This window comes from Patulibacter sp. NPDC049589 (genome assembly GCF_040675535.1).
Classification (GTDB): Bacteria; Actinomycetota; Thermoleophilia; order Solirubrobacterales; family Solirubrobacteraceae; genus Patulibacter.
Map to the genome: position 1 here is coordinate 1 of NZ_JBFAPC010000018.1, position 51,219 is coordinate 51,219.

The following is a 51,219-nucleotide window of genomic DNA, read 5'->3' on the forward strand; positions in this document are numbered from 1 at the left end:
CTCGCGCCGTCCGCCGCGTCCGCGGCCACCGCCCCGAAGACCGTCGCGAGGGCGAAGGCCCCGTCGACCACCACCCGCGCCGGCGCGGCGCCGCCGCTGCCCGACGTCGCCGCCGTCCAGGCGCTGAACAAGCCGCTCGTCGACCACGACATCTTCGAGCTCGCGGCGCTGATGCGCGGCGGCGTGACCACCTCGGTCGCCCTGACGACCGCGTACCTCGCGCGGATCGACCGGTTCAACGGGCCGTTCGAGATCTACGGCGACAACGGCGGCTACAACACGTTCATCCGGATCGCCCGCGACGAGGCGCTCGCGCAGGCCGCGGCCGCCGACGCACGGATCGCCGCGGAGGGCGCGGCGGCCCCGATCCTCTGCGGCATCCCGCTGGGGATCAAGGACTCGGTCGGCATCGCCGGCCGCCCGGCGAAGAACGGCACGCACAACTTCGACGCGAACATCGCGCTGGACGACGCGACCGCCGTCGCGCGACTGCGCGACCAGGGCGCCGTGTTCCTCGGACACTGCGTCTGCTCCGCGTACTCCGGCGTCATCGCCGGCACCTTCGCGGGCAACGCGTGGAACAAGGACTACATCCCGGGCGGCTCGAGCCAGGGCTCCGGCGGCGCGCCGATCAACCGGCTCGCGGCGGCGGCGATCGGCGAGGAGACCGGCGGCTCGATCACCTGGCCGGCCGCGATCAACGGCTCCTCGGCGATCAAGCCGTCGCTCGGTCTCGGCTCGATGGCCGGCGTGATGCCGCTGTCGGCGACCTACGACGTGCTCGGACCGCTCGCGCGCTCCGGCCGCGACGCCGCGCTGATCATGAACGCGATGATCGGGCCCGAGGGCGACGCCGACCCGCAGACGCTCGCCCAGCCGGTGCCGTTCCCGCAGCTGCCGATGACGCCGCGGGAGGGCTCCAAGCCGCTGGCGGGCCTGACGATCGGCATCCCGCAGACCGATTGGATGACCACGACCGTCGACAACCCGAACAACACGAGCACCTCGACGGTCCGGCGCGTCTCGCCGCAGTCGGTCTACGACGCCGACCACCAGGCCGCGTTCGCGCGCGTCCGCGGCGAGCTCGAGGCGATGGGCGCGACCGTCAAGGAGTTCCGCGGCTGCGACATCACCGACTACGGCACGGCGCCGGACTTCCTCGACGGAGACAACCCGTTCTACCTCAACCCCGCGGTGCTCGACACCGTCGACGGGACGCAGGTGACGCCGCGCAACGCCGTGGTCTTCGCCAACCGCTCGGAGATCCGCTACATCGAGGCGGTCTCGGACTTCGCCGACACGCAGTCCCCCGCCGTGAAGACGGCGCTGGCCGCCCAGTACGGCCGGCGCCCGGGCGGCACGACGGACACGAACGTCGCCCCGACGTTCGCGGCCTCGGCGCTGCTGAACAACGGCATCACGACGAAGACCCGCCGCGAGGGCGAGCGCCGCCGGCGCCTGCTGATCAAGAACTACCAGCAGTCCCTGGACTCCGCGGGCGTGGACATCATGCTCGTGATGTCGATCGGGGCCGAGGTCGGCAAGCGCCAGCCGCTGAACCCCAGCGCCGGCCTGCCGGTCCGCCGCTACAACCAGATCGCGAACGACCTCTCCTGGCCGCTCGTGTCGTTCCCGGTGGGCGTCACGTCCAACGCCGGGCTGCCGATCTGCGTGCAGCTGTGGGGCCCGCGCTTCAGCGAACCGAAGCTCGTGCAGGCGATGATCGACTACCAGGCCAAGCACCCCGAGCACCACACGCGGTTCCCGGCGGACCCGCAACCCGTCTCGACCAAGACCCTGCCCCCCGCGCTGGCCGCCCGGGTCGCGGAGGCGACGGCGATCGCGGAGTCCCCCGACGCCCCGATCGACCCGGCCAGCAGCAACGACCCGGTCGTGCAGGAGAACGCGGCGATCGCCGCGCGCGGCTAGCCGAGCGGGTTGGCGGCCGGCACCACGCCGGCCAGCCGCCCGAGGTCCTCGGCGTCGAGCTCCAGGTCGCCGGCCGCGAGGTTCTCCTCGAGGTGGGCGACGGAGCTCGTGCCGGCGATCAGCAGGACGTGCTCGTCGCGGGCCAGCAGCCAGGCGAGCGCGATCTGGGTCGTCGTGGCGCCGTGCTTCTCGGCGGTCGCGGCGATCGCCGGGTCCGCGGCGAGCTTCGCCGGGCCGCCCGTGAACGCCGAGCCGAGCGGGAAGTACGGCACGTAGGCCACGTCCCGCTCGATGCAGCGCTCCAGCACGTCCTCGTCGGAGCGGTCGATGATGCTGAACGGGTTCTGGACGCAGGCGACGTCGACGAGGTCGAGCGCCTGGTCCAGTTCGTCGCGGGTCACGGTCGAGACGCCGATCTGGTCGAGCTTGCCCTCGTCGCGCAGGTCCTGGAGCACGCCGAGCTGCTCGGCGATCGGGACGCCCGGACCGTCCCCGTGGCGGCGCAGGTTGACGAGGTCCATGCGCTCGACGCCGAGCGCGCGGAGGTTCGCCTCGACGTCCTCGCGCAGGTGCTGCGGGTCCTGCGCCGGCAGCCACGCGCCCTCGGCGTCGCGCCGGGCGCCGACCTTCGTCGCGATCCGCAGGCCGTCCGGGTAGGGGTGCAGCGTCTCGCGGATCAGCGCGTTGACGACGTCGGGGCCGTAGAACTGCGCCGTGTCGAGGTGGTCGACGCCGAGCTCGATCGCCCGGCGCAGCACGGCGCGCGCCGCGTCGGGGTCCTTCGGCGGTCCGAGGACACCGGGGCCCGCGAGCTGCATCGCCCCGAAGCCCATCCGGTTCACCGTGATCGTGCCGAGCCTGCCGTGGGAAGTCATGGACCGATCGTGGGGCACGGCGCGGAGTGGGACAATGACCGAGCGCAACATGGGACCCACACCACCACCCACGCCGCCCACCCGGCACGCCGAGCTGGGCGAGTTCCTCCGCCTGCACCGCGAGGGCACCACCCCCGACAGCGTCGGCCTGCAGCCCGTCGGCCGCCGCCGCACGCCCGGCCTGCGGCGCGAGGAGGTCTCGCAGCTGGCCGGGGTCGGGCTCTCCTGGTACACGTGGCTCGAGCAGGGCCGCGACGTCACGCCGTCCGCGAGCGTGCTCGACGCGCTGGCCCGCGTCCTCGACCTCGCCCCCGCCGAGCGCGCGCACCTCTTCCACCTGACCGGGGTCGCGGAGCCGACGGCGGACGGGCCGTACCCGACGACCGCCCCCGACGACCTGCGGTCGATCGTCGACGGCCTCGATCCCTACCCCGCCTACCTGCTCGGTCCGCGCCTGGACGTGCTTGGCTGGAACGCCGCCGCCACGCGGATCCTCGGCACGCCGTCGGCGGCCCCGGACGGCATCCCCAACGTCCTGTGGTGGATGTTCACGTCCGCCGACCGCGACGGCCCGGCCTGGAACGAGACGTCGCGCAACATGCTCGCGCGGTTCCGCGGCCAGCACGCCCGGCGCTACGACGACCCGGCGTTCGCCGCGCTGATCGCGGCGCTGCTGGACGCCAGCCCGCGCTTCCGCGACCTGTGGCCGCGGCACGAGGTGCTCGCAGCGCAGTCGGGCGCGAAGGTCATCGACACGCTGGACCACGGGCGCCTGCGGTTCCATCACCTGCAGTCGATCCCGACCAGCTCCCCCGAGCTGCGCATGACGCAGTTCGTCCCCGCGGACGAGCACACGCGCGAAGCGTTCCTGCGGCTGGCCGAGGGTGCGGGCTCCGTCGCGCGAGCCTGACGCGCGGTCGTCGCGGGCGTCGGACGCGGGCGCCGACGTCGGCCGCAGGCGTGTGGGACGCGCGACGTCCTGCGACGAGCCGAGCCGTACGAGCGGGCCCCGTCGCGTCGGCGCGCGGCCCGGCCACCCGCCCGCGACGCGCGACGTCCCCGGACGGCGGGGCCGCCGTCGCCACCCGTGGTGCCCGCGATCACCGGGGGCTACCGTTGGGTGATGCCCGAGTTCGCCTGGGACCGCAAGCGCGTGATCGTCGCCGACGCGCGCCGCAGCGTCAGCGTCCCGCTCGACGCCGAGGGCATCGACGACCTGACGTCGGTCCTCGAATCACGCCTGCAGCGCTTCTTCACCGACGGCCGCGTGGCCGTGGTCCTCGTCGACGGCGAGTACCAGGTGCACTTCCACGAGCTCATCCGCGAGTGGACGCTCGACCGGGTCCAGGAGTACGCCGACCGCATCCTCGCGGGCGTCGACGGCGACGCGAAGAACGGCTGGACCATCGGCGACGAGATGGAGCACGTCTTCAACCGCACGCCGCAGGAGCCGCAGGGCGGCTGAGGGTCCGTCGGAGCGCTCGTCGGTCCCGGAAACCGGTCCGCGCGAACTTCCCGGGACCCTGCGGCCATGAACCAGTAGATGCCGCCCCCAGGAGGACTCCCCCGCCGCGACCGTGACGACGATCCCGCGTTCGTCGCGCTCTTCCGCGACGCACAGGGCCCTGTCCTGCGGTTCCTCCGCCGGCGGCTCGGGGACCGGGCGGCCGAGGACGCCGCCGCCGACGTCTTCGAGCGCGCCCTGCGGCAGCACCGCGACGGGCGGCTCCCGGTCGACGCAGGCGCGGCGTGGCTGCTGGGGATCGCCACGAACGTGATCTCGGAGCGACGAAGGGCCGAACGCCGGAGGCTCCGCGCGCTCGAGCGCCTGTCCTCGCGCGCCGCCCCGGCGCCGCGGCCCGACGAGCAGCCCGGCGGCGAGCCCGCCCTGGACCCGGACCTCGTGCGCGCGCTCGCCGCGCTGACGCCGATCGACCGCGACGCGCTGCTCCTGCTCGCCTGGGGCGAGCTCTCCTACGACGAGATCGCGACCGCGCTCGCCGTCCCGATCGGCACGGTCCGCTCGCGCATCGCCCGCGCCCGCCGGCACCTCGACGCCACGCTCTCCCCGGCGGCCCCGGCCCACCGCGAGCGCCACGACCTCATCGGAGTCCCCCGTGCCTGACCGCGACCCGCAGCTCCCCCCGATCGCCGTCGACGACCTGCGCGCGCACGCCGACCTCGGCCTGTCGTCCGCCGCCGGACGGCGGCTGGAGCGCCGGATGGAGCGCCGGATGGAGCGCCGGATGCGCCGCTCCCTCGGCCGCGCTCCCGGCCCGTCGCCGCGCCCGCCGAGCCTGCGCCTCCTCTCCCGCCGGACCCGCGTCGTCGTCGTGGCGGTCGTCGCGGCGCTCGCCCTGTCCAGTGCCGCCGTCGCCGCGCTCGTCGCGACGAACGAGTCCGCGCCGCTCGACGGCCGGTTCTCGCCGGCGGGGACCAGCGTGCCCCACCCCGGAGCCACGTACCGCTTCGACGTCCGCCCGAACCTCGCGGTCGGCACGGTGGGCTGGTGCACCGTGATCACGCTCAGCGACGCCGGGAGGCCCGGCGGCGGCTCGGACTGCGGTTCGGCGCGCACGACCGCCGACCCGGTGCTCGACGGCGGCGGGCTGTCGATCTTCGACCGGCCGGGCGACCCGCGAAGCGAGCGCCAGATCGCCTACGCGATCGTCGACCATCGGATCGCCGCCGGACGCCGCGGCAGCGACGGCGTGGTCGTCACCGCCCGCAGCGACCGCCGGCTCCCGGCCGGGTGGCGCTCCATCGTCGTCGTGCAGGCCGGGGCGCACGGCATCGGCTACGTCGGCCCGGACGGCCGGCCGGTGCGCCGCCTGACCGACACCGAGCAGGGGGCCGCGCGCATCCCCGACCAGGCGCGACGGCGCGTCGGCCCGGCGGCCCTGGCCCGCCTGGCGCGTTGCGGGCTGGACGGTGCGCCCGGGAGCGCCGTCCGGGTCGACGGAGGCCGGGCGCTGAGCGCGGCCCCACAGCCGTCGGCGGACGTCAACGGCCGCGCGTTCCTCAGCTGCGCGAGCGCCCGCATCACGTACCGGGACCGCGGGTACATCGCGACCGTCCTGCTCGACGCCGCGGATCCCGGACGGGCCCGCCCCGACGAGCTGCCCGGCGCCGTCCCCCGGGGCGGCGACGTCGAGCTCGCGGCGACGGCGCAGGCACAGCCGGCCCTCGCGCGCCGCGTCGGACGGGCGTGGATCGTCGTCCAGGGACCGGACGCCACAGGGCGGGCGGCGGTGCTCCACGACCTGCGGATCCCGCACCGCTGAACGGCGGATCCGCATCGCCGAGGGAGGACCGGCACCCCGCCTCGATCAAAAGCGGACCGTGGTCCGATTCAGTGCTACGATCGGTCCATGGAACGCATCGGATTCCTCTCCTTCGGCCACTGGGGCCGCAGCCGCGGGTCGCAGACGCCGACGGCCGGCGACGCGCTCACGCAGACGATCGAGCTCGCGGTCGCCGCCGAGGAGCTCGGCATCGACGGGGCCTACGCGCGGGTGCACCACTTCGCGCGGCAGATCTCGTCGCCGTTCCCCCTGCTCGCGGCGATGGCCGCGCGGACCAGCCGCATCGAGCTGGGCACCGGCATCATCGACATGCGGTACGAGCAGCCGCGGTACATGGCGGAGGCCGCCGCGTCGGCGGACCTGATCAGCGGCGGGCGGCTGCAGCTCGGGCTGAGCCGGGGCTCACCCGAGCCCGCCGTCGACGGCGCCCGGCACTTCGGCATGACGCCCGCGGACGGGCAGACGGACGCCGACATGGCGCGCGAACACACGGCCGCGTTCCGATCGGCGATCGCCGGGGAGCGCTTCGCGGAGGCCGACCCGAAGATGGCAGGCATGGCCGGCCGGCTCCCCATCGAGCCGCAGTCGCCCGGGCTCGGTGACCGCGTCTGGTGGGGGTCCGGTTCGCGCCCGACGGCCGTCTGGGCGGCGCAGCAGGGCATGAACCTGATGAGCTCGACGCTGCTGCTCGAGGACACGGGCACGCCGTTCCACGAGCTCCAGCACCAGCAGATCCTGCTCTTCCGCGAGGCGTGGGCGGAGGCCGGCTGGGCCCGGACCCCGCGCGTGTCGGTGAGCCGCAGCGTCCTGCCGATCACCTCCGACCTGGACCGGCAGTACTTCGGTCGCGGCGGCGGCAGCGACCAGGTGGGCGTGCTCGACGGGGTCCTCTCGCGCTTCGGCAAGAGCTACGTCGGCGAGCCGGACGCGATCGTGGAAGAGCTCCGCCGCGACTCCGCGGTGCGGGCCGCCGACACCCTGCTGCTGACGGTCCCCAACCAGCTCGGTGTCGAGTACAACGCCCGCCTGCTGGAGACCGTCGCCCGCGACATCGCCCCGGCCCTGGGCTGGACGCCGGCGACCGAGCGGGACGCGGCCGCGGCGTAGGGAGCGGTCGCCCTCAGAACAGCGTCAGGGCCTCGTCCGGGATCCGGTCCCACCGGCTCCCGGGCCCGGCCTCCAGCGCGAGCAGGCGGCGCTTGCGGTCGAGGCCGCCGGCGTAGCCCGTGAGCGCGCCGTCGCCGCCGAGGACGCGGTGGCACGGGACGATCAGCGACAGCGGGTTGCGGCCGACGGCCCGCCCGACCGTCCGGGCGAGCGCCGGATCGCCGAGCTCCCGCGCGATCGTGCCGTACGTCGTCGTCGCGCCGTAGGGGATCGCGTCCAGCCGCTCCCAGACGCGCCGCTCGAAGGCGCTCCCGATCCGGACGGTCGGGAGGTCGAACGAGGTCCGCTCCCCCGCGAGGTACTCGCACAGCTGCCGCTCGGCCTCCTCGAAGCCGGTCGCGACCTCCGCCCCGAACCCGCCGCGGTCCGGCCGAGTCCAGTGCCCGGGAAAGTAGATCCCGGCCAGGACGCCGTCCTGCGCGACGAGCGTGAGCTCCCCGGTCGGGGTGTCGATGGTCTGCTGGGTCGTCGTCATCCGGGTCGCTCCGCGTCGGTGGTCGGGGGTCCTGGTGGTAGGACGGCCGAGGCGGGGAGGACGTGAGATCCGGATCGGGCCGAGACGATCCGGCGGACCGCCCCGGCCACCGGCTTCCGACCCTGTGCCGTGTGCCTGCCGGAGCGCTACGCGACGTGGAAGGCCGCGCGGGGCTGAGCGCGCCGCGGCGTCAGCGGGCGCGGCGCCACCAGCGCCGGCGTGCGGACGGCACGTGCTCGTAGTGCCCCGGGCACGACAGCCCGCCGTTCGTGACGCCGATCTTCTGCCGGCACCGGTCGCCGGGCCGGAGCCCGAAGCCGGCGGGCGCGGTCCGGTGGCGACAGAACACGTAGCTGCAGCGGAGCGCGTCACCGGGCGTCGCGGCGTCGCGGGCCGCGGCCGCACGACGCCGGTTCTCGGCCGCCACGACCTGCGACGGGGTGGCGTCGGACGGCGGGAGCTCCGGGACGCTCGTGACCAGGTCGTCCTCGAGCACGTAGAGGTCCAGGCCCGGCGGAGCGATCGCGGCGGCGGCGCTCCGGATCCGGTCGCCGTGGCCGGCGACGACCCGGAGCGTCACGCTGCCGGGCCTCGGACGGTCGTCGAGGACGGCGAGGACGCCGGCCATCCGGCGCACGTCGGTGTCGAACTGGCGGCGTCGGCGGTCCACGGGCTCCTCTCACCCGGAACGGTAGGCGACCGGCGACGCCGCCGTCCCCTCGTCGGCGCTCCACCGCTCAGACCGTTGCGGCGTGCGCGACCAGCAGCTCCTGGGCGGCGGCGAGGCTCTGGTCCTCCGCATGCCCGAGGTCGAGCGGCACCATCGCGGGGCTCTCGCGCGCGAGCGTCAGCTCGGCCGACGCGACGACGACGTCGGTCAGCCCGAGGTACTCGAAGACGTGGCGGATCCACGGCTCGCGGTGGTCCCAGCCGTGCCGCGGCGTGCCGGGCCCGTAGCCGCCGCCGGAAGCGAGCGCGAGCACCAGCGTCTTGCCACCGAGGGCACCGGTCCCGTCCGCGCCGACGGTGATCCCTCGCACCAGGATCCGGTCGATCCATGTCCGGACGGTGCTCGGCGCGGTGAAGTTGTAGAGCCCGGCGCCGAGGACGATGACGTCGGCCGCCAGGACCTCGTGGGCCAGCTCCTCGCCGAGCGCCCGCTGCTCGCGCTGCTCGTCCGTGAGGTCGCCCGGCAGCGTGACGTGGGCGACGTAGACGCCCTCGTCCATGTGCGGGACCGGGTCGGCCGCGAGGTCGCGGTAGCGCACGGTCCCGTCGGGGTTGGCGGCGCGCCAGGCGTCGACGTAGTCGGCGGACAGGCGGCGGCTCCGCGACCCGGAGGTGCGGAGCGAGGAGTCGAGATGCAGGAGGCTGGGCATACCGTAGGAATGGCACAACTATTTGTAACTACCTACGCTTTGCAGATCTCGACGGTTGCGCGGGTATGATCGAGTCGATGACCGACGCGCTGAAGCCCGACCATGCGGTGTCCTCGCTGGGGCTGCTCGCGCACATCTCCCGCGTCGCGCGCCACGAGGTCGACGCGGTCGCGTCGGTCGGCGATCTGCGGCCGGGGCACGTCGTCGTCCTGACGACGCTGCGCGAGCACGGCGCGGGAACGCAGCGTGCCCTCGCGGCCGCGCTGCGCCTGGATCCGAGCAGCCTGGTCGGCCTGCTCAACGACCTCGAGGATCGAGGCCTGGTCTCGCGCCGCCGCGACCCCGAGGATCGCCGGCGGCACATCGTCGCGCTCGAGGACGCGGGCCGCCGCTGGCTGACCTCCGCCGAGGGCGAGCTCGCGCCCGTCGAGGACCGGGTCTTCCGCGCGCTGTCCGCCGAGGAGCGCCGCACGCTCCACGCGCTGCTGACCCGCGCGGTCAGCGGCCACGCGCCCCCCGCGGGTTGGGAGCCGTCCACCGACTGCGCCCCGTCGGTCGACGATGCCCCCGCCGCGGCCGACTGCTGACGGTCCGCCACCGGGCCCGGCTACCGGAACGGCACGCGCTGCAGCGTCTGGATGTCGCAGGTCGTGCTCTGCGGCCCGCCGCCGGGGCCGTCGACCTGCAGGACGCTGTCGTTGGAGAACGACCCGGTCGACCGGGAGCCCGGCCGCCGCGACGCCCAGGTGAACGACCAGGACGCGATCCGTGGCGCCTGGTCGGACCTGACCGGCCGGCCGACCGACGAGCGCTTCCGCCTGGTGCCGCCGGTGCACAGCGACCACGGCGTCGACCTGCGGCTCGGCGCCAACGTCTTCATCAACCACGGGTGCACGCTGAACGACATCGGCGGCATCGACATCGGCGCCGACACGATGATCGGGCCGAACGTCACGCTCCTCACCTCCGGGCATCCGGTCGCGGTCGTCACCCGCGACGTCCCCCCGGCGACCCTCGTGGCCGGCAACCCGGCACGCGTGCTGCGGTCGGTGGGTTGAGAGTCGGGCGGAGCCGCCGACGTCGACGGGCTCGAGCGGCGTCCGGCGCGTCACCACGCGCCGGACGCCGTGTGCATCAGAGCGACTTCAGGAGCGCCACGATCTTCGGCAGGTCCGCGGGCGCGATGCAGCTGGGCTTCGCGTCCTGCGTCAGCGGCGTGAACTTGCCCGCCTTGATCTGCTGCGGGAACCAGCACGTCGTGAACGTCGGCTTGCCGGCGACGTAGTTCAGCGGCGGCGTCAGGCCGTCCACCGTCTCGTTCTTGAACGTGTAGAGCCCCTTCAGCACGTCCGCCGGGGTCGACGTCGGCTTCAGCTTCGCCCGCTCGGCGGCGAGCTTGAACGCCTGGCCGCCCGCCCAGACCGAGACGTCGGTCTCGTTGTACTGGTCGCCCTTGGCGACGCCGGGCTGGTACTGGTCGAGCGCCTGGTGGAACGTCCTGAGCGCCGGGATCGACGTGTCGGCGAGCACCGGGTTGGACTGCGTCGCGATCGTCCCTTCCATGCTCGCCTGGTCCTGCCACACCGTGCCGGTGGTGGCCGACACGTTCAGCTGCCTGGGCTTGTAGCCCTGCTGGGCGCACTGGTCGGCGACCCGGAGCACCGTCGTCGCGTTCTCGACGATCGACAGTCCGTCGACCCCCTTGGCCTTCGCGGCGAGGCAGGCGGCGGTGTAGCTCGGCTGCGAGACCGTGATCTTCTGGACGAACGGGACGTTGACGCCCACGATCTGGCCGAGGCCGGCCAGCAGCTTCGCGCCGAGCGAGCACGCCGCGACTTCCGCACACGGCATCAGGCCGACGTTCTTCACGCCCGCCTTCTTGGCCTCCACGAGCAGGCCGTAGTCGAACGTGACCGCCTGCGTGCCGGTCGGGAAGAACAGCGGGTTGCTCGTGTAGTCCTGCTGGAACTCGGCCGATCCGATGACCGGCACCTTCTTCGCGGTGATGTACTTCTGGAACGACTCCGTAACCGTGCTGGTCGAGCCGACGAGCGCCTGGACCTTGTCCTGCTCGACGAGCTTCTTGACGATCTGCGCAGCCTTCGTCGGATTGCCGGCGTCGTCCGCGACGATGACCTTCACCGGGTGGCCGTTGATGCCGCCATTGGCGTTCGTGTACGACTCCCACGCCTTGATGGTCTCGTCCGCGGCGCCCAACGAGGCCGCCTGCGGGCCCGAGAAGCTGCCGATGTTGCCGACGACGATCGGGGCGCCCTTCGGGGCGTCCGCCGCCGGAGTGCTCGACGTCGAGGCGCTCGAGGCCGTGCTGGCCGTTGTCGAACTGGTGCTGTCCGAACCGCTGCCACAGGCCGTCAGGCCGAGGGCCAGTGCCAATGCGGCTCCGACCGCCACAACTCTGCGTTCTCTCATCCTTGTTCTCCTTGCTCCGGGGGTCGTTTCGGCGACCGCCCGCCCGAATCGGCGGGACGAACCGATAAACGGCGCGACCAGGCGACGCAGGCGGCGACGCGCAGGCCACCGGCGGGGCAGTGGCGCCGACATGGGTCGCCGACCGACACCGCCGTCATGCCGGATGCCGCGCGCGGAGGCGGCCGGTTCGGCCGGCCCCCGCGCCGCCGGCGTGCCGGCGGCGCGGGACATCGGCCGGAGGGACCCTCGACCGTCACGTCGACGCCCCTCCCGCGATGTCCGCCCCCAGGTAGCCCGCGAGGACCGCCTCCTCATCGAGCTCCGTCGGCGGACCCGAGAACGTCACGCGGCCACGGTTGAGCAGGTGCACCGTGTCCGACATCGCCAGGGCACGGTTCACGAACTGCTCGACGATCAGCAGGGTCACGCCGGATCGCGCGAGCGCCTGCAGGCTCGCGAAGATCTCGTCGACCACGCGCGGCGCGAGCCCCATGGACACCTCGTCGAGCAGGACGACCTTCGGGCGGGCCAGGTAGCACCGGGCGAGCGCCAGCATCTGCTGCTGGCCGCCGGACATGCTGCCGGCCCGTTGCCCCAGCCGATCGCGCAGGGCCGGGAACGCCTCCAGCGCCTCGTCCACCGGGGCGTCCCTCACGCCCGGCGGGGCGAGCAGCCGCAGGTTCTCCCGGACCGAGAGCCGCGGGAAGACGCCGCGGCCCTCCGGGATCAGGCACATCCCGGCCTTCGCCCGGCGGCTCGGAGTGAGGCGCGTGACGTCCTCGCCCCCGAGCAGCACGGTCCCCTCGGTCGGCCGCATCAGCCCCGAGGCGAGGTTGAGCAGCGTGGTCTTCCCCGCGCCGTTGGGGCCGAGCAGTGCGGCGATCGTCCCGGTCCGCACGCTGAGATCGACGTCCCACAGCGCGCGCGTTCGCCCGTAGGACGCGGACACGCCGCGCAGCTCCAGGGCCGATGACGTCCCGGGCGCGGTCGTCGGACCGGGCACGCCCGACGGAGCTCCGGTGGCGTCGGGCTGCGGCGAGGTGGTCATGCGCCCGCTCCGTCCGTGGCCGCGGCGGCGAGCTCGGCGTCGTCGCCCTCCCCGAGGTACGCGGCACGCACGACGTCGGCGTCCAGCACCTCCGACGGCGGCCCCTCGAACAGCGGCTTGCCGAAGTCGAGCACGTAGATCTGCTCGCACACCTCCATCACGAGCGACATGTCGTGCTCGACGAGCAGGATGCCGACGCCGCGCTCGGCGACGACGCGCTGGAGGATGCGGCCGAAGCGCTCCGTCTCCACGTGGTCGAGGCCCGACGACGGCTCGTCCAGGAGCAGGACGCGGAACGGGCCGGCCAGGCAGCGCGCCAGCTCGACGAGCCGTCGCTGGCCGGTCGACAGCGAGCCCGCGGGACGCCCGGCCACGTCGTCGAGCTCGCAGAGCGCCAGCGCGCGGTCGGTCGCGACCCGCATCGCGCGCTTCTGCCCCGGCGTGGAGAGCAGGTGCGAGAACGGGTTCGGGCCGGCACGCGAGCCCTCCCAGCCGATCGCGACGTTCTCGCGGACGCTCAGGGAGTCGAACAGCTCCATCCGCTGGAACGTGCGGCCCAGCCCCCGACGAGCGCGGGCGGACGGCCCGCGACGTGTCACCTCGGATCCGTCGAAGACGACGTGCCCGTCCGTCGGGCGCAACAGCCCCGAGCAGGCGTTGAACGTCGTCGTCTTCCCGGCGCCGTTCGGGCCGATCAGGCCGGTGATCCGACCGGTCGGTGCCGCCATCGAGAACCCGTCGACGGCGACGTTGCCGCCGAAGGTGACCCGGAGGCCCGTGACCTCCAGCGACGCGGGCACCACCCGGTCCGCGGCCGCGCCCGCCAGGCCTGGGGTGGCCGCCTTCGCGAGCGCCTTGCCACCCGCGGCTCCAGCCGGCTTCGAGCCTCCCACGGCCTGCGCCGGCGTCCAGTCGCCCGCGGCCTCGGCCGACTTCCGGTCGCCGACCGCCGCGGCCGGCTCGCCGTCGCCGGCGGCGGGGCCGGCCGCCGTCCCGGGGACGACGACCGGGGTCCGGCGGAACAGCCGGTCGATCGCGTCCCGCACGACGGCGGGGGTCTCGAACGCCCGGCCCGGGAGGACCGCGTAGGCGACCGCCGAGACGCCGAACCCGAGCTGCAGCCAGTAGGCGGTGGCCTCGCCGTCGAGGTACGAGGGCACCACGATCAGCAGGCCGGCGGCCATCACCGCGTACCACGGCTCGCGACCGAGGCAGACAACCACGAGCACGAGGTACGTCAGGGACAACAGCGGCGGATAGGAGATGTTCGAGATCGTCTCCTGGCCCGCGCCGACCAAGGCACCGCCGATCGCCGCCATGAAGGCGGAGAGGCAGAAGACGAGCGTGCGGGTCACGTTGACCGAGGTGCCGCTCGTCGTCAGCGCCGTCGGGGAGTCGGCCATGCCTCGCAGCAGCCGGCCCAGCCGGCTGCGCCCGAGCACGACCACGAAGAGCGTCGCGACGACCGCGAAGCCGAGGACGAGGAAATAGAAGCTCTTGTCGCTCGTGAACCCGCTCGGCCGGGGCACGTCGGTGCCCAGGCCGGTCGAGCCGAACATGAAGTCCTGGGGGTAGAACATGTAGTTCAGCGCGACGCCGAAGCCGAACGTGGCCAGCGCCAGGTAGAGGCCCGTCAACCGCATCGCCGGGATCGCCAGGAGCGCGCCGATCGGCACGGCGATGAATCCGCTGCACAGGAGCGCCAGGAACCACGGGACGTGCTGCTCCGTCACGAGGTGGCCCAGGGCGCACGCCCCGATGGCGGCGAACGCGACATGGCTCAGCGAGACCTGTCCGGACAGCCGGACGAGCAGGCCGAGCGAGAGGAAGATGATCACCGTACCTACGGCGGTCGTCCAGTCCGCGAGGTGGATCCCCGCGAACGACGGCACGAGCACGAGCACGAGCAGCAGCACCACGCCGGCCCCGATCGAGAGCGGCGCGGGCGGCGTCCAGGCGCCCTTCGCCCGCGGGAGGACCCTGACGCGCTCGACGAGGTACCGCTTCGGGAAGACGAGCAGGACGACGAAGAGCACGATGAACGGCAGGGCCGGCGTGACGCTCGCGAGGAGGCCCGTCGTGAACCATTTCGTGCTGAGCGACGCGAGGACGCCGATCCCGAGGCCGCCGGCGAACGTCAGGGGCAGGCTCGTGAAGCCCCCCAGGGCGGCCGCGCCGAAGGCCTGGACCACGAGCAGCGTCAGCAGCGTCGGGTCGAGCGGCAGCAGGCTCGCGAACAGGACACCAGAGAGCGACGCGAGGGAGACCCCGATGATCCACGAGAGCCGGCGCACCCGGACCGGGTCGGTGCCGGCGAGGTCGAGCAGCGACGCGTCGTCGACGATCCCGCGCATCGCGACCCCGGACCGCGAGATCCGGAAGAAGGCGTAGAGCAGCGCCGTCACGCCCACGGCGATCGCCACCGTCACGATGTCCGCGTACTGGACGGTCGTCGAGCCGATCGTCGTCTGGCCCTTCGCGAGGAACACCGGGATCGTCCGGGTCTCCTCGACCCCGTAGATCAGGAGGACGATGGCCTGCACGATCAGGGCGATGCCGACCGTCGCAGCGACCTGGCTGGCGAGCGACGCTCTACCGATCGAGCGGCCGACGAGCTCGATCGCCAGCGCGATCGGGATCGGGGCGACGAAGACGCAGACGAAGGCGGCGACCGGCCATGGCACGTCGTGCTTGATGTGCAGCGTGTAGAAGAGGTACGCGGAGACCGTCGCGAGTGATCCGTGGGCGAAGTTGAAGACGCCCGAGGTCTTGTTGGTCAACACGAGGCCGACGGCGGCCAGCCCGTAGACCGCTCCCGTGACGAGCCCGGAGATGATGTAGGGAAGCAGCATCGTTCAGCGCCTGTGGGACGGGAGGGGATGGGCTACGGGGGAAGGTGTTCTCATCGGCGGCGTTGTGTGCTCCGCTCGAGAGGACGGCCCCGAGATCGGCGGGCGCGCCCAGACGTGTACGGCGTGTGCTGCAATCATCTCGGCGACACCCTAGGCGTCACGCGTTCTCCCAGTACGGGATGCCGACCATTCGTTGAGACGCTCACGGACCGCCCGTTCGAAACGCGGCGTGCGCGGCCGTTCTTCGAGGTACGGACGCTCGATGTCGCACCGCCTGCGCAGCGCGCAGGGCTGTTCCCGAAGCGGGCCATGCCCAGCGCCAGTCGACCGTTCCACCCCGTGGTCGCCAACGGTCGCTCTCGGCCCGATCGGGGGGCGGCAGCCCGAGGGCTCACCGGTTGCGACGTCGTCCGTTGGATCACGCCACGACCCTAGGCACGGATTCGCCGCGTATCGGGCTGCTCTCCCCAACGGTGTACGACGCTCTCCCCAAAGAGGTAGCCGGTTGTACTGTTCCGAAGGCCTGAAGGCCACCGGGCCATTCGCGACCCACGGCGACCGGCGCGAATCGGCGGGAGCTGGTCGAGCACGACCAGCACCGACAGCAGGCAGCGGGGCGCCGGCATCGGCCTGGAGCCTCACGTGTGGGGTTCCGTTCCGGTCCTTCCCGCCTCCGGGAGGCCACCCCGACCCAGCCCCGCCGCGTGCTCACACCTCAGGTGCGCGACGTCGAGGCACGACCCCACGCCGTAGAATCCCGGTCCCATCCCCGCGGGCGCCTCGGCGGTCGCAGGGCCCGCACGGCTGAAGCGAGCACCATGTACCGGACGCAGCGATGAACGTCGGAGTCTTGCTCCTCGGGATCGTCTGGATCGCCGTCGGGGTCACCGCCTCCCTGACCGCGACCGGCAGGATCGACCTCGCGAAGTCCGGCGAGCTGACGCCGATCACCCGGCGCAACTGGCAGCGCGCCAGCCTGCTCGCCCTGAGCCTCGGCGTCGTCTCCGTCGTCACGAGCTTCCTCTGACTCCGGGGCTGCGACGGACGGGGCCACGCGCACGACCGGCGCGTCCCGCCCGGGGCCCGGGCGCCGGAGGGTCCGTCCGACGTCACCACCTCCGCGCACCAGGATGTGTCCGTGCGAGGATCGAGACGCGCGAGGAGCACGCGGCCATGGAGCGGGCCGGCGCGGCCTCTCCCCGGGCGGCCCCGGAACCGCCCACCACTACGATCCGTCCATGAACGTCGCCGACATCGCCGGTCGCCTCCCGCTCCCGGAGGCCGCCCGCCGGCGGTTGCCGGTGCCGACGGAGCAGATCGCCGTCGTCCGCTTGGAGGGGGTCATCACCCCGGCCGGGTCGGGCGGCGGACCGATGCGCCGGGGCGGGATCACCCTCGAGGGCCTCGAGTCGACGCTGACCAAGGCGTTCGAGCTGTCCGGCCTCAAGGCCGTGGCGCTGGCGATCAGCTCGCCCGGCGGCGCGCCCACGCAGTCCGCGCTGGTCGCCGACCGGATCCGCGGGCTGGCGGCCGAGCACGAGGTCCCGGTCATCGCGTTCTGCGAGGACGTCGCCGCGTCGGGCGGCTACTGGCTGGCGTGCGCGGCGGACGAGATCGTCGCGCACCCGACGTCGCTGGTCGGGTCGATCGGCGTCGTCTCCGGCGGGTTCGGGCTGCACGAGGCGATCGGCAAGTACGGCATCGAGCGCCGCCTGCACACCGCCGGCGAGAACAAGGCCCGGCTCGACCCCTTCCAGCCGGAGCGCGCGGAGGACGTCGCCTGGCTGCGCGGCGAGCTCGACGAGCTGCACAAGCTCTTCACCGGCTGGGTCCGCGAGCGCCGCGGCGACCGACTGACGGGCGACGAGCAGACGGTCTTCAGCGGCGAGGTCTGGACCGGCGCGCGGGCGAAGGAGCTCGGCCTGATCGACGGGCTCGGCACCCTGCGCGGCGTGCTCGGCGCGCGCTACCCCGACGCGAAGATCACGCCCATCGGGTCGAAGGGCTCGTTCGTTCGCGCCGCCCTCGGCCTCGGCGCGGCGGCCACGGGTCGCGACCAGACGGTCCCCGCGATGCTGGGCGCGCTCGAGGACCGGGCGGCCTGGGCGCGGTTCGGGCTCTGAGGCACAGCCGCCGGCGGGTCGATCCGACGTCGGCCCCGCCCGGCGGTTGCGGCCCGCGCGCGCTCGATCCGTCCTCGGTCGGGTCGTCGACCGAGCCGCCGAGGTGCAGCTTGCGGGTCGTGAGCTCGTCGACGATGTCGCGCGCGTCGGGGAGCGAGCGGGTGAGACGGTCGACCGTGGTGCCCACGAGCAGGTCGCCGGACCGGCAGGCCGCGAGCACTTCACGAAGACCGGGCCGCGCACGGTTGGTGCCGTTGAGGCCGTGGTCGACCCGGATCCGTTCGGCCTCGCCCCCGAGCGCCTGCAGCGTGGTGCGTCGCGCGGTCGGCTCCTGCGCTGCGGTCGAGACGCGGGCGTCGCCGATCGTCCGCTCGCTCACCCGCGGAAGTGCCGTATGACGCCCCCTTCCCGGGAAGCAATTCGGACGGGTCTATCGGGACACCGAGCACGTGCTCATACCAAAGAGTTGCATGGGCGCCGCGGATCCAGGCTGTCGTTCCCTTCTGGGACGCCCCCTCCCCCGGTCCAGGCGGTCGGCTATCGGCGGACTGCGATCGCCTAGCTTGAGCGCCGTTTGTGCGTCCCGCGCGCGATATCGCGCAACCCGTCGACCTCGACGGGCGGGCCGGTCCTGGTCAGCCCCAGAAGATGCAGGTCGGGTCGCGCTCGACCTCCTCCAGGAGCGGCGCCACGGTCCGGCCGGCGTGACGGGCGCCTGACGGCTTCGCCGGGCTGGTTAGTGCGTGCTGGTATGCATATACTGGCCGTACCGGAGAGCGTCGTATCCAACCGGGCCTCCACCAGCCAGAGAGCCGCTTTCGAGCGGCTCTTTGTGCGTCACGACCCAGCTGTCGGGGGTGCCGGGTGCAGGTGCACCGTCGTATTCTCTGCGATCGAGGCCCAGATCTCCTCGAGTGCGGCCTGGCTGCGCGGGTCGTTTCCTGCCCGCGACCTGCGGCGGTGCAGGAACGTGATCAGGTCGGTGCCCTGCACGCCGGGTGAGAAGCGGCTGTTGACGAAGACGACGTCGTGCACACGCGACCCTCCTGACGACCGCATCGTCTCTTGGTGGGCCTGGAGCTCGCGGAAGACGTCGCGTGTGGTGCCTTCTTCTTCGTCGGCGATGATCAACGCGTCCTCGCCCGTGTGAGCGAGGTGGCCCTCCAGGAGCGGAAAGAGGCGTCGGACGGCCTCCATCCGGTGAAATCGCACGGGCGAGCGCGGCGGTCGGTCAGCCCATCTCACGCCGACGAGAATGGTCTGCGTTCCCGCGTCCTGCATCGCTCGGACGCCGGCGCGGAACCCGGCGATTCTGAGCGGCGGCGCGTTCTTGATCGGCGCGAACGCTCCGGCTCCGCCGAAGAGCTGCGAGGCGTGAAGCTCGACGTCCTGCGGGATGAGGGACGGGGCGCCGTTGGCGACCAACGCTGCGGCTGCTGCGATCGCGGCTCGAAGCGCAGAGGCTTCGACGGCAGGGACGAGGCAGATGCCCAACCAGTAGGCATCCCCGCGCTCATAGGACTCATCGAGGTACGCGAACCTCATGCGTCTGGCACCCGGGCGCCTGGCTGTCGGGCGGGCCGGATGGACGTCGGTGCGAGATGGGCCACCCCGGGCGTGACGTCGGTGGTCATTCGACCACGAGCGACCGGCGCGCTCGAAGGTCGAGGAGTTCTCGCAGCGTCGCTGCGTCGGGAAGGCGGGCGCTCTGCACGAGATCGTCGAGGGTGATGCCCGCGTCTTCGAGGACACCGAGTGCTTTGTTGAGCAGTGCGGGTTGCTCGAGGGGATGGTCGGGTCCGGGCTCGCGCTGGCGGCCCCATTTGCGCGAGAGGTACTTCATGGCGTTCTGGTGCGCCTGCGGGGTCAGGACCCCGACGTCTTTGCCGCGGTAGAGCAGCGCGGCCACCGACATGCCCCATCGCTCTTTCAGCTGCAGCAGTCGCGCCCAGTCGACGCGTCCTTCGGGCCACTCGTCGCGTAGCGCCTCGGCCGGCACCAAAAACGCGGACGCGAAACGGTGCGCCTGGCGCTCCATGCCCGCGTCTGCCGGTGTGGGGTCTGCGGTGTGCAGCACCGTGTGAGCGAGCTCGTGGGCGGCATCAAAGCGCGAGCGTTCGTAGACCCCTTTGTCGCGGCCCAGGACTACGAGCGGACGGGGCCCGCCCGTCCACGAGAAGGCGTCCACACGAGCCCCCTCGAAGAGCAACCGGACGACAACGAGCCCGCGGCGCTCGAGCTGCCGCACGACGTCAGGGATCGGGTCGTGTCCGAGACCCCACGCGTCTCGGACCGCTCGCGCAGCATGCTCCGCCTGTTCCACCGGATCGCTGGGCGTCAGCTCGAGCCCTGTGGTCGGACGGTACTCGGGGAGCTCGACGTGCCGTTCGATCTCCGCGACCAGCTGCGTCACGAGGCCAGCATGGGCCGCTGCGCGCTCTCGTTCGCGTTGGGTGGTGCTGCGGAGGCTGCGGAAGAACGACTCGGTGACCGACGGCAGCTCAGGCTCGGTGCGAGGTTCGGTGAAGAACGCCACCGGCACCTGAAGGACCCAGGCAAGCTGCTGCAACGTCGACGCTTTCGGTCGCGTTGCGCCGCTCTCGTACTGACTGATCGCCGCCGCGCTGACGTTGGCCTGGCGAGCGAGCTCTGCCCTGGTGATCGCTTTGAGCTGTCGGGCCTGCCGCAGACGTCCGGGCGAGAAAAGAGCGGCGGCGGCGCGGGTGTCGCCGCTCACCCCGTCTCCTCGGCCGGAGCGACCGGCCGCAGCCGAACCGGGAGGTCATCGTCGGACGTCGTCGGCGCCGGACCGGTCGGCGTGCGAGGCAGGCGGCCCCCATGGTCGGCGTCCCCGAACGGCTCGCTCCACGACCACTTGATGTGCTTGCGGACGCCGCCGGCCACGCGCTCCAGATGGAGGTACGGCGCGCCGACGACGGCGCGCTCAAAGCCCGTGACGGAGTCGCCGAACATCACGATCACGATGTTTGCAGCGCCCGTGATCGTCCCTGCGGACCCGTCGAGGCCGAGCGCCATCTGCACGGTGTTGGCAGACGTCAGCTGCTCCTTGATCTTCGAGTCGCTGAACGAGACGTCCTCGACGCTCGCCGCCGCGGGCGGCGCCTTATAGACGTAAACCCGATGCACGACACCATCGCGCTCGACCTCCAGCCACCGGAGGTTGCCGTGCTCACGGTCCTCCACGCCGGCGATCGCTCGAACCTCGACAGCCGCCAGATGCCGCGCGTTGATCGTGACCGCGAGCCCGAAGGTCATCGACGTGTCGCCCAGCTCCTCGGGACGAAAGCGCTCGACGTTCGCCGACCATGCGTCCGTGAACGCCCACAGCAACCGGCGGCGCATCTCCTCGGCTTGCCCATCCGGCGCGATCTCGATCCAACTCACACGCACAGCATGACAGGAGCACCGGCGTATCGAAAGTCAAAACACGACATCTCGACCTCGATCGTAAGTCTACGGCCGCCACCTGAGTCCGGGTAGCCGATCCTCAGCGGGACGCCGGCCCGCGCCGGTTAGCCCTGCGAAAAGACCGCCTGATGGCGATCGACTTCACACCCGGTCCGACGTTGGCCCTGTCGTGCGGTGGGAACGTCAGGCGGGCCTCAGAAGGTCCAGGGCAGCGCCGCGACGATCGCGGCGGTCTCCCCCGCCGTGACCTCCACGCCCGGCTCCGCGCTGCGGCGCAGCAGCGCCAGCGCGAGCGGCCCGTGCACCGGCGACAGCACCGCGGTGCCTACCGTCCCGAGCTCCGCGCCCGCGGCGTCGCGCACCGGCTCCCCCGCGATCAGCGGCGTCGCCGACCGCAGCCCGCGCAGTGTCCGGTGGACGGTGCCGCTGCGGTCCTGGCGCAGGACCGTCTGCATCCCCGGGTAGAGCGCCTTGTCGAGCGCGACGACATCCGGGACGAGGCCCGCGTCGGCGGGCAGCGTGCGCTCGTCCAGCTCGGAGCCGTAGCCGGCGCGACCCGCCTCGACGCGCAGGACCTCCCACAGCGCCTCGTCACCCGGGACGGCACCGCCGGCGACGAGCGCCCGCACGACGGCCGGAGCGTCCTCCACCGGCAGGCGCAGGTCTACGCCGTCGGGCGTGCGGATCGCACGGGCCTCCACCCCGCCGACCGCGACGAGGCGATGATCGTGCTCGGCGGCCCCATCGTCGAGCCCCGCGGCCGCGGCGGCGCCCGGCCCGACGAGGCTGATCTGGGTCTCCTGCAGCGTCCGCTTGCCGAGGTCGATCTGCCAGCCGACGCGCCCGCGGTGCAGCGCGACGTAGATCCCCTGCAGCGCCGGGCGCTCGCAGTCCAGCAGGAGCGCGTCCCCCGCGCGGAGGATCCGCAGCGTGCCGAGCAGCGCGCCCTTCGCCGTCAGCAGCGCCCCCATCCGGCCGGCGCCGTCGAGGATCGTGGCGACGTCGACCGTGACGTGCGCCTGGACGAACGGGATCGTGTCGAGGCCGGTGATCGCGAGCTTGCCGACCTCGGGCCGCTCGATCAGCGCGACGCCCTCACGGGCGGCGCGGTGGGCCGCGGCGAGCGGGGACGTCGGGGCGTCGGCGGGCATGCCCCCACCGTGCCACACCCGTGACGCGGCCCGCCCGCCCCCGCGACCACGCGACACCGACGACTCCCGGACCCTCCGCGGCCGCCGCGTCCGACGGGCGCGGCGGGAGGGTCAGTCGGCCAGCTCGGCCGGCCCGAACGACCGCGTCCGCACCACCGGCTCGCCGGCCGCGTCGGACGCGTCGAGGTCGACGTCCGCGACGATCTGGAAGTCGCGGTGGTCCTCCGGGTCCAGCGCGATCTGGCGGACGATCCAGTGGCGGCCCTCGACGCCGGGCGGGTCGCGGTCGATCAGGAGCAGCTCGGGCGAGCGCGCCTGCGGACCGGCGACCAGTTCCTCGTAGGTCTCCCAGTAGGCGTCCAGCGCCTCGCGCCATGCCGGCGCGCGCATGGTGATCCGGCCCGGGGGCTCGGTCAGGGCGGCCGCGGCGGCGTCGAGGCCGGCGAGCTCGTCGGCGCGGTCGCGGGCCGCCAGCCGGATCTTCAGGAACATCGCGTTGCGGACCATCACCGTGAAGTTCTTGACGTTCGCGGTGATCGGCCGCGCCGGGGGCGGCGGGGCGCCGGCGGCCATCGCGGCGGACGCAGCGGCGACGGACTCCGGGTCCGTCAGGGCCTCCCACTCGTCCAGCAGGCTCGAGTCGGTCTGGCGGATCGTCTCGCCCAGCCACTCGATGATCTCCTCGAGCTCCGGGGTCTTGACCTCCTCCGGCACCGTCTGGCGCAGCGCCCGGTAGGCGCTGCTCAGGTAGCGCAGGACGAGGCCCTCGGAGCGCGCGAGGTTGTAGTGGGAGACGAACTCGGTGAACGTCCGCCCCCACTCGTGCATGTCGCGGACGACGGACTTCGGCGAGAGGTCGGACTCGCGGACCCACGGGTGCGTCTCGCGGAAGGTGCGCAGCGCGTCGAGCAGCGGCTCGGCGAGCGGCTTGGGGTAGGTGACCTGCTCGAGCAGCTCCATCCGCTCGTCGTACTCGATGCCCTGGGCCTTCATCTCGGCGACGGCCTCGCCGCGCTCCTTGTTCGCCTGCGCCATCAAGACCGGGAACGGGTCGTCGAGGATCGCCTCGACGACGGAGAGCACGTCGAGCGCGTACGTCTCGGCCTCGGGGTTCAGCAGCCCGAACGCGCCGAGCGCGAACGACGCCAGCGGCTGGTTGAGCGCGAAGTCGTCCTGCAACTCCTCGGCCAGCCGCAGCGTGCGGCCGTGCTCGTCCGGGTCGGCCAGCCACTGCAGGACGCCGGCGGCGACGAGCTCGTCGCCCAGCTCCTGCGCCTGCGCGTAGAGCTTCTCCTGGCCGCCCGGGTCCTCGTGGTTGTCGCGCATCAGCGCGGTCATCGTCTCGACGGGGTCCGCCGGCTGGTTGACGACGTTCAGGAGCATCGAGTGGTTGACGCGCATCCGCGAGACGAGCGCCTCGGGCGTCGCGGTCTTCAGCCGCTCGAACGTCTCCTCCGTCCAGCTGACGGCGCCGTCCTGGGGCTTCTTCGTCTGGACCTTGCGGCGCTTCTTCGGGTCGTCCCCGGCCTTCGCCAGCGCCTTCTGCCGCTCGATCACGTGCTCGGGCGCCTGGGCGACGACGTAGCCCTGGGTGTCGAAGCCTGCGCGGCCGGCGCGGCCGGCGATCTGGTGGAACTCGCGCGCCTTCAGCAGCCGGTGGCGGGAGCCGTCGTACTTCGCCAGCGCGGTGAAGACCACGGTGCGGATCGGCACGTTGATGCCGACGCCGAGCGTGTCCGTCCCGCAGATGACCTTCAAGAGGCCGGTCTGCGCGAGCTGCTCGACCAGGCGCCGGTAGCGCGGGAGCATCCCGGCGTGGTGGACGCCGATGCCGGAGCGGACGAGCTTCGACAGCGTCCGGCCGAACCCGGACGTGAAGCGGAACGCCCCGATCACGTCCGCGATCTGCTGGCGCTCCTCCTTCGTACAGAGCTTCACCGAGAGCAGCGACTGCGCCCGCTCCATCGCCGAGGCCTGCGTGAAGTGCACGACGTAGATCGGCGCCTTGTCGGCCTGGACGAGCTCCTCGAGCAGCTCGTGCAGCGGATCGACGGACCACGAGAACGTCAGCGGCACGGGCCGCTCGGCGTCGTCGATCAGCGCGGTGTCGCGGCCCGTCCGGCGCGTGAGGTCCTCGGAGATCCGGGAGACGTCGCCGAGCGTGGCGGACATCAGGAGGAACTGCGCCTGCGGCAGGAGCAGCAGCGGCACCTGCCATGCCCAGCCCCGCTGGCCGTCGGCGTAGTAGTGGAACTCGTCCATCACGACCTGGCCGACGTCGGCCTTCGCGCCCTGGCGCAGCGCGATGTTCGCCAGCACCTCGGCGGTGCAGCAGATGATCGGCGCGTCGTCGTTGACCGACGCGTCGCCGGTCAGCATGCCGACGTTCTCGGCCCCGAAGATCTCGCACAGCGCGAAGAACTTCTCCGACACGAGCGCCTTGATCGGCGCGGTGTAGAACGTCACGCGTCCCTCGGCCAGCGCTGCGAAGTGCGCGGCGATCGCGACCATCGACTTGCCCGACCCCGTCGGCGTGGCGAGCACGACGTTGTTGCCGGAGAACAGCTCGATCGCCGCCTCCTCCTGGTGCGGGTAGAGGTTCAGGCCGGCGTGGGCCGCCCAGTCCGTGAAGGCGTCGTAGAGGGCGTCGGCGCTGGGCTCGGAGGGAAGGGCGTCGACCAGGGTCATAGGGGCGACGGGGACGCTACCGGTCCGGCCCGCCGCCGAACGACGAGGGACCTCCCCGATGCGGCCCGGCGGAGCGCCGAGCATCGTGCCGGTCATGCCGCCCCGCGCCCGTCCCGCGTCGCTCCTCGCTCTCGTGATGGTGCTGCTCTGCGCCGCCGTCCTCGCGCCGAGCGCCGCGTCGGCGACCGCCGCCCCGGCCTACGAGGCGAGCGCGGCGTCCACCGCCAAGGAGACCTGGACCTTCAAGGGCGCCGGCGCCCCGAAGCCGTGCCGGTCCTGGACCCAGGCCTCCGGCACGGTCAGCGTCCGCGTCTTCGCGAAGGGCGGCTTCCGGATCACGCGGATCCCCGGCCTCGGCACGACGGGTGGCCTGACCGATCCCCAGGATCCGAGGATGAACATCAAGCGGCAGGTCGACTACCGGATCCACCAGGTCGGCACGACCCCGGACTGCACGCCCTGCGGGCCGTCCAGCGAGTTCGGGACCTGCGGCGACGCGATCCCGGACCTCGTCGGCGCGCCCGGCTGCGAGCCGGCGGCCGCGCCCGGCGGCACGGTGCTCGCGACCATCAGCGGCAGCACGCTCGTGACGAAGGCCGTCGCCCCGAGCGCGTCGATCCTGCGGCGCTGCTCGTCGCTGGTCCCCGCGGGCGTCCCGGTCGGATCGCCGGAGCCGAAGCTCGTGCCCATGCGCTTCCCCGGGGCGCTGCGCCGGATCCAGCGCCTGAAGGTCGGAGAGAGCGCGAAGTTCGACCGCGCCGTCGACCGCGGGCCGGACTGCAAGCGACCGAGCGGCGAGCTGCGGACGTGCACCCGGCACCGGACGGGCGTGACCGTCACGCGGACGCGGTGACCCGGGCGCCAGGGCCGTCCGCCCGCCTCCGGCGGCACCGGTGACGACGGCGGAGTCGAGCGTCGTTCCTACCCCTGCGCCGTCGGGCGCACCACGATCTCCCCCACGTCGACGTCGTCGGGCTGCTCGATCGCGAACGCGACGGCCCGGGCGATGGCGTCCGGCGTGATCCCCATCTCCATCGCGTCGGCGATCCCGGCGCGGACGTCGGGGTCGGTCATCGAGTCGGTGATGTTCGTCCGGATCATGCCCGGCGAGACGGTGCTCACCCGCAGGTGCGGGCCGGCCTCCTGGCGGAGCCCCTCGAGGATCGTCCGCACCGCGTTCTTCGTCCCCGCGTAGACGGCCTGCAGCGGCACGATCTTGATCCCGGACGTCGAGACGACGGTGACGATCTGCCCCGACTCCTGGCCCGGAACCCCGGCAGGACGGCGGCGATCCCGTGCAGGACGCCGCGCAGGTTCACGTCGATCATGTCGTCCCAGTCGTCGAAGCGGAGCGCGTCCATCGCCGAGATCGGGCCGATCCCGGCACTTCGGCGACAAGCGCGAGGTGCTGTTCGCGAACGAGGACGAGCTGCGCCGCCGGATGCCGATCATCGCCGCGACACCGGAGCTCCAGGAGCGCGAGCTGATCAAGCTCGCTGCGTGGCGCGCGGCGCTCGACGCGGCGCTGCGCAACCGGGGCGTCGACGCCGCCGAGGCGCACCTGGCCGCCGAGGTCTCGATCGCCGTCCTCAACGTGGCCGCCGGGCGCTGGCTGGCCGACGACACCGGTGGGGACGACCTGCCGGCGCTCGTCCGCGCGACCTCGGCGTCGCTGCGGGCACTCACCTGATCCGTCGCTCGGGCCCGGGGCGCCGGGCGCGCTCGCCGGCGTCCGCGTCGGCGCTCCACCGCTCAGCGCAGACTGGCCCGGAGGTCCTTCACGAGCAGCACGAGGTGGAGCGGATCGGTCGGGGACACCGCGAACCCGAACCGCTCGTAGAACGCACGCGCCCGGTCGTCGACGGCGTGCACGACCAGCGCCCGGACCCCGATCGCATCGGCGGCGGACAGCGTCCGGCGCATGGCGTCGGCCAGCAGGAACGCGCCGAGGCCACGCCCCTGGACCCGCTCGTCGACGGCCAGGCGCGCCAGGAGCACGACCGGAATCGGGTGGCGCGGCATCCCCGCCCTCACGCGACCGGGCACGCCTCGCGGTTCGATCCCACCCGCGGCGAGCGCGCTGTACCCGACGACCCGAGATTCGTCCTCGCGATCCACGACGACGTAGGTCCGGGCCGACCCCGCACCGACGGCCGCGCGCGCGTGGCGACGCAGCCAGGAGTCCAGCGACTCGACACCGCTCGTGAACGCCGCGGTCGCGTGCGCGGCCGTCAGCAGCTCCGGGTCCGAGAAGCGCTGACCACTCACGCCGGTCGCGGGCGACCGAAGAGCTCACGCACCGCAGGGACGTCCCGCGCCGGCTCGTCCAGCGCGGCGTGGAACGCGGCCCACTGCTCCTCGTCGAGCACGAACCGCGAGCGGTCGGCCAGGACCCGCTCGGAACGCTCACGCGCACCCTGAAGCACGAACGACGAGAGCGACTCCCCCGCCGACTCCGCGGCGCGCCGGAACAACGCGTCGTCGGCGTCGTCGACCCGCACGTTCAAACGGTGGTTCTTCACGCTCGCCATGGCGCCATTGTACTCACAGTGTGCGACGCCGTTGTGCTCGGCGGCCCGGCCGCGACGGACCATGTCCTACCGAGCGACTTCCGGGACCACGGATCCGACCGGCGGCCCGAACGCCGCGCGCGCCCGGTCCAGCAGCACCCGCAGCGCTGCGCTCGGCGTCCCACTCCACGCGAGCGCGAGGACGGCCGGAGCGACGAGGTCCTCGATGGCGACCGGATGGAGCCGGTCGTCCAGCCCGTCGACCATCGAGGCCGCCAGGACGGCGGCCCCCAGGCCCCGGACGGCGAGGTCGATCACCGCGTCCGGCGCGCTGGCCTGCAGCGCGACGTCGGGTGACAGGCCGGCGGCGGCGCACGAGCGGTCGAACACCGTCCGGATCCCGGTGCCCTCCGGCAGGCAGACGACCGGGTGGACCACGACGTCGGCCAGCGGCGCACGCCGGCGGCCGGCGAGCGGATGCCCCTCAGGGACCGCCGCGACCAGCCCCTCGCTGATCACGACGTGGGCGTCCAGGTCCGCGTCCGGGCGCCCGGAGGTGCCGACGAGCGCGACGTCCAGCTCGCCGCGGCGCACCCGGTCGACGAGGACGTCGGACGTGTCCTCGACGAGCGCGAGCTCGACGCCCGGGTGGTCGCGGTGGAAGGCGGCGAGCGCGTCGAACAGCGGCGTGATCGTGCAGCCGGTGACCATGCCGACCTCCAGGCGTCCGCGGACGAGGCCGGTGACGTCGTCGACCGCCCGCCGCACCGCTGCCGCCGAGGCCAGCGCCGCCCGGGCGTGACCGAGGATCGCGGCGCCCGCCGCCGTGACGGTCACCGCGCGACCGGAGCGGTCGACGAGCTCCGCGCCGAGCTCCCGTTCCAGCTGCCGCACCTGCGCGCTGACCCCGGACTGGCTGATGTGGACGCGCTCCGCGGCGCGGGTGAAGTTCGCCTCCTCGACGACCGCGACGAAGTACTCGAGCTGCCGCAGGTCCATACGCCGGGATTCTAGTGACGAGAAGAACCAGCTGTTGGACTTCTGGCCCGATCGACGACAGGGTGGTCGTACGGCATCCACGAACCCCGACCCGAGGAGCCCCCGATGACCACCTCCCCCGCCTCCACCGAGCAGGCCCGCACCCCCGAGGACCTGACGCGCCTGTTCGTCGAGCGCTCCAACGCGGGCGACGCCGACGGCGTCGCCGCCCTCTACGAGGAGGACGCCGTGATGGCGTTCCCGCCCGGCAGCATCACGGTCGGCCGCTCCGCGATCCGCGAGCTCTGGGCGCAGGTCCTGGCGAACCGGCCGACGTTCGAGCCGGAGCCGCCGCTGCCGACGCTCGTCAGCGGCGACCTCGCGCTGACCTCGACGCCGCCGAGCGACGGCGCCGGCGCCCGCGCCCAGGTCGTCCGCCGCCAGCCCGACGGCTCCTGGCTGCGCGTGCTGGACCAGCCGGAGTTCCAGGCGCCGGGCGTCTGACGGGACGTCCCGCCGTCGCGCCGGCACCGCCGCCTCCGGAGCCGGGGCGACGCTCACCGAGCGGTCCTGCACCGCCGGCGGAGGGGCGACGTGCGGTCCGTGCCGGACCCCGGAGGTCGGTCGCGGGCGAGCGCCGCCCCGGCCTCCTCGCGGGTCACCCCCAGCAGGAGAAGATCGCGACCCAGAGCCACACGCCGGTCAGCGCGATCACCGGCACGAGCCAGAGCAGCGACGCCCACCAGCCGCCGCGGCGGTCCGACCACAGGCCGACGCCGACGAGCAGGACCCCGGCGATCAGGACGACGATCGCCGCGACGTAGCCGATCCCACCCGGGACCGACACGATCGGGCGGAGGCCGCCGTCGACGGCGCACGAGGAGTCCGCCCAGGCGGCCAGCAGCGACACGCCGCACCCGACGAGCGACACGGCGGCCGCCACCTGGACGACCCACTCCAACCGGTGGACGGCGTGCTCGCCACGCCGTGGGAGGTCCTGGTCCGTGTCGCACGCGTCCACGGCCCACGGGTACCCGGACCGGAGCGGGCCCACCGGCGCCGTCAGGCCTGCCGTGCCGCCCAGGCGCGGATCGCCTTCGAGTGCGCGACGACCGTGCCGTCGGCGAGCACCAACGTCGGCAGCTTCGTGCCGCCCGTGGCGGCCTCCAGGTCCGCCCGCGAGCCGCGGCGCAGGAACGGGATCGGGCTCCCGTGCGCGGCGACGACGGTCTCGTAGTCGACCCCCGCCTCGCGCAGCGCCTCGTGCGCGATGCGGCAGGGGTGGAACGACGGGCCGGCGTCGTCGCCGTGGCAGACGTAGAGGGTCGGCCGCGGGGTGGCGGCCGGGTCGGCGTGGGCAGGGGCGGTCTGGGTCTCCATGTACGTGAGACCCCGCGACGCTGGGATGCTCATCGGTCGCGGCTGTCCGGATGCCGGCTGCCGCGACCGCCGCGGCCGGCATCCGGACCGCGGGCGACGACCGCGCCGCGACCCGTCAGTCCCAGCGCGTGAGCTTGTCCTGCTTGATCAGCGTGATGAGCTTGGTCGCGTACCCCGGGTCGGTCGCGTAGCCCGCCTTCTGGAGGGCCTGGGCGAACCGCCGCGGGCTGCGGCGGTACTTGAACGCCCTGGCGTAGCGGGGGTTCTCGCGCAGGAACAGCCCGTGGTCGACGAACGACCCGCGCATCGTGCGGTAGAGCCGGAACTGCGCGACCTGGCGGACGTCGGTGCCGCCCTCGGACTCGTTCGTCGGCTCGTGCATGCAGCCGACGGCGTTCCTCCCCCACACGAAGACCCCGGTGGCGGGGTTCGCCGACTGCGCCTTGATGCCGAAGTAGTTGTTCGCGTCGGCGGTCTTCGTCCCGTCGCCGGACTCGAGGATCGCCTGGGCGAGGGTCACCGACGCGGGGACCCGGGCGGCCCGGAAGGTCCGGCGCGCCTCGGGTCCGGCCTTCTTCAGGAACGCCGCCCGCGATCGCGGCGCGCGCAGCAGCTTGATCGGCCGGCGCACGAAGCACTGGCCCTGGGTCCCGCCGACGCGCGAGGGCGCCGGGCCACCGCAGAAGGGTGCGACGAGGACGTCCTTCGTCGACGTCTCGGTCAGCGCGTCGGGCAGGTACGCGACCTCGCCGGTCGGCAGCTGGACCTGGTCCCAGACCCGCGACGCGCCGAACCGCCCGTCCTTGCGCTCGCCGGTCGACTGGCAGCTGATGACGAAGTTCTGCCCGTCGGTGACCGGCGGACCCGGCACCGGCGACTGCGGGTCCAGGCGGGTCACGAGCACGCCGCCCGGGGTGTCGAGGCGCACGATCCCGACCGGCGAGAACGCCCTGGTGGTCGCCGCTCCCCCCTGCTCGGCCACCGGCCGGGGGCCGGTCGCGACGGACGCGGTCGCGGTCGGGGCGGTCGATGCGGCACAGAGGCCGGTCGTCGCCAGGGTGAGCAGGACGGGACGGGAGACACGCATGGGACGCGTGCACCGTACCGGCCGGGTCGGAGGCGGGACGCCGCTCCCTCGTCGATGATCCGTGGATGGCGCCGCACCGACGCACCGCGACCCGGGTCAAGGCGGGACAGGTCCAGAAGAAGAACAACTGGGAGGCCTCCGAGCGCAGCATCTTCGCCCGGCCCCAGGACGAGATCCGCCTCGAACGCCGCGATCCGGGGGCCGGCTACCGCCACCTGTTCTCGCTGGCGCAGCTCCGGACGTTCCTCACCCTGCTGCCGGAGTGGGACGAGCTCGCGGTGGGACTCGACGCGATCGTGCTCGACGACGGCAACCAGGGCTGCATGGGCTGGTGCGGGGACGGCGTGGTCGCCGTCTGCGCGTGGGAGCGGGACCTGTGGTGGGAGGACGCGCTCCCGGAGTTCATCGAGGAGCACGCGCCGATCCTCGACCTGCTGGACGTCCGCGCGGAGGAGGAGGACGGACGGCTCGTCGTCCGCTGGACGGAGGACCGCGCCCGGGCCTTCCAGCTCCTGCACATCCTCACGCACGAGCTCGGCCACCACCACGATCGGATGACCACGCGCAGCCGGCGGCAGGCGTCGCGGGGCGAGCCGTACGCCGAGGCGTACGCGATCCGCGCGATGGAGGAGCTCTGGCCGGCGTACGTGCGGGCGTTCGGGCTGTAGCCCGCCGGACGCCACCTTCCGCGGCCCGTCCCCACCGGCCGTCGAGCGCCGGCGGGGCCGTCGGCCGTACCCCGGCCGGACGACTTCGTCACACGCAACGTGGGAAGCGGTACTACAGGGGTGATGGGTGTCTGGCGCAGTCGGCCGCGGTCCGACCACGAACTGCTCTCCCGGGCGGATCCCGCCGCGTTCGGCGAGTTCTACGCCCGCCACGAGCGCGCCGTGCTCGTCTTCATGCTTCGCCGCACGAGCAGCCCCGAGGTCGCCGCGGACCTGACGGCCGAGGTCTTCGCGACCGCGCTGGAGGCCGCCGACCGCTTCGACGGCCGGGACGGCGCCGTCGCGGTGGCGTGGCTCTTCGGGATCGCCCGCAACGTCCTGTCGCACAGCTACCGCTCGGCCCGGGTGCGGCGCGACGCCCGCGAGCGCATGGGGTTCCCGCCGCTCGAGCTCAGCGACGAGACCGTCGAGCACCTCGAGCGGCTCGCCGACGTCGCGCACGGCGAGCAGGCGGTGCGGCTGCTCGACCAGCTGCCGCCGGAGCAGCGCGAGGCCGTGATCGCCCACGTCCTGGACGAGCGCGACTACGCCGAGATCGCCGTCGAGCTGCAGTGCTCCACCGCGGTGATCCGCCAGCGCGTCAGCCGCGGACTGTCCACCCTCCGAAGCCTGGTGCCGCCCGCATGATCGATCGCGACCTGGACATCCCCGAGCTGCACCGGGCGCTGGCCGTCGCGGCGGCGCGGCGGGCCCCCGCACCGCGGTCCGCGCGGTGGTCGCTGCGCCCGCGGCTCGTCGCGGCGCTCTGCGTGGCCGTCCTCGCGCTCGTCGGCGTCGTCGCCGTCGACGCGTCCCCGACGACGACCGGCGCCCCGGTGGCGCGCGAGGACCGGGCGCTCCGGCCGGTCTCGCCGCCCGCGCTGCTGCGCTGCGTGCTGGCGCTCGTGCCGGCCACCGTCGTCGCGGACCCGGAGGGACGTCCCGGTGTCACGCGCTGCTGAGCGGGACCGCGCCCGGGCGGCCCGCGAGCTCCGTGAGGCCGAGGAGCGCGACGCGGCCCAACGCCGGCGCCGGCTGCGGCTGCTCTCCGGCGCGGCCGCCTGCGTGGCGGTCGTGGTCGCAGTCGTCATCGCGTTCGGGGCGTTCAAGGGCGACCCGACCGACGGCTCTCCCCGGGTCGACGTCGACGGCACGGGGGTCAAGGGCGCAACCGAGACCGCGGCGCTCGTGCGCGGCCTGCCGCAGCACGACGAGACCCTCGGGCGGGCCGACGCCCCGGCCACGATCCTCGAGATCGCCGACCTCAAGTGCCCCGGGTGCCAGGCGCACGAGGTCCAGGCGCAGCAGGAGATCGTCGACCGGCTCGTGCGGACCGGCAAGGCGAACCTGCAGATGCAGCTCGTGAACTTCCGCGACGCCCCGGCGGGGACGACCGACGGCGAGGGCGCCCGCCGCGCGGCCTACAACCTCGCGGCGTCCGGCCGGTTCTGGAACTTCGTCCACGCTACCTACTGGAATCAGGGCTCCGAGCAGACGGCCTGGGCGACCCCGGACCTCCTGCGCAAGGTCGCCGCGGCCGCGCCGGGCATCGAGCCCGGGCAGGTCGAGACCCGCGAGACGCCGGCCTCGCGCACCGCGATCGCGAACGCCGAGCGGATCGCCCGCGCCCTGAAGGTCACCGAGACCCCGTCGCTCTACGTGCTCGCCCGGGGCGCCCGGACGGGCGTCCGCGTCGGCAACCCCGACGACGTCGACGCGATCGCGGCGGCGGTCGCGAAGGCCACCGCCGACGGCCGCTGACGGCCGGTGCCCGAGCTCGGCGGTCCGGGGCTCCGGCCGGCGGTCGCGAGCCTCGCCCGGCACGGCGACGGGCGGCCGCGCCACGCCCCGCCGACCGTCCGGGGACGCACGCGTCTAGGGTCTCCCCCGTGCGTGCGGGATGCCGACCGTGACCCGCTCCGCGCCCCGGCGCTCGGCCGCCGTCGTCTTCGTCGTCCTCGTGGTCGCGACCGTCGGCTCGGCGTTCGCCGCGACGGCCCTGAAGCGCACGCCCTCCTACGTCCAGCGGCTGCGGATCGACAAGCGCACCGTCGACCCGACCGTCCGCGGCAGCCGCGGGACCGTCTTCATCGGGTTCAGCACCAAGCGCGCCGACCGGGCCCGGGTCAGCATCGAGAGCGTCAGCGGCCGGACCGTCAGGACGCTCGGGCCGGCCAAGCCGACGCGCCCCTACCGGCGCGTCTCGTTCGCCTGGCGCGCCGTCGACCGCGCCGGGAGGCCGCTGAACCCCGGCTACTACTTCGTCCGGCTGCGGTTGCTGGACTCCGACCGCGACCTGGTCTTCGACGACCGCAGCATCCGGGTCGTGCGGGCGCGGCGCTGAGGCGCCTAGGAGCGGATCCCGCCGGTGCTGGTGCTCGCACGGACCGCCATCCCCGGATCGGCGCCGAGCTCGTCCCGCAGGCGGTTGCGGGCGCGGTGCAGCTGGACCCGCACGACGCCGGCGGGCCGGCGCAGCACCACCGCGATCTCGGCCGGGGTGAGGTCCTCCCACGCGTCGAGCGTCAGCAGCTCCCGATCCCGGTCGTTCAGGCGCCCCAGCGCGTCGCGCACGAGCGCGGCGTCCACCGAGCCGTCGTCGTCCTCGCCGGAAGCGCACGCCAGCTCGTTCGCGAGGGCCGTCGCGAGCCCGGCCTGCGTCCGCGCGCGACGCCGGTGGTTGGCCACGAGGTTGCGTGCGACGCCGAAGAGCCAGAGCCGGGCCTGGTCGCCCTCCGGCAGGGGTGTCTCATGCCCGGTACATGTCGCGGCGCGCGTCGGCGTTACGACCGATCGCGCGTATCGTCGGCGAGATGCTCGCCGCTGCGTGGTTCGTGTGCTCAGCGGTCGCCGACACGCGCCCGCGTGTCCGCCTTCCGGCCGCTCGTTCGACTCCCCTGTAGATGCCGCGCCAGCCAGCCTCCCCCGACGCGCGTGCCACCGCCGGGCACCCCGGTGACCCGCACGCGATCGTCGCGCTCTACGACGAGCACGTTGGGGCCGTCGTGTCGCACCTGCACCGGCTCTGCCGCGACCCCGAGCTCGCGGCCGACATCACCGCGGAGACCTTCGCCGCGGTCCTGGCCGGGACCGCCAGGTTCCCCGCGGGCAGCCCGTCGGTGCGGGCGTGGCTGCTGACCGTGGCACGCAACAAGCTCGTCGATGCCCAGCGACGCGGCGGCGCCGAGCGCCGCGCCCGCGACCGGCTCGGGATCCGCGAGCCACTGGTCGCCCACGACGACCACGACGCGCTCGTCGCGCGCATCGACGCCGCCGGCAGCGGCCGGCTCAGCGCCCTGGTCGACGGCCTTCCCCCGGCGGAGCGCCAGGCCGTCCGCGCCGTCGTCCTCGACGAGCTCGACCCCCGCGCGGTGGCGCGGGAGCACGACATCAGCGTCCCGACGCTCCGGCGACGCGTCGCGCGCGGCCTCGCCCGCCTGGGCCGAACGACCCCCGGAGACCCGTCATGAGCGACCGACTCGACCACTTCCGCGGCGAGCTCGAGGCCGCCGCACACCGGCAGGCCGACGCGATGCCGGCGACCGGCCGCCCCGCCCGCCGCGCGTGGACCGCGAAGCGCCCCGCCGTGGCGATCGTCGCGGTCGTCGCGATCGCGGGGGCCACCGCCGTCGCGACCGGCATCGACGGCGGCCGGCCGGACCCGCTCGCCGCCGCGGCCGCCGCCCTGGACCCCGACGGCGCGATCGTCCACATGGTCATCGAGGGGGGCGTCGTCAATCCCGACGGGTCGCCCGCGCAGAGCGGGCTGAGCATCGACGGCAAGCACCCCGCGGCCACCATCGGCCGGCGGATCGAGCAGTGGTCCGCGGGCGATCCGCTGCGCTTCCGCAGCGACCAGCCGGCCACGACCGCGACCGGCGCGCCGCTCGGCACGATCAGCGACGGCATCACCGCGGACGGCACCGTCTGGAGCGACCTCAGCTGGGACGGCAGGCCCGCCCGGACGTCGACGACGCAGGAGGCCGCGCCCTACGGCGACATCGCCGACGTCGGCGCGTTCGGCACCGTCGACCCGGCGCGCACGATCCGCCGCGACCTCCGCGCGAAGCGGTTCACGGTCGGCGCCACCACGCGGGTCGACGGCCGCGACGCGATCGAGCTGGTCGCCACCACGGTCCGGCAGCGCGGGACGACGAAGGCCCCGACGATCACCGAGCGCCTCGTCTATCTCGCCGACGCCGACACCTACGCTCCGGTCGGGCTGAAGACGTACCAGCGCGTCGAGGGATCGATGGTCCCCGCGCGCGACCGGGGGTTCCGGCTGCGGAGCGTCCTGCGCATCCGCACCTACGAGCGCCTCAGCAGCGACGACGTGCCGGCCGGCACCTTCCGCGTCCCGGGTCGCGCGGCGCCGCGGCCCTGAGCGTCTGGTCCCGGCGCGGACGCCCGGGGCACACCCGCTCCTCGTCATCGCCGGGTGCGCCGCCGGGGCGACGGCAGGCCCCGGGTCCTCGATGATCCCCGCGCGCTCACCGCGCTCCGCGTCGGCTCGTCCTGCACGTTCACCGCCTCCTCCGACCCGTCGAAGGCGAGCGCGGACCACCGCGAGTTCCTGCCGACGATCCGGGGCGACCGGATCACGTTCACGCGCCTTCCGAGCGCGTGGCGGACGTTCGACGATCCCGCGCAGATCGGCGCACGGCCAGGGACGAGGCTGAACCGCGGCTGCGCCGAGGACGTGCCCCGCGGGCTCGCCGCGGACCATCCCGGCATCGGCACGCAGGCCATCGTCGGTCGCACGAGGACGCCGGCGCCCGACGGCGATCGGCACGCGCCGACGTCGACAGGATCGGCGCGTCGTGCCTGTCGCGGCCCACGACGTTCCGGGCGGTCCTCCAGACGCAGTGCGTCAAGGACGTCGCCCTACTGCGGCAGGATCACCCGCCGCACCACCTTCCCGGCGGCGTCGTACTGGACGATCCGGTAGCGGGCGTCCGTCCCGCCGCGACCCTTGAAGCCGTAGACCCCGTAGCGCACGGGGATCCGGGCGGCGTAGGCGCCCTCGCCGCGCCAGACCCGCTTGGCCTTGCCGGGGCGCAGGCGCTGCACCTCGATCGCGACCGCGCGACGCTGGGCGATGCCCGTGAAGGACGAGCCCACCGAGAAGTACCGCCGGGTCGACAGCGGGTGGCCGGGCTGGACCGGCTGGGCACTACCGCCGCCGTCCGAACTCTGCATGACCAGGGTCTGCGCCCGCGGGTCGGTGTCCGGCCGCACCGTGAAGACCTCGCGCGCCCGGTCGCGCACGGCCTCGTCGACGTCCTTCATGCCGGCCAGGGCGTGCAGGCGGGCCTTCCGGCAGCCCGCCGGGTCGGCGACCGTCAGGCCGGTGGACCCGCCGATCGTGACGAAGACGTAGACCTCGGTCCCGTCGGGGAACCGCGCCAGGCGCACCGTGCGGCGCATCACCACGCCGCCGGAGGTCCCGCGCTGCACGCGGCGCACCAGGCGCTCCGGGGGCGACGACGCCGCCGGATCTCCCATCGTCGGGAGGATCCGCACGATCTCCGGCAGCGGCCGCGCGTCGCTCGTGGTCCGCGTGCGCCCGCGGCCGGGCAGCGTCCGGGCGCAAGCCGGGTCGGACGCCGTGTCCGCCGTGATCCGCCGGACCAGGACGTCGGCGCGCTTGTTGGCGGTCGGGTGGTCGACCAGGCCGGCCGCCCCCGCGACGCCCGCGATCGCGACGACCGGCAGCGCGACCCCCAACAGCCGCAGGCGCCGCGACCGGCGCGGCTTCGGTGCGAGCGCCCGCACCCCGCGGCGCAGCTGCCGCTCCAGCTCGTCGATCTCGTTCATGCCTGTTCCTCCAGTCGGGACCGCAGTCGTCGCAGGCCGCGGTGCACCCGCTGCCGGACGACGGCCTCGGAGCACCGCAGCTCGCGCGCCAGCTCCGCGTAGGTGCGCTCGTCCACGACCCGCGCCAGGACGACCGCCCGGTCGCCCGGCGCGAGCCCGGACAGCGCCCGCTCGACGTCGCGCTCGTCGGAGCGGGACGCCAGCTCCTCCACGCGGTCCAGCGCGGCGTCCTCGAGCACGATCGGCTCCCGGCCGAGACGCCGGCGCGCGGCGTCCTCGACCCGCCCACGGCGCAGGCTGTCGGTCAGCTTGTTCTGCGCGATGCCGAAGACCCACGCGCCGACCGGCCCCCGCTCGGGATCGAACGAGGCGAGGCCCGTGACGACCGCGGCGAAGGTCTCCGCCGCCAGGTCGAACGCGACCTCGCGACGCTGGGTCCGCCGCAGGTGGAAGCCCACGATCATCGGCAGCCAGCGGCGGTAGAAGATCGCGAACGCGTCGTCGTCGCCGGCCGCCGCGCGCCGCAGCAGGAGGTCATCGGGTGGGTCGGCCATCGAGAGCTACTTCGGACGAGCGCCGATCCTGTGACACCGGTCGCGGGCGATACTCCCACGGGTGACGCCCGGCCCGCCGCTGCGAACCGTGTCCGACGCCGAGCGGCGCGCCCGCCTGGCGACCCGTCACGCGCTGGCCCCCGGGCACCGCGCGGGCTCCGTCGAGGCGGCCGTGGCCGCGATGACCTGCCTGCACGCGACCGAGCCCGCGAGCGTCCACCTCTCCGCCCACGCGCGCAGCGGGGCGACCCGCGAGGACGTGCACCGCGCGCTGTACGAGGACCGCTCCGTCGTGCTGCAGCTGGCGATGCGGCGGACGGTCTTCGCGTTCCCGCGCGACCTGCTGCCGGCGGTCCGCGGGAGCGCGGCGGCGCGCGTTGCGGCACAGCTCGCCGCGCGGCTGGCGAAGGAGGTCGAGGCGAACGGCCTGGCCGACGACGGCAAGGCCTGGGTCGCCGGCACGTGCGAGGACGTCCGCGCGCGGCTGCGCGAGGCGCCGGCGACGACCCAGCAGCTGCGCGAGGCCCTCCCCGCGCTGGCGCTCCGGATCGATCCGTCACCGGGGAAGACCTACGGCGGCGAGATCCCGGTCGCGCCCCGCGTTCTCTCGGTCCTCGCCGCCGACGGCAGCGTCCTTCGCGGCATGCCCGCGGCGGGCTGGAAGGTCTCGCGCCCGACGTGGACGATCGTGGAGGAGTGGCTCGGCGCCGACCCCGGGAGCCTGGACGCCGGCGCGGGCTACGCGGAGCTCGTCCGCCGCTGGCTGTGGAGCTTCGGGCCCGGGACCGAGGCGGACCTCGTCTGGTGGCTCGGCGCGACGAAGGGCGCGGTGCGCGCCGCGCTGGCCGACGTCGGCGCGGTCGGCGTGGCCCTCGAGGACGGCGAGCCGGCGTGGCTGCGTCCGGACGACACGGACGAGGTCGCTCCGGTGGAGCCGTGGGCGGCGGTCCTGCCCGCCCTGGACCCGACGACGATGGGCTGGAAGGGCCGCGGGTTCCACCTCGGCGACCTCGGGCCGCAGCTGTTCGACCGCAACGGCAACGGCGGCCCGACCGCGTGGTGGGACGGGCACGTCGTCGGCGGCTGGACGCAGGACGACGACGGGACCGTGGTGGTGGTGCCCGCGGGGACGCTCCCCCGCGCGGCCCGGAAGCCGCTCGCCGCCGAGGCCGAGCGCCTCACGGCCTGGCTGCACGGCGACGTCGTCCGGACGATCTACCAGTCGCCGCTCGCCCGGGCGCACGACGGGGCGCGGTAGGGCGCGGGGCGCCGTCCGCCCCTCATCCGTCGCCGCCCGTGCGTCGCGGCTCGCGCCCCGGCCGCGTCAGCTGGTCGGCGCCTGCATGCAGAGCACCGCGTTGTGGCCACCGAACCCGAAGGAGTTCGACAGCGCCGTCAGCGGCCGCCCCGCCGGCGCCGGCAACGGGAGCGGTCCGCCGGTGACGATGCGCAGGTCGATCGCCGGGTCGGCGTCGGCCCACCCGAGGTTCGGGGGCGCGACGCCCGCGCCCAGGGCCAAGAGCGTGGCGATCGCCTCGACGGCGCCGCCCGCGCCGAGCAGGTGGCCGATCGTCGACTTCGTGGACGACACCGGGACGGTCGAGGCTCGCGCGCCGAGGGCGATGCCGAGCGCCCGGGCCTCCGCGGCGTCGTTGAGCGCCGTCGAGGTGCCGTGTGCGTTGACGTAGTCGACGTCCTCGGGCGCGACGCCGGCGTCCTCCAGCGCCCGGCGCATCGCCAGCGCCGCCCACGTCCCGTCGGGCTCCGGAGCGGTCAGGTGGTGGCCGTCGATCGTGGTGGCGTAGCCGGCGACGACGCCCAGGATCGTGGCGCCGCGCGCGCGGGCCCGGGCCTCGACCTCCAGGATCAGGACCCCGGCGCCCTCCCCCATGACGAACCCGTTGCGGTGCGCGTCGAACGGCCGCGAGACGCCGTCGGGCGACAGCGTCCCCATCTGCCCGAACGCGGTGGACGCGAACCGGGTCAGGGTCGCCTCGGAGCCGCCGACGATCATCGCGTCGGCGTCGCCGGACTGGATCAGCCGCACGCCGGTGCCGATCGCGTTGGCGCCCGCCGCGCACGCCGACAGCGTCGCGAACCCGGGGCCGTGGACCCCGCGGCGCATGGCGACGGTCGCGGTCGCCGCGTTGCCCATCAGCATCGGGATCCCGAGCGGCGAGAGCCCGAGCGGGCCGCGATCGTCGAGGACCTCGATCTCGCGCTCGAGCGTCCCGAGGCCGCCGATCCCCGTGCCGATGATGCAGCCGACGCGCGACGGGTCCAGGCCGGCGGTGCCGTCCTCCCAGCCGGCGTCGGCCAGCGCCTCGTCGGCCGCCGCGACCGCCAGCTGGGTGAAGCGGTCGGCGCGGCGGGCGGCCTTCGCCGTCAGGTGGTCCCGCGGATCGAACGCCGTCGCCGCGCCCGCGCCGTCGGCGATGCCGACGTCGCCCGCGGACCACCGGTCGTGCAGGGTCCGCGCGCCGACGCCGAGGGCGGTGACGGCCCCCACGCCCGTCACCACCACGCGGGACGTCTCGGCCGACTGCGTTCGTTGCGTCATGCGACTTACGGTAGCCGCTCGGGTCCCGCTGCCCGTCCCGGCCGCGACTTCGCCTCCCAGGTCCGCCTCGCGCTCGCGTGCTTCGGGATCATGCTGCTGGTCCTCGACCCCGCGGTCCACCCGGTCTTGCAGGCGGCCGCGGTGGGACCCGCGATCGTGCTGGCCACGGGCCCGCTGCACCGGCGGCAGGTGCCGCACCACTGGCTGCGGGTCGAGGAGCCGTTCGCCCTGCTGGCCGGGGTCCTGATCGTCACGCTCGGACCCGCCGGGGTCTCGGCGTCCTCTCGCGCGCCGCCCTGCTCGCCGAGGCCGAGCGCATGGTCGCGCGGGCCCGCGGCGACGAGTTCGTCGTGATGGCGATCGGCGACGGCGCGACCGTCGCCCAGCGGGCCCTCGACGCGATCGCCACCGCGGGGGTCGGGGCGAGTGCCGGCGTCGCGTCGGCGCCGCGCGACGGGTCCACCGTCCCGGAGCTGCGGCGGGCGGCGGACGTCGCCCTGCGCGCGTCGAAGGTCGCGGGGAAGACCCGGGCGACGGTCTACGAGGCGGAGCCGGTGGAGGTGGCGGACGCCCCGACCGACCGCCGCTCGCCCTCCGTGACGGCATCGAGCAGGCCGGGGAGGCTGCGCTCGATCGCGTCCCGGCGGAGCGACACGCCACGGCGGTTGCCGTAGTCGACGTTGGCGATGAGGCCGGACTCCTCAAGCACCCGGAAGTGGTAGGTGAGACTGGACTTGGAGACCGGGAGCTCGAACGACTGACACGTCCGCTCGGTCCCGTCCGCGGCGCCGGCGAGCTCGACGACGACCCGCCGGCGATGCGGATCCGCCAGAGCCTCGAGCACCGGACCGAGCCACAGCTCGCCGTCCCCCGTCGCCTTCGTGGTCTTCGACATCGCTCGCCCCCAGAGGTACGACTTGAACCGTACCTACGATCGTGGTAACACCTAAGGTCCTACTGTGATCGTACCTCGGGGTCCGCATGTCCGTCCAGAACCACTCGCTCGGTGAGCCGGGCGCATCACCAGACCGGTTCGCACCGGGCCCGCCGCGCCCTTCGCGGCTCGTGATGCCGGTGCTCCTGCTCGCCGTCTTCGTCATGCCCATCAGCATCTCGGGCACCGCGATCGCCCTTCCGTCGATCGCCGACGATCTCGGGTCGTCGCCGACCGGCCTGCAGTGGATCGTCAACGCGTTCAACGCGACGTTCGCGGTCTTCACGCTGTTCTGGGGCGTGTTCTCCGACCGGCTCGGCTACCGACGGACGTTCACCATCGGGATCGCGACGATCGTCGTGGCCTCGCTCCTCAGCGCCGTCGCCTCGAGCCTCGGGATGCTCGTCGTCGCCCGCGCACTCGCCGGGGTCGGCGGCGCCGCGGTGTTCACCGGGGCGGCCGCGATCCTCTCCAATGCCTACGCGGGACCGGCCCGCACTCGCGCCTTCGCGTTCTTCGGCACCACGATCGGCCTGGGCCTCGCGCTCGGCCCGACGATCTCCGGGGCGCTCGTCTCAGCCGCCGGCTGGCGCGGCATCTTCGTCGCCTACGCGGTCGTGCTGGTGGCGCCGCTCGTCGGCGCGGCCGTCCTGCCCCACGTCCGGCACGACGACGTCCGCCGCCGGCTGATCGACGTCTCCCTGCTGCGCAACCCGCGGTTCCTCGGCTACGCGCTGGTCCCGGTCGCCGCGGCGGTCGGCTACGTGACGATGCTCAGCTACCTGCCGGTCGCACTCAGCGCCATCCACGGGATGTCCGCCGGGACGGCCGGCCTGTTCATGCTGCCGATGACGATCCCGGTGCTGCTGGGACCGGCGATCGCCGCGCGACTCGTCGACCGCCACGAGCGCGTGACCCCGATGACGATGATGTACGCGTCGCTGGGCAGCATGGTGCTCGGCGACCTCGGCCTGCTGCTGCTCGGTCCGGACATCGGCCTCGCGTGGCTCGTCCTCCCGCTGATCCTCCTGGGGTTCGGCTTCGGGTTCCCGATCGGTCTCGTCGACGGCGAGGCGCTCGCATCCGTCGCTCCGCACCTCAGCGGCACCGCGGCGGGGGTCGTGAACTTCCTCCGGCTCGGGAGCGAGGCGATCGTCGTCGGCCTCTACGCCGCCGCGATCACCGCGCTCATCGGCGCGAGGATCCCCGACGCGGCGACGGCGGACCGCGTCGCGGCCGGCGGGTCCGGGAACGCCGCGGCCTACGCCGACGCGCTGCACCCCGTGGTGGTCGTGATGGCCGTGGTGGTGGTCGCCATGACCGTGCTGATCGCGGTCCTCGACCGCGCCGCCCGCCGGCCGGAGCGGCGCGTCGGGATGCCGGGCGCGGCCGACTGCGCCCCGGCGACGTGAGCTGCGGCGGTCACCCGCCGCGGCGCTGGCAGTCGATCGCCCGCAGCTGCCGCTGCACGCCGGGCTCGGTCAGGCGGTAGTCGTCGCCCTGGCGGAGCACCGGGCGGCGGTGGTAGGTCGACCCGTACTGGTAGTGGGCGCTGTTCGACAGCAGCGGCCGCAGCGTCACCGGGAGTCGCTGCCCGATCCGCACGCGATCGAGGCGCCGCAGCTCGCGCGCGCTGTTCTGCCCCGGGTCGACGTAGAGGACGACGCAGTGCTGCGGCCGGTAGCGCTTCGCGTACAGGAGGTCCTGGGCGTTCTCGTAGATCGGCGCGCCCCCGACGCTGTACTCGCCCGTGATCCGCGCGGCGCCCTCGTCCTCGGCGAACGTCGAGGCGAAGTGCACGCGCGTGAGCATGAAGACCACCGCGTAGGCGTACGTCGTGCGGCCGTAGTCGCCGTAGCGGGCGTGCGTGGGCCGCAGCCGGTAGACCTGCGGGCCGTGCAGCAGGCGGTTGGGCGCGGGCTTCGCCACCGCCGCGGCCCGCGCGACGGCGGGGCGGTCGCCGCCGGTGATCGTCACCCCGGCGAGGGCGACCAGGACGGCGGCCGTCGAGATCAGTCGGATGCGTCGACGCGGATGCGGCATGGGGACTCCTGGGACGGGACTGCTCCACCGTAGTCCTCGCCGCCGCCCGCGGGTGCCGGACCGCCGGCGGCGCCGGCGCGGATTGGCGCGACCACGGTCCGGGACCGCCAGGGGTGGACCGGCGGTGCGCCGCCCGGCCGGCCGACGCCGCGGCGAGGACGTCACGGCCTCGGGCCTCCTGGCCGTGCTCGCCCCGGACCTGCTCCCGGACGAGCCGCCCGAGGAGCCCGACGACGCGCGCTGGGGCCTCGAGGACGCCCGCGTCGACGAGGCGCGCGGCGAGCTCGTCCTGCTCCTGGCCGAGGACCCCTGGGACACCGAGCACGACGCGGACCCGAACCGCTGGGGCCCGGAGCACGACGCCGACGACCACCCCCGTGCGGTCGTGATCACCCTGCCGCTGGACGGCGACGGCGCCCTCCGCCTGCTCGCCCGGGAGCAGCGGAGCCCCGGGCACCACGTGGCGTTCGCGCTCTGACGGGCCGCGCCGTGGCGCACACGTGAGGCCCGGCGACGCGTCCGGCGTCCGGCCGTCGTGCTCCCGTCGCGGCCTCAGCCCGCGACGTACGCCGCGAGGTGCTCGCCCGTCAGGGTCAAGCGCGCCGCGACCAGGTCGGTCGGCGTGCCCTCGAAGACGACGCGGCCGCCGTCGTGGCCGGCGCCCGGGCCCAGGTCGATGATCCAGTCGGCGTGCGCCATGACCGCCTGGTGGTGCTCGATGACGATCACCGACTTGCCGGACTCGACGAGGCGGTCCAGCAGGCCGAGCAGCTGCTCGACGTCGGCCAGGTGCAGGCCGGTGGTCGGCTCGTCGAGGACGTAGATCCCGCCCTTCTCGGCCATGTGGGTCGCCAGTCGCAGGCGCTGGCGCTCACCGCCCGAGAGCGTCGTCAGGGGCTGGCCGAGGCTGAGGTAGCCGAGGCCGACGTCGTCCAGGCGCACGAGGATCCTGTGGGCCGCCGGCAGCTTGGCGTCGCCGTCGGCGAAGAACCCGACGGCCTCGGCGATCGGCATCGCGAGGACCTCGCTGATGTCCTTGCCGCCGAACCGGTACTCGAGGACCTCGGGCTGGAAGCGCTTGCCGCCGCAGTCCTCGCACGGCGCGGCGACGCCGGCCATGATCGCGAGGTCGGTGTAGATCACGCCCGCCCCGTTGCAGGTCGGGCACGCGCCCTCGGAGTTCGCGCTGAACAGCCCGGGCTTGACGCCGTTCTCCTTCGCGAACGCCTTGCGGATCGGCTCCAGCAGCTTCGTGTACGTCGCCGGGTTGCTGCGCCGCGAGCCCTTGATCGCGCTCTGGTCGACCGCGACGACGTCGTCCTGTACGGCCACGGAGCCGTGGATCAGCGTGCTCTTGCCGGAGCCCGCGACGCCGGTGACGACGACGAGGACCCCGAGCGGCACGTCGACGTCGACGTCCTGCAGGTTGTGCGTCCCCGCCCCGCGGATCTCCAGCGTCCCCTTCCGCTCGCGCACCGACGGCTTCAGCGCCGCGCGGTCGTCGAGGTGCCGGCCGGTCAGCGTGTCGCTGGCGCGCAGCCCCTCGACGGTGCCCTCGAAGACGACCTCGCCGCCCGCGGTGCCGGCCCGCGGGCCGAGGTCGACGACGTGGTCGGCGATCGCGATCGCCTCGGGCTTGTGCTCCACGACGAGCACGGTGTTGCCCTTGTCGCGCAGCCGCAGCAGCAGCTCGTTCATCCGCTCGATGTCGTGCGGGTGCAGCCCGATCGTCGGCTCGTCGAAGACGTACGTGACGTCCGTGAGCGACGACCCGAGGTGCCGGATCATCTTCGTGCGCTGCGCCTCGCCGCCGGACAGCGTGCCCGTCGGGCGGTCGAGCGAGAGGTAGCCGAGGCCGATCTCCGCGAACGACTCCAGCGTGTGGCGCAGCGTCGTCAGCAGGGGCGCGACGGACGGCTCGTCGAGCCCGCGCACCCAGGCCGCGAGGTCGCTGATCTGCATCGCGCAGGCGTCGGCGATGCTGATCCCCGCGATCTTCGACGAGCGCGCGCCCGCGCTGAGGCGGGTGCCGTCGCACTCGGGGCAGGTGGTGAAGGTGATCGCGCGGTCGACGAACGCCCGGATGTGCGGCTGCATCGCCTCGCGGTCCTTCGCGAGGAACGACTTCTGGATCTGCGGGATCAGCCCCATGTAGGTGAGGTTGATCCCGTCGACCTTGATCTTGGTCGCCTCCTTGTGGAGGAGATCGTCGAGCTCCGTCCTCGTGAACGTCGCGATCGGCTTGTCCGGGTCGAAGAAGCCGCTGCCGCGGAAGATCCGTCCCTGCCAGCCGTCCATGCTGTAGCCGGGGATGGTGATCGCGCTCTCGTTGATCGACTTCCGGTCGTCGTAGAGCGCGGTGAGGTCGAAGTCGGAGACGGACCCCATGCCCTCGCAGTTCGGGCACATGCCGCCGGTGATCGAGAACGTCCTGCGCACCGCCGCCTTGTCGCCGACGGTGAGCGCGCCCGCGCCCGTGACCGACGGGATGTTGAACGCGAACGCCTTCGGCCCGCCGATGTGCGGCTGCCCGAGCCGGCTGAAGAGGACGCGCAGCATCGCGTTGGCGTCGGTGGCCGTCCCGACGGTCGACCGGGCGTTGGCGCCCATGCGCTCCTGGTCGACGATGATCGCCGTCGTCAGGCCGTCGAGCACGTCGACCTCGGGCCGCGCCAGCGTCGGCATCATCCCCTGCAGGAACGCGCTGTAGGTCTCGTTGATCATCCGCTGGGACTCGGCGGCGATCGTGCCGAAGACCAGCGAGCTCTTGCCCGATCCGGACACGCCGGTGAAGACCGTCAGGCGCCGCTTGGGCAGCTCGACGCTGACGTCCTTGAGGTTGTTCACCCGCGCCCCGTGCACGCGGATCAGGTCGTGGCGGTCCGCGGCGTGGCTGGTCGTCACGAGCGGCATCATGCCACGCCCACCGGGCCCCGACCCCGGGTCTCGGGACGGTCGCCGTCGTCGGCGCGACGCCACCGGCGACGACGGCGTTCGTCATCGGCTCGCGTCTGCGCGGGTCGCAGACGCGTGGCGCGAGGCGGACGCCGGTCGGTGGTCGGCGGGCACGACGCGGAGCCCGGCCACGCCGACCAGGAAAGCTTCCCGCCAGGTACCAATCCTGGTCCCCACCGGGCCCGGCCGGCCGCCCCGGCCACGCCGACCAGGAAACCTTCCTGCCAGGTACCGAATCCGGTGCCGGCCGCCCGGGCGCCTGACGCCTCGCGACGGCGGGCCGGGCACGCTGACGAATCCGTCGTCACAAACCGGACGGCGTCCGCAAGTACGAGACGATGGCCGCCATCGCCCCACGACTCTCGACCGACGCGGCGCTGCTCCGGGGTGACGCCGATGCGTTCGCCGCGTTCTACCGGCGTCACGAGGACGCGGTCCTGCGGTACTTCCTGCGCCGCGTGCGGCGCGCGGACGTCGCCGCGGACCTGACCGCCGAGACGTTCGCCGGGGCGCTGGCCGGCCGGCGGTCGTTCGACCCCGAGCTGGGCGACGCGCGCGGCTGGCTGTTCGGCATCGCCCGGCACCTGCTGGCCCGCAGCCTCGAGCGCGGGCGGGTGGAGGACGAGGCGCGCCGGCGACTGGCGATGGAGCCGGTCGTGGTGGACGACGCCGCGCTGCGCCGGATCGACGAGCTCGGACGGGCCGACGCCCTCACGAGCCTCGCCGTGCTGCCCGACGAACAGCGCGTCGCGATCGAGGGCCGCGTCCTGGACGGCGACACCTACGCCACGCTGGCCGAGCGCCTGGAGTGCTCGGAGAGCGTCGTCCGCCAACGCGTCAGCCGCGGTCTGAAGACCCTGCGAGCACGACTGGAGCGCACCCGATGAGCCGCCTCCCCGACCTCGAGCGGGCCCTCCACGCGGCCGCCCGGCGCCTCGACGACGAGCCGGACGCGACGCCCGCCCGCAGCCGCTGGCGCCGCACCCGCCTGCCGCTGCTGGTGTCCGTCGGCACCCTCGCGGTCGCCGGTGGGGCGATCGCCGCCACCGGCGCGCTGAGCACCGGGGACCCGGTGCCGCCCGACCCGCAGGCGCGGCCGGCCGGCTGGAGCGGGCCCGACCCGGGGAGCGAGCGCGTCATCGGGTCGGTCAGCGCCAAGGACCCCGACGGGGGGCCCGACTGGGGCATCCGCATCTACTCCCCCAGGCGCCCCCGCGGCATCGTCTGCACCGGCATCGGCCGGGTGCAGGACGACACGATCGGCGTGGTCGGTCGCGACGGGGTCTTCCACGACGACGGCCGCTTCCACCCGCTCCCGCCGGAGGCGTCGCAGAGCGGCACGTGCGGCGGCACCGGCGGTGGCCACCTGTACCAGGGCGGCGACGGCCCGTCCGTCCCCGCCAGCGGCTACACCGGCCGGCCCGGCAGCTCGATCGGCGGCTGCAAGGAGTTCGTCAAGGACCCCATGAGGACCCAGTCGAAGTGGACCCGCCGGCGCCTCCGGAACGTGCCGGTCTGCGACCCCGCGGGCCAGCGGATCGTCAAGTGGGGGTTCGCCGGACCGGACGCGCGCAAGGTCACCTACGTCACGGGCGGGACCAAGCACGTCCAGGAGGTCTCCTCCGACGACGACGGCGCGTACATCTTCGTGCTGCGACCGAAGGACGCCGGGCGCGGTCCGCGGACCCTCACGATCACGCGGAAGGACGGCTCGCTCTGCGACCCGGCCACCATGTCCTGCATCCCGACCGTCGGCCCGACGGGGAGCGACGGATAGACGCCGCCGCCGGGTGGCCGGCGCCGAGCGGGTGACGGCGGCCCTCCCGATCCGCGGCAGACCCCGCCCGTGAGATCCGTCGTCACAGGATCGAGCCGCGCGCGTACTTCCCTTCGATGGCCTCCGAACCCACCGACGCCGAGCTCCTCGCCGGCGGGAGCCCAGCGGACTTCGAGACGTTCTACGTCCGCAACGTCGACCTGCTGACGCGCTACGTCGCGCGTCGCTCGCCCCGTCCGGACCTGACGCTCGACGTCGTCGCCGAGACATTCGCCCGGGCCCTGGAGCACCGAACGTCCTACGCGCCGGACCGTGCACCCGCCGCCGCGTGGCTGATGCGGATCGCCCGGAACATCCTGATCGACGCGTCCCGCCGCGGCCGCGTCGCCGACGACACCCGGCGGGCCCTGCGGATGCAGCCGATCGACCTCGACGACGCCGACCTGCTCGCGATCCAGCGGCGGGGGTCCGGGTCGGTGGTCGAGGCCCTCGAGCGGCTCCCCGCCGACCAGGCCGAGGCGGTCCGCAGGCGCGTCCTCGACGACGAGCCCTACGACGCGATCGCCGTCGAGACCGGGTGCTCGGAGCAGGTCGCCCGCCAGCGCGTGCACCGAGGACTGCGCACCCTCCGCAGCCGCACGAAGGAGCAGAACGCATGAGCCGCCCCGACGACCCCTTCGACCGTCTCCGCGCCGAGCTCCGCACCGCGGCCGAGCACCGGGCCGGCGAGCGGGCGCCCGCCGCCGCGCCCGCCGCATCCGCCCGCCAGGCGGGTCGCCTCGGCCGCGTCTCGCGCCGGTCGGGACTGATCGCGGTCGTCACCACCGCGGTGGTCGCGTCGGCCGCCGCCGCGGCGGTCGTCGCCACGGGCGGCTCCCCGTCGGCCCCGTCCGCCGGGCCGCTCACCCGCGCGACGCCTGAGACGACGAGGACCGGCGGACCGGCGGACCCGGGACCGCCGTCCCGGTACGCGATCCACATCAGCCCGGACCTGCGCGTGGGACAGACCGGCTGGTGCACCTCGCTGACGGTTCGCGCCGCGTCGAGAGACCGGTCGTTCGGCGGCGCCGGCTGCGGGCCGGCCGCGACGACCTCCCAGCCGTTCATCGCCGGCGGGTACACGTCCGTCCCGGGGGGCCGCCTGACCTACGCGATCGTCGACGACACGATCTCGGTGCTGCGACTCCGGTCCGGACGCCGGGTGGTCCCCCGGCCCGGCGGGGGCATCCCCGACGGCTGGCGCGTCATCGTCCTGCTGCCCGGTGAGAACGACCGGCACGCGGCGTACCTGCGGGCCGACGGCAGCCTGGTCGACACCGGCATCGGTCCCGGCCGCTTCGCCCGCGGGCAGCGCAGCGGGACCACCGACGGCCCGCCGCCCGACGGCAGCGCCTGCCGCGTCGTCGCGCCGCCGACCGCGACCGTCCTGCGCTCGCGCGCGATCCGGGGCGCTCCGGTGCCGGAGCCCGGCGTCAACGGCCGTGCGTTCCTCCCGTGCGCGAGCGCGCTGGTCCGCACGCCCGGAGGCGACGTCACCGCGACGGTGCTGCTCGACGCCGCGAGGCCCGGGTCCCCGCCCGCCGGCCTGCCGGGGGCCACGGCGGTGCCCGGCCACCCCGGCGTCGTCGGCACCGACCCGTCGATCATCGGTGAGGCGCGGATCGTCGCCCGGCGGGTCGGCAACGCCTGGCTGGTCGTCCAGTCGGGCGACGCGAGCGAGCTCTTCGCCCGTCCGAAGCGGCGGGCGACCGATCTCGAGGGGACGCTCGAGGACCTCGGCGCGACGGCGCCGTGACGTCCTCCCGCCACGCGGTCGTGGCGTGGTTCAGAGCAGAAACACCACGACCGCGCTGACGATGATCGTCAGCATCACGCCGTAGATCGCCCAGCGGAGCCCCTTCGGCAGCAGCCCGAAGAGGACCTCGGTGAGGACGTCGAACGTCATCGCCGGCGGGGAGGCTGCCCCGCCGTCCTCGGCGCGAATCGGCCGCCGCGCCGCTAGTCCCCGACCGGGTTGCCCGGGAACGCCGTCGCCACCGCGATCTCGTCGCCGCGGCGGACGACCGGGCCGAGGCCGCCGCCCGACGTGCCGAGGTGCAGCGCGAGGCGGCGGGTGTCCGGCGGACGGAGCGTGACCGCGACCCGGCCGTCGGCGAGGACGCCGTGGACGTCGACGTCCTCGTCCTCCATGCCCTGCCGGAACGACCCGAGGACGAGGCCCGCCGGGGCGAACCGGCCGGCGGGGTCGATCGTCCGCAGGTCGTACGCGGCGCCCTTGCGCAGGTACCGCTCCCGGATCCCGAGCAGCACGCCGTCGGGGCGCTCGGCGGCGACGAAGAACGGCAGGGCGTTCGTGTGGGCGAGCGACACCGACGACAGCGTCCGCGCAGCGCCGTCGCGCACGGCGCGGACGCGGCTGCGCAAGATCCCGGCGAGCTCGCCGTCCTTCAGGCGCAGGTCGAGGACCGTCCACGCCGGGCCCGGGCGCGCCCAGACCGGCGGGTACGGGTACGGGAAGCGGCTGCCGCGCGGTCGCAGGCGATCGAGGTCCCGGGACGTCGCCCCGTCGGTCGTCGTCACCACGAGGTCCTCGTCTCCCCCGCGCCGGCCGGCGACCTGACGGACCACGACGACGCCCGTGCCGTCCGGCGACCAGCTCGCGCCGGTCTCGGCGCTGACGCCGCGGGCCCACACGCGGCAGCCGCGCCGCTCGGGTCCGGCCTCGCAGACGATCAGCCGCTCGTCGGCGACGACCGCGATGCGGCGGCCGTCGGGCGCCCAGCGCACGACGTCGGCGTCCCGCGCGACCGCGCCCAGGTCGCGCACGGCGCCCCCGGCGTCCAGGTCGGAGACCAGCAGCCGGTCGTCGTAGGACAGGGCGACGTGCCGGCCGTCCGGCGACGGCGTCGCGCCGACCCCGCGCTCGTCGGGGAGCCGCAGCAGCGGCCTCGCACCCGTCCCGTCCAGCGCCGATCCGCGGACGTCGCGGCCCGTCCGCCAGACGACCGCGACGGGTGGGCCCGCGGCGCCGGCGCAAACGCCTCGGCCGACGGCCGCGCGCGCGCG

The 51,219-nt window shown here is 74.2% G+C and carries 53 protein-coding genes and 3 pseudogenes; 28 read left to right on the plus strand and 28 right to left on the minus strand.

The window, feature by feature from the left end; genetic code table 11:
• A partial coding sequence (locus AB0L40_RS05300; protein WP_364350276.1) for an amidase occupies positions 1-1,929 on the plus strand: 1,929 nt, incomplete at its 5' end.
• Here AB0L40_RS05300 and AB0L40_RS05305 read toward each other — a convergent pair.
• Positions 1,926-2,804 carry an aldo/keto reductase gene (locus AB0L40_RS05305; RefSeq protein WP_364350279.1) on the minus strand — a complete coding sequence of 293 codons (879 nt, stop codon included), beginning with the start codon at positions 2,802-2,804 and terminating at the stop codon, positions 1,926-1,928. The genes AB0L40_RS05300 and AB0L40_RS05305 overlap by 4 nt on opposite strands.
• Positions 2,805-2,838: 34 nt before the next feature.
• Here AB0L40_RS05305 and AB0L40_RS05310 point away from each other — a divergent pair, with 34 nt between their 5' ends.
• The 5 genes from AB0L40_RS05310 (at position 2,839) to AB0L40_RS05330 (ending at position 7,216) form a co-directional block, all read left to right on the plus strand.
• Positions 2,839-3,714: a helix-turn-helix transcriptional regulator gene (locus AB0L40_RS05310; RefSeq protein WP_364350282.1), complete on the plus strand. Its 876-nt coding sequence runs from the start codon at positions 2,839-2,841 to the stop codon at positions 3,712-3,714.
• A gap of 213 nt (positions 3,715-3,927) precedes the next feature.
• On the plus strand, positions 3,928-4,269 hold the full coding sequence (locus AB0L40_RS05315) for a hypothetical protein (RefSeq protein WP_364350285.1): 342 nt from the start codon (positions 3,928-3,930) through the stop codon (positions 4,267-4,269).
• 78 nt (positions 4,270-4,347) lie between these two features.
• Positions 4,348-4,929 carry an RNA polymerase sigma factor gene (locus tag AB0L40_RS05320; RefSeq protein WP_364350288.1) on the plus strand — a complete coding sequence of 194 codons (582 nt, stop codon included), beginning with the start codon at positions 4,348-4,350 and terminating at the stop codon, positions 4,927-4,929.
• The gene (locus AB0L40_RS05325; protein ID WP_364350291.1) at positions 4,922-6,088 is read left to right on the plus strand and encodes a hypothetical protein; all 1,167 of its coding nucleotides are present in this window, start codon (positions 4,922-4,924) and stop codon (positions 6,086-6,088) included. The genes AB0L40_RS05320 and AB0L40_RS05325 overlap by 8 nt, the downstream gene beginning before the upstream one ends.
• 87 nt (positions 6,089-6,175) lie before the next feature.
• Positions 6,176-7,216: an LLM class flavin-dependent oxidoreductase gene (locus tag AB0L40_RS05330; protein ID WP_364350294.1), complete on the plus strand. Its 1,041-nt coding sequence runs from the start codon at positions 6,176-6,178 to the stop codon at positions 7,214-7,216.
• A 13-nt stretch (positions 7,217-7,229) separates the two neighbouring features.
• On the opposite strand, the gene AB0L40_RS05335 is transcribed toward AB0L40_RS05330, so the two are convergent.
• The 3 genes from AB0L40_RS05335 to AB0L40_RS05345 all read right to left on the minus strand — a co-directional run bounded on the left by AB0L40_RS05335 (position 7,230) and on the right by AB0L40_RS05345 (position 9,130).
• Positions 7,230-7,751, minus strand: a complete 522-nt coding sequence (locus AB0L40_RS05335; RefSeq protein ID WP_364350297.1) for a methylated-DNA--[protein]-cysteine S-methyltransferase — start codon at positions 7,749-7,751, stop codon at positions 7,230-7,232.
• A 190-nt stretch (positions 7,752-7,941) separates the two neighbouring features.
• Entirely contained in the window at positions 7,942-8,421 is a 480-nt protein-coding gene (locus AB0L40_RS05340; RefSeq protein ID WP_364350300.1) for a hypothetical protein, read from the minus strand.
• A 67-nt stretch (positions 8,422-8,488) separates the two neighbouring features.
• A complete protein-coding gene (locus tag AB0L40_RS05345) occupies positions 8,489-9,130 on the minus strand; it encodes an NAD(P)H-dependent oxidoreductase (protein ID WP_364350303.1) in 642 nt (213 codons plus the stop codon).
• A 77-nt stretch (positions 9,131-9,207) separates the two neighbouring features.
• On the opposite strand from AB0L40_RS05345, the gene AB0L40_RS05350 reads away from it, so the two are divergent.
• Both AB0L40_RS05350 and AB0L40_RS05355 read left to right on the plus strand, forming a co-directional pair.
• Positions 9,208-9,717 carry a MarR family winged helix-turn-helix transcriptional regulator gene (locus AB0L40_RS05350; protein ID WP_364350306.1) on the plus strand — a complete coding sequence of 170 codons (510 nt, stop codon included), beginning with the start codon at positions 9,208-9,210 and terminating at the stop codon, positions 9,715-9,717.
• Positions 9,718-9,768: 51 nt separating this feature from the next.
• Entirely contained in the window at positions 9,769-10,188 is a 420-nt protein-coding gene (locus tag AB0L40_RS05355) for a hypothetical protein (RefSeq protein ID WP_364350309.1), read from the plus strand.
• 76 nt (positions 10,189-10,264) lie between these two features.
• On the opposite strand, the gene AB0L40_RS05360 is transcribed toward AB0L40_RS05355, so the two are convergent.
• From AB0L40_RS05360 to AB0L40_RS05370, 3 genes are all read right to left on the minus strand, one after another.
• Positions 10,265-11,560, minus strand: a complete 1,296-nt coding sequence (locus tag AB0L40_RS05360) for an ABC transporter substrate-binding protein (RefSeq protein ID WP_364350312.1) — start codon at positions 11,558-11,560, stop codon at positions 10,265-10,267.
• A 253-nt stretch (positions 11,561-11,813) separates the two neighbouring features.
• Entirely contained in the window at positions 11,814-12,608 is a 795-nt protein-coding gene (locus AB0L40_RS05365; protein WP_364350315.1) for an ABC transporter ATP-binding protein, read from the minus strand.
• A complete protein-coding gene (locus tag AB0L40_RS05370) occupies positions 12,605-15,460 on the minus strand; it encodes an ATP-binding cassette domain-containing protein (protein WP_364350318.1) in 2,856 nt (951 codons plus the stop codon). The genes AB0L40_RS05365 and AB0L40_RS05370 overlap by 4 nt, the downstream gene beginning before the upstream one ends.
• An 835-nt stretch (positions 15,461-16,295) precedes the next feature.
• Here AB0L40_RS05370 and AB0L40_RS05375 point away from each other — a divergent pair.
• The gene (locus AB0L40_RS05375) at positions 16,296-16,487 is read left to right on the plus strand and encodes a hypothetical protein (RefSeq protein ID WP_364350321.1); all 192 of its coding nucleotides are present in this window, start codon (positions 16,296-16,298) and stop codon (positions 16,485-16,487) included.
• A gap of 211 nt (positions 16,488-16,698) precedes the next feature.
• A complete protein-coding gene (locus AB0L40_RS05380; RefSeq protein WP_364350324.1) occupies positions 16,699-17,583 on the plus strand; it encodes a S49 family peptidase in 885 nt (294 codons plus the stop codon).
• A 112-nt stretch (positions 17,584-17,695) separates the two neighbouring features.
• Here AB0L40_RS05380 and AB0L40_RS05385 read toward each other — a convergent pair.
• The 6 genes and pseudogenes from AB0L40_RS05385 to AB0L40_RS05410 form a co-directional block, all read right to left on the minus strand.
• Positions 17,696-17,962 (minus strand): annotated as a pseudogene (locus AB0L40_RS05385) (recombinase family protein); the annotation flags it as partial.
• 458 nt (positions 17,963-18,420) lie between these two features.
• Positions 18,421-19,128, minus strand: a complete 708-nt coding sequence (locus tag AB0L40_RS05390) for a DUF3800 domain-containing protein (protein ID WP_364350327.1) — start codon at positions 19,126-19,128, stop codon at positions 18,421-18,423.
• A gap of 85 nt (positions 19,129-19,213) precedes the next feature.
• Positions 19,214-20,320 (minus strand): XRE family transcriptional regulator, encoded by a 1,107-nt coding sequence (locus tag AB0L40_RS05395; protein WP_364350330.1) that lies wholly within the window; start codon positions 20,318-20,320, stop codon positions 19,214-19,216.
• Complete coding sequence (locus tag AB0L40_RS05400) at positions 20,317-20,988, minus strand: hypothetical protein (RefSeq protein ID WP_364350333.1); 672 nt, start codon at positions 20,986-20,988, stop codon at positions 20,317-20,319. The genes AB0L40_RS05395 and AB0L40_RS05400 overlap by 4 nt, the downstream gene beginning before the upstream one ends.
• Before the next feature lie 218 nt (positions 20,989-21,206).
• Positions 21,207-22,220 (minus strand): folate-binding protein, encoded by a 1,014-nt coding sequence (locus AB0L40_RS05405; protein ID WP_364350336.1) that lies wholly within the window; start codon positions 22,218-22,220, stop codon positions 21,207-21,209.
• A 54-nt stretch (positions 22,221-22,274) separates the two neighbouring features.
• Positions 22,275-24,851, minus strand: coding sequence for a DUF3516 domain-containing protein (locus AB0L40_RS05410; RefSeq protein ID WP_364350339.1), 2,577 nt, complete (start codon positions 24,849-24,851; stop codon positions 22,275-22,277).
• A gap of 94 nt (positions 24,852-24,945) precedes the next feature.
• Between AB0L40_RS05410 and AB0L40_RS05415 the strand changes: the two genes are divergently transcribed.
• Positions 24,946-25,704: a hypothetical protein gene (locus tag AB0L40_RS05415; RefSeq protein ID WP_364350342.1), complete on the plus strand. Its 759-nt coding sequence runs from the start codon at positions 24,946-24,948 to the stop codon at positions 25,702-25,704.
• A 68-nt stretch (positions 25,705-25,772) separates the two neighbouring features.
• On the opposite strand, the pseudogene AB0L40_RS05420 reads toward AB0L40_RS05415, so the two are convergent.
• Positions 25,773-26,239 (minus strand): annotated as a pseudogene (locus tag AB0L40_RS05420) (SDR family NAD(P)-dependent oxidoreductase); the annotation flags it as partial.
• Positions 26,240-26,256: 17 nt separating this feature from the next.
• On the opposite strand from AB0L40_RS05420, the gene AB0L40_RS05425 reads away from it, so the two are divergent.
• Entirely contained in the window at positions 26,257-26,541 is a 285-nt protein-coding gene (locus AB0L40_RS05425) for a hypothetical protein (protein WP_364350345.1), read from the plus strand.
• A gap of 62 nt (positions 26,542-26,603) precedes the next feature.
• On the opposite strand, the gene AB0L40_RS05430 is transcribed toward AB0L40_RS05425, so the two are convergent.
• From AB0L40_RS05430 to AB0L40_RS05440, 3 genes are all read right to left on the minus strand, one after another.
• Entirely contained in the window at positions 26,604-27,119 is a 516-nt protein-coding gene (locus tag AB0L40_RS05430; protein ID WP_364350348.1) for a GNAT family N-acetyltransferase, read from the minus strand.
• Positions 27,116-27,382 carry a DUF1778 domain-containing protein gene (locus tag AB0L40_RS05435; RefSeq protein WP_364350351.1) on the minus strand — a complete coding sequence of 89 codons (267 nt, stop codon included), beginning with the start codon at positions 27,380-27,382 and terminating at the stop codon, positions 27,116-27,118. Before AB0L40_RS05435 ends, AB0L40_RS05430 begins: the two co-directional genes overlap by 4 nt.
• A gap of 66 nt (positions 27,383-27,448) precedes the next feature.
• Entirely contained in the window at positions 27,449-28,360 is a 912-nt protein-coding gene (locus AB0L40_RS05440) for a LysR family transcriptional regulator (RefSeq protein WP_364350354.1), read from the minus strand.
• A gap of 105 nt (positions 28,361-28,465) precedes the next feature.
• On the opposite strand from AB0L40_RS05440, the gene AB0L40_RS05445 reads away from it, so the two are divergent.
• A complete protein-coding gene (locus AB0L40_RS05445) occupies positions 28,466-28,843 on the plus strand; it encodes a nuclear transport factor 2 family protein (protein WP_364350357.1) in 378 nt (125 codons plus the stop codon).
• Positions 28,844-28,997: 154 nt separating this feature from the next.
• Here AB0L40_RS05445 and AB0L40_RS05450 read toward each other — a convergent pair whose 3' ends face one another.
• The 3 genes from AB0L40_RS05450 to AB0L40_RS05460 form a co-directional block, all read right to left on the minus strand.
• Positions 28,998-29,360 (minus strand): hypothetical protein, encoded by a 363-nt coding sequence (locus tag AB0L40_RS05450; RefSeq protein ID WP_364350360.1) that lies wholly within the window; start codon positions 29,358-29,360, stop codon positions 28,998-29,000.
• 41 nt (positions 29,361-29,401) lie between these two features.
• The gene (locus tag AB0L40_RS05455; protein WP_364350363.1) at positions 29,402-29,752 is read right to left on the minus strand and encodes a glutathione S-transferase N-terminal domain-containing protein; all 351 of its coding nucleotides are present in this window, start codon (positions 29,750-29,752) and stop codon (positions 29,402-29,404) included.
• Positions 29,753-29,834: 82 nt separating this feature from the next.
• Positions 29,835-30,806, minus strand: coding sequence for a glucosaminidase domain-containing protein (locus AB0L40_RS05460; RefSeq protein WP_364350366.1), 972 nt, complete (start codon positions 30,804-30,806; stop codon positions 29,835-29,837).
• A 65-nt stretch (positions 30,807-30,871) separates the two neighbouring features.
• On the opposite strand from AB0L40_RS05460, the gene AB0L40_RS05465 reads away from it, so the two are divergent.
• The 5 genes from AB0L40_RS05465 (at position 30,872) to AB0L40_RS05485 (ending at position 33,857) form a co-directional block, all read left to right on the plus strand.
• Positions 30,872-31,474 carry a hypothetical protein gene (locus AB0L40_RS05465; RefSeq protein ID WP_364350369.1) on the plus strand — a complete coding sequence of 201 codons (603 nt, stop codon included), beginning with the start codon at positions 30,872-30,874 and terminating at the stop codon, positions 31,472-31,474.
• A 123-nt stretch (positions 31,475-31,597) separates the two neighbouring features.
• Entirely contained in the window at positions 31,598-32,161 is a 564-nt protein-coding gene (locus AB0L40_RS05470) for a sigma-70 family RNA polymerase sigma factor (RefSeq protein ID WP_364350372.1), read from the plus strand.
• Complete coding sequence (locus AB0L40_RS05475; RefSeq protein ID WP_364350375.1) at positions 32,158-32,475, plus strand: hypothetical protein; 318 nt, start codon at positions 32,158-32,160, stop codon at positions 32,473-32,475. Before AB0L40_RS05470 ends, AB0L40_RS05475 begins: the two co-directional genes overlap by 4 nt.
• Positions 32,459-33,274, plus strand: a complete 816-nt coding sequence (locus AB0L40_RS05480) for a thioredoxin domain-containing protein (RefSeq protein WP_364350378.1) — start codon at positions 32,459-32,461, stop codon at positions 33,272-33,274. Before AB0L40_RS05475 ends, AB0L40_RS05480 begins: the two co-directional genes overlap by 17 nt.
• A 148-nt stretch (positions 33,275-33,422) precedes the next feature.
• The gene (locus AB0L40_RS05485) at positions 33,423-33,857 is read left to right on the plus strand and encodes a hypothetical protein (protein ID WP_364350381.1); all 435 of its coding nucleotides are present in this window, start codon (positions 33,423-33,425) and stop codon (positions 33,855-33,857) included.
• Positions 33,858-33,862: 5 nt separating this feature from the next.
• Here AB0L40_RS05485 and AB0L40_RS05490 read toward each other — a convergent pair whose 3' ends face one another.
• Positions 33,863-34,201: a sigma-70 family RNA polymerase sigma factor gene (locus AB0L40_RS05490; protein ID WP_364350384.1), complete on the minus strand. Its 339-nt coding sequence runs from the start codon at positions 34,199-34,201 to the stop codon at positions 33,863-33,865.
• 215 nt (positions 34,202-34,416) lie between these two features.
• Here AB0L40_RS05490 and AB0L40_RS05495 point away from each other — a divergent pair, with 215 nt between their 5' ends.
• Positions 34,417-34,983 (plus strand): sigma-70 family RNA polymerase sigma factor, encoded by a 567-nt coding sequence (locus tag AB0L40_RS05495; RefSeq protein ID WP_364350387.1) that lies wholly within the window; start codon positions 34,417-34,419, stop codon positions 34,981-34,983.
• Positions 34,980-35,897, plus strand: a complete 918-nt coding sequence (locus AB0L40_RS05500) for a hypothetical protein (protein WP_364350390.1) — start codon at positions 34,980-34,982, stop codon at positions 35,895-35,897. The genes AB0L40_RS05495 and AB0L40_RS05500 overlap by 4 nt, the downstream gene beginning before the upstream one ends.
• Positions 35,898-36,397: 500 nt before the next feature.
• On the opposite strand, the gene AB0L40_RS05505 is transcribed toward AB0L40_RS05500, so the two are convergent.
• Both AB0L40_RS05505 and AB0L40_RS05510 read right to left on the minus strand, forming a co-directional pair.
• On the minus strand, positions 36,398-37,330 hold the full coding sequence (locus tag AB0L40_RS05505) for a hypothetical protein (RefSeq protein ID WP_364350393.1): 933 nt from the start codon (positions 37,328-37,330) through the stop codon (positions 36,398-36,400).
• Entirely contained in the window at positions 37,327-37,884 is a 558-nt protein-coding gene (locus tag AB0L40_RS05510) for a sigma-70 family RNA polymerase sigma factor (RefSeq protein ID WP_364350396.1), read from the minus strand. The genes AB0L40_RS05505 and AB0L40_RS05510 overlap by 4 nt, the downstream gene beginning before the upstream one ends.
• Before the next feature lie 88 nt (positions 37,885-37,972).
• Between AB0L40_RS05510 and AB0L40_RS05515 the strand changes: the two genes are divergently transcribed.
• Entirely contained in the window at positions 37,973-39,142 is a 1,170-nt protein-coding gene (locus tag AB0L40_RS05515; protein WP_364350399.1) for a winged helix DNA-binding domain-containing protein, read from the plus strand.
• A 66-nt stretch (positions 39,143-39,208) separates the two neighbouring features.
• On the opposite strand, the gene AB0L40_RS05520 is transcribed toward AB0L40_RS05515, so the two are convergent.
• Positions 39,209-40,444 carry a beta-ketoacyl-[acyl-carrier-protein] synthase family protein gene (locus AB0L40_RS05520; RefSeq protein ID WP_364350402.1) on the minus strand — a complete coding sequence of 412 codons (1,236 nt, stop codon included), beginning with the start codon at positions 40,442-40,444 and terminating at the stop codon, positions 39,209-39,211.
• 90 nt (positions 40,445-40,534) lie between these two features.
• On the opposite strand from AB0L40_RS05520, the gene AB0L40_RS05525 reads away from it, so the two are divergent.
• Positions 40,535-40,798, plus strand: coding sequence for a hypothetical protein (locus AB0L40_RS05525; protein WP_364350405.1), 264 nt, complete (start codon positions 40,535-40,537; stop codon positions 40,796-40,798).
• Positions 40,799-40,982: 184 nt separating this feature from the next.
• Here AB0L40_RS05525 and AB0L40_RS05530 read toward each other — a convergent pair whose 3' ends face one another.
• On the minus strand, positions 40,983-41,339 hold the full coding sequence (locus AB0L40_RS05530; protein WP_364350408.1) for a helix-turn-helix domain-containing protein: 357 nt from the start codon (positions 41,337-41,339) through the stop codon (positions 40,983-40,985).
• A gap of 86 nt (positions 41,340-41,425) precedes the next feature.
• On the opposite strand from AB0L40_RS05530, the gene AB0L40_RS05535 reads away from it, so the two are divergent.
• Positions 41,426-42,790 carry an MFS transporter gene (locus AB0L40_RS05535; protein WP_364350411.1) on the plus strand — a complete coding sequence of 455 codons (1,365 nt, stop codon included), beginning with the start codon at positions 41,426-41,428 and terminating at the stop codon, positions 42,788-42,790.
• A gap of 10 nt (positions 42,791-42,800) precedes the next feature.
• Here AB0L40_RS05535 and AB0L40_RS05540 read toward each other — a convergent pair whose 3' ends face one another.
• Entirely contained in the window at positions 42,801-43,421 is a 621-nt protein-coding gene (locus tag AB0L40_RS05540; RefSeq protein ID WP_364350413.1) for a hypothetical protein, read from the minus strand.
• 124 nt (positions 43,422-43,545) lie between these two features.
• On the opposite strand from AB0L40_RS05540, the gene AB0L40_RS05545 reads away from it, so the two are divergent.
• A complete protein-coding gene (locus tag AB0L40_RS05545; RefSeq protein WP_364350416.1) occupies positions 43,546-43,899 on the plus strand; it encodes a hypothetical protein in 354 nt (117 codons plus the stop codon).
• A gap of 74 nt (positions 43,900-43,973) precedes the next feature.
• Here the strand turns inward: AB0L40_RS05545 and AB0L40_RS05550 are convergent, their stop codons facing one another.
• Positions 43,974-46,334 carry an excinuclease ABC subunit UvrA gene (locus AB0L40_RS05550; protein WP_364350419.1) on the minus strand — a complete coding sequence of 787 codons (2,361 nt, stop codon included), beginning with the start codon at positions 46,332-46,334 and terminating at the stop codon, positions 43,974-43,976.
• 380 nt (positions 46,335-46,714) lie between these two features.
• Between AB0L40_RS05550 and AB0L40_RS05555 the strand changes: the two genes are divergently transcribed.
• From AB0L40_RS05555 to AB0L40_RS05570, 4 genes are all read left to right on the plus strand, one after another.
• A complete protein-coding gene (locus tag AB0L40_RS05555) occupies positions 46,715-47,263 on the plus strand; it encodes an RNA polymerase sigma factor (RefSeq protein ID WP_364350422.1) in 549 nt (182 codons plus the stop codon).
• Complete coding sequence (locus AB0L40_RS05560) at positions 47,260-48,153, plus strand: hypothetical protein (protein WP_364350425.1); 894 nt, start codon at positions 47,260-47,262, stop codon at positions 48,151-48,153. Before AB0L40_RS05555 ends, AB0L40_RS05560 begins: the two co-directional genes overlap by 4 nt.
• A 116-nt stretch (positions 48,154-48,269) precedes the next feature.
• Positions 48,270-48,812, plus strand: a complete 543-nt coding sequence (locus AB0L40_RS05565) for a sigma-70 family RNA polymerase sigma factor (protein WP_364350428.1) — start codon at positions 48,270-48,272, stop codon at positions 48,810-48,812.
• Complete coding sequence (locus AB0L40_RS05570) at positions 48,809-49,948, plus strand: hypothetical protein (protein ID WP_364350431.1); 1,140 nt, start codon at positions 48,809-48,811, stop codon at positions 49,946-49,948. Before AB0L40_RS05565 ends, AB0L40_RS05570 begins: the two co-directional genes overlap by 4 nt.
• 203 nt (positions 49,949-50,151) lie before the next feature.
• Here AB0L40_RS05570 and AB0L40_RS05575 read toward each other — a convergent pair.
• Positions 50,152-51,219, minus strand: a pseudogene (locus AB0L40_RS05575) (hypothetical protein); the annotation flags it as partial.

Excerpts from the sequence above, each read along its gene's own strand:
- AB0L40_RS05415 (WP_364350342.1), top strand. The coding sequence starts at position 24,946 with ATGCCGCCCCGCGCCCGTCCCGCGTCGCTCCTCGCTCTCGTGATGGTG.
- AB0L40_RS05440 (WP_364350354.1), bottom strand. The coding sequence starts at position 28,360 with ATGGACCTGCGGCAGCTCGAGTACTTCGTCGCGGTCGTCGAGGAGGCG.
- AB0L40_RS05320 (WP_364350288.1), top strand. The coding sequence starts at position 4,348 with ATGCCGCCCCCAGGAGGACTCCCCCGCCGCGACCGTGACGACGATCCC.
- AB0L40_RS05500 (WP_364350390.1), top strand. The coding sequence starts at position 34,980 with ATGAGCGACCGACTCGACCACTTCCGCGGCGAGCTCGAGGCCGCCGCA.
- AB0L40_RS05530 (WP_364350408.1), bottom strand. The coding sequence starts at position 41,339 with ATGTCGAAGACCACGAAGGCGACGGGGGACGGCGAGCTGTGGCTCGGT.
- AB0L40_RS05345 (WP_364350303.1), bottom strand. The coding sequence starts at position 9,130 with ATGCCCAGCCTCCTGCATCTCGACTCCTCGCTCCGCACCTCCGGGTCG.
- AB0L40_RS05360 (WP_364350312.1), bottom strand. The coding sequence starts at position 11,560 with ATGAGAGAACGCAGAGTTGTGGCGGTCGGAGCCGCATTGGCACTGGCC.
- AB0L40_RS05365 (WP_364350315.1), bottom strand. The coding sequence starts at position 12,608 with ATGACCACCTCGCCGCAGCCCGACGCCACCGGAGCTCCGTCGGGCGTG.
- AB0L40_RS05460 (WP_364350366.1), bottom strand. The coding sequence starts at position 30,806 with ATGCGTGTCTCCCGTCCCGTCCTGCTCACCCTGGCGACGACCGGCCTC.
- AB0L40_RS05550 (WP_364350419.1), bottom strand. The coding sequence starts at position 46,334 with ATGCCGCTCGTGACGACCAGCCACGCCGCGGACCGCCACGACCTGATC.
- AB0L40_RS05505 (WP_364350393.1), bottom strand. The coding sequence starts at position 37,330 with ATGAACGAGATCGACGAGCTGGAGCGGCAGCTGCGCCGCGGGGTGCGG.
- AB0L40_RS05525 (WP_364350405.1), top strand. The coding sequence starts at position 40,535 with ATGCTGCTGGTCCTCGACCCCGCGGTCCACCCGGTCTTGCAGGCGGCC.
- AB0L40_RS05520 (WP_364350402.1), bottom strand. The coding sequence starts at position 40,444 with ATGACGCAACGAACGCAGTCGGCCGAGACGTCCCGCGTGGTGGTGACG.
- AB0L40_RS05455 (WP_364350363.1), bottom strand. The coding sequence starts at position 29,752 with ATGAGCATCCCAGCGTCGCGGGGTCTCACGTACATGGAGACCCAGACC.
- AB0L40_RS05435 (WP_364350351.1), bottom strand. The coding sequence starts at position 27,382 with ATGGCGAGCGTGAAGAACCACCGTTTGAACGTGCGGGTCGACGACGCC.
- AB0L40_RS05445 (WP_364350357.1), top strand. The coding sequence starts at position 28,466 with ATGACCACCTCCCCCGCCTCCACCGAGCAGGCCCGCACCCCCGAGGAC.
- AB0L40_RS05305 (WP_364350279.1), bottom strand. The coding sequence starts at position 2,804 with ATGACTTCCCACGGCAGGCTCGGCACGATCACGGTGAACCGGATGGGC.
- AB0L40_RS05375 (WP_364350321.1), top strand. The coding sequence starts at position 16,296 with ATGAACGTCGGAGTCTTGCTCCTCGGGATCGTCTGGATCGCCGTCGGG.
- AB0L40_RS05570 (WP_364350431.1), top strand. The coding sequence starts at position 48,809 with ATGAGCCGCCCCGACGACCCCTTCGACCGTCTCCGCGCCGAGCTCCGC.
- AB0L40_RS05330 (WP_364350294.1), top strand. The coding sequence starts at position 6,176 with ATGGAACGCATCGGATTCCTCTCCTTCGGCCACTGGGGCCGCAGCCGC.
- AB0L40_RS05355 (WP_364350309.1), top strand. The coding sequence starts at position 9,769 with ATGTCGCAGGTCGTGCTCTGCGGCCCGCCGCCGGGGCCGTCGACCTGC.
- AB0L40_RS05475 (WP_364350375.1), top strand. The coding sequence starts at position 32,158 with ATGATCGATCGCGACCTGGACATCCCCGAGCTGCACCGGGCGCTGGCC.
- AB0L40_RS05335 (WP_364350297.1), bottom strand. The coding sequence starts at position 7,751 with ATGACGACGACCCAGCAGACCATCGACACCCCGACCGGGGAGCTCACG.
- AB0L40_RS05535 (WP_364350411.1), top strand. The coding sequence starts at position 41,426 with ATGTCCGTCCAGAACCACTCGCTCGGTGAGCCGGGCGCATCACCAGAC.
- AB0L40_RS05555 (WP_364350422.1), top strand. The coding sequence starts at position 46,715 with ATGGCCGCCATCGCCCCACGACTCTCGACCGACGCGGCGCTGCTCCGG.
- AB0L40_RS05350 (WP_364350306.1), top strand. The coding sequence starts at position 9,208 with ATGACCGACGCGCTGAAGCCCGACCATGCGGTGTCCTCGCTGGGGCTG.
- AB0L40_RS05565 (WP_364350428.1), top strand. The coding sequence starts at position 48,270 with ATGGCCTCCGAACCCACCGACGCCGAGCTCCTCGCCGGCGGGAGCCCA.
- AB0L40_RS05470 (WP_364350372.1), top strand. The coding sequence starts at position 31,598 with ATGGGTGTCTGGCGCAGTCGGCCGCGGTCCGACCACGAACTGCTCTCC.
- AB0L40_RS05495 (WP_364350387.1), top strand. The coding sequence starts at position 34,417 with ATGCCGCGCCAGCCAGCCTCCCCCGACGCGCGTGCCACCGCCGGGCAC.
- AB0L40_RS05310 (WP_364350282.1), top strand. The coding sequence starts at position 2,839 with ATGACCGAGCGCAACATGGGACCCACACCACCACCCACGCCGCCCACC.
- AB0L40_RS05390 (WP_364350327.1), bottom strand. The coding sequence starts at position 19,128 with ATGAGGTTCGCGTACCTCGATGAGTCCTATGAGCGCGGGGATGCCTAC.
- AB0L40_RS05510 (WP_364350396.1), bottom strand. The coding sequence starts at position 37,884 with ATGGCCGACCCACCCGATGACCTCCTGCTGCGGCGCGCGGCGGCCGGC.
- AB0L40_RS05465 (WP_364350369.1), top strand. The coding sequence starts at position 30,872 with ATGGCGCCGCACCGACGCACCGCGACCCGGGTCAAGGCGGGACAGGTC.
- AB0L40_RS05540 (WP_364350413.1), bottom strand. The coding sequence starts at position 43,421 with ATGCCGCATCCGCGTCGACGCATCCGACTGATCTCGACGGCCGCCGTC.
- AB0L40_RS05370 (WP_364350318.1), bottom strand. The coding sequence starts at position 15,460 with ATGCTGCTTCCCTACATCATCTCCGGGCTCGTCACGGGAGCGGTCTAC.
- AB0L40_RS05315 (WP_364350285.1), top strand. The coding sequence starts at position 3,928 with ATGCCCGAGTTCGCCTGGGACCGCAAGCGCGTGATCGTCGCCGACGCG.
- AB0L40_RS05560 (WP_364350425.1), top strand. The coding sequence starts at position 47,260 with ATGAGCCGCCTCCCCGACCTCGAGCGGGCCCTCCACGCGGCCGCCCGG.
- AB0L40_RS05380 (WP_364350324.1), top strand. The coding sequence starts at position 16,699 with ATGAACGTCGCCGACATCGCCGGTCGCCTCCCGCTCCCGGAGGCCGCC.
- AB0L40_RS05410 (WP_364350339.1), bottom strand. The coding sequence starts at position 24,851 with ATGACCCTGGTCGACGCCCTTCCCTCCGAGCCCAGCGCCGACGCCCTC.